Source organism: Streptomyces sp. NPDC048417 (assembly GCF_040651615.1).
Taxonomy (GTDB): domain Bacteria; phylum Actinomycetota; class Actinomycetes; order Streptomycetales; family Streptomycetaceae; genus Streptomyces.
Genome location: NZ_JBEZKI010000003.1, coordinates 228,167 through 285,837 on the forward strand (window position 1 = coordinate 228,167; position 57,671 = coordinate 285,837).

General features: G+C 71.0%; 49 protein-coding genes, 1 pseudogene and 1 riboswitch (2 of these 51 running past the window's edge). Of the genes and pseudogenes, 27 read left to right on the forward strand and 23 right to left on the reverse strand.

What is annotated here, in order from left to right; genetic code table 11:
- A protein-coding gene (locus AB0D59_RS05960) for a helicase-associated domain-containing protein (RefSeq protein ID WP_362561281.1) crosses the window boundary here: on the forward strand, positions 1-664 show its end. The gene continues 1,874 nt to the left of window position 1, outside the view; 664 of the gene's 2,538 nt are visible here — the last part of the coding sequence; its start codon lies off the left edge, out of view; the stop codon is at positions 662-664.
- Between the two features lie 111 nt (positions 665-775).
- Here AB0D59_RS05960 and AB0D59_RS05965 read toward each other — a convergent pair whose 3' ends face one another.
- Positions 776-1,321 (reverse strand): hypothetical protein, encoded by a 546-nt coding sequence (locus tag AB0D59_RS05965; protein ID WP_362561283.1) that lies wholly within the window; start codon positions 1,319-1,321, stop codon positions 776-778.
- A gap of 238 nt (positions 1,322-1,559) precedes the next feature.
- Between AB0D59_RS05965 and AB0D59_RS05970 the strand changes: the two genes are divergently transcribed.
- Positions 1,560-3,230 (forward strand): DNA repair helicase XPB, encoded by a 1,671-nt coding sequence (locus tag AB0D59_RS05970; protein WP_362561285.1) that lies wholly within the window; start codon positions 1,560-1,562, stop codon positions 3,228-3,230.
- Here the strand turns inward: AB0D59_RS05970 and AB0D59_RS05975 are convergent.
- Positions 3,161-4,348 carry a glycosyltransferase 87 family protein gene (locus AB0D59_RS05975; protein WP_362561718.1) on the reverse strand — a complete coding sequence of 396 codons (1,188 nt, stop codon included), beginning with the start codon at positions 4,346-4,348 and terminating at the stop codon, positions 3,161-3,163. The two genes, AB0D59_RS05970 and AB0D59_RS05975, sit on opposite strands and share 70 nt — an antisense overlap.
- Before the next feature lie 132 nt (positions 4,349-4,480).
- Entirely contained in the window at positions 4,481-4,666 is a 186-nt protein-coding gene (locus AB0D59_RS05980) for a hypothetical protein (protein ID WP_362561287.1), read from the reverse strand.
- 658 nt (positions 4,667-5,324) lie between these two features.
- Here AB0D59_RS05980 and AB0D59_RS05985 point away from each other — a divergent pair.
- From AB0D59_RS05985 to AB0D59_RS05995, 3 genes are all read left to right on the forward strand, one after another.
- On the forward strand, positions 5,325-7,292 hold the full coding sequence (locus AB0D59_RS05985; RefSeq protein WP_362561720.1) for a UvrD-helicase domain-containing protein: 1,968 nt from the start codon (positions 5,325-5,327) through the stop codon (positions 7,290-7,292).
- A 115-nt stretch (positions 7,293-7,407) separates the two neighbouring features.
- The gene (locus AB0D59_RS05990; protein ID WP_362561290.1) at positions 7,408-7,839 is read left to right on the forward strand and encodes a hypothetical protein; all 432 of its coding nucleotides are present in this window, start codon (positions 7,408-7,410) and stop codon (positions 7,837-7,839) included.
- The gene (locus AB0D59_RS05995; protein ID WP_362561292.1) at positions 7,836-11,702 is read left to right on the forward strand and encodes a hypothetical protein; all 3,867 of its coding nucleotides are present in this window, start codon (positions 7,836-7,838) and stop codon (positions 11,700-11,702) included. Before AB0D59_RS05990 ends, AB0D59_RS05995 begins: the two co-directional genes overlap by 4 nt.
- A 276-nt stretch (positions 11,703-11,978) precedes the next feature.
- On the opposite strand, the gene AB0D59_RS06000 is transcribed toward AB0D59_RS05995, so the two are convergent.
- The 4 genes from AB0D59_RS06000 to AB0D59_RS06015 all read right to left on the reverse strand — a co-directional run bounded on the left by AB0D59_RS06000 (position 11,979) and on the right by AB0D59_RS06015 (position 15,526).
- Positions 11,979-13,052 carry a low specificity L-threonine aldolase gene (locus AB0D59_RS06000; protein ID WP_362561295.1) on the reverse strand — a complete coding sequence of 358 codons (1,074 nt, stop codon included), beginning with the start codon at positions 13,050-13,052 and terminating at the stop codon, positions 11,979-11,981.
- 17 nt (positions 13,053-13,069) lie between these two features.
- Entirely contained in the window at positions 13,070-13,615 is a 546-nt protein-coding gene (locus AB0D59_RS06005; RefSeq protein ID WP_362561297.1) for an XRE family transcriptional regulator, read from the reverse strand.
- Positions 13,616-14,003: 388 nt separating this feature from the next.
- A complete protein-coding gene (locus tag AB0D59_RS06010; RefSeq protein WP_362561300.1) occupies positions 14,004-14,696 on the reverse strand; it encodes a copper homeostasis protein CutC in 693 nt (230 codons plus the stop codon).
- 158 nt (positions 14,697-14,854) lie between these two features.
- Positions 14,855-15,526 carry a maleylpyruvate isomerase family mycothiol-dependent enzyme gene (locus AB0D59_RS06015; protein WP_362561303.1) on the reverse strand — a complete coding sequence of 224 codons (672 nt, stop codon included), beginning with the start codon at positions 15,524-15,526 and terminating at the stop codon, positions 14,855-14,857.
- Between the two features lie 47 nt (positions 15,527-15,573).
- Here AB0D59_RS06015 and AB0D59_RS06020 point away from each other — a divergent pair, with 47 nt between their 5' ends.
- Positions 15,574-16,239 carry a hypothetical protein gene (locus AB0D59_RS06020; protein WP_362561306.1) on the forward strand — a complete coding sequence of 222 codons (666 nt, stop codon included), beginning with the start codon at positions 15,574-15,576 and terminating at the stop codon, positions 16,237-16,239.
- Positions 16,240-16,249: 10 nt separating this feature from the next.
- Positions 16,250-17,323, forward strand: a complete 1,074-nt coding sequence (locus AB0D59_RS06025; protein WP_362561309.1) for a GNAT family N-acetyltransferase — start codon at positions 16,250-16,252, stop codon at positions 17,321-17,323.
- Positions 17,324-17,356: 33 nt separating this feature from the next.
- Here the strand turns inward: AB0D59_RS06025 and AB0D59_RS06030 are convergent, their stop codons facing one another.
- Entirely contained in the window at positions 17,357-17,626 is a 270-nt protein-coding gene (locus AB0D59_RS06030) for a DUF4031 domain-containing protein (protein WP_362561312.1), read from the reverse strand.
- A gap of 24 nt (positions 17,627-17,650) precedes the next feature.
- Positions 17,651-18,034 carry a hypothetical protein gene (locus tag AB0D59_RS06035; RefSeq protein WP_362561314.1) on the reverse strand — a complete coding sequence of 128 codons (384 nt, stop codon included), beginning with the start codon at positions 18,032-18,034 and terminating at the stop codon, positions 17,651-17,653.
- A gap of 55 nt (positions 18,035-18,089) precedes the next feature.
- On the opposite strand from AB0D59_RS06035, the gene AB0D59_RS06040 reads away from it, so the two are divergent.
- From AB0D59_RS06040 to AB0D59_RS06050, 3 genes are all read left to right on the forward strand, one after another.
- Positions 18,090-19,034 carry a MurR/RpiR family transcriptional regulator gene (locus AB0D59_RS06040; RefSeq protein WP_362561316.1) on the forward strand — a complete coding sequence of 315 codons (945 nt, stop codon included), beginning with the start codon at positions 18,090-18,092 and terminating at the stop codon, positions 19,032-19,034.
- Between the two features lie 136 nt (positions 19,035-19,170).
- Positions 19,171-20,100: an N-acetylmuramic acid 6-phosphate etherase gene (gene murQ / locus AB0D59_RS06045; protein ID WP_362561319.1), complete on the forward strand. Its 930-nt coding sequence runs from the start codon at positions 19,171-19,173 to the stop codon at positions 20,098-20,100.
- Between the two features lie 16 nt (positions 20,101-20,116).
- A complete protein-coding gene (locus AB0D59_RS06050; protein WP_362561322.1) occupies positions 20,117-21,940 on the forward strand; it encodes a PTS transporter subunit EIIC in 1,824 nt (607 codons plus the stop codon).
- Here AB0D59_RS06050 and AB0D59_RS06055 read toward each other — a convergent pair.
- A complete protein-coding gene (locus AB0D59_RS06055) occupies positions 21,888-23,426 on the reverse strand; it encodes a subtype B tannase (protein WP_362561722.1) in 1,539 nt (512 codons plus the stop codon). The genes AB0D59_RS06050 and AB0D59_RS06055 overlap by 53 nt on opposite strands.
- 238 nt (positions 23,427-23,664) lie before the next feature.
- Here AB0D59_RS06055 and AB0D59_RS06060 point away from each other — a divergent pair.
- Positions 23,665-23,981: pseudogene (locus tag AB0D59_RS06060) on the forward strand (trypco2 family protein).
- 1 nt (position 23,982) lies between these two features.
- Complete coding sequence (locus AB0D59_RS06065) at positions 23,983-26,874, forward strand: trypsin-like peptidase domain-containing protein (protein WP_362561325.1); 2,892 nt, start codon at positions 23,983-23,985, stop codon at positions 26,872-26,874.
- A gap of 6 nt (positions 26,875-26,880) precedes the next feature.
- On the opposite strand, the gene AB0D59_RS06070 is transcribed toward AB0D59_RS06065, so the two are convergent.
- The gene (locus AB0D59_RS06070) at positions 26,881-27,273 is read right to left on the reverse strand and encodes a hypothetical protein (protein ID WP_362561328.1); all 393 of its coding nucleotides are present in this window, start codon (positions 27,271-27,273) and stop codon (positions 26,881-26,883) included.
- A 113-nt stretch (positions 27,274-27,386) separates the two neighbouring features.
- Between AB0D59_RS06070 and AB0D59_RS06075 the strand changes: the two genes are divergently transcribed.
- The 8 genes from AB0D59_RS06075 to AB0D59_RS06110 all read left to right on the forward strand — a co-directional run bounded on the left by AB0D59_RS06075 (position 27,387) and on the right by AB0D59_RS06110 (position 33,237).
- On the forward strand, positions 27,387-28,226 hold the full coding sequence (locus tag AB0D59_RS06075; protein ID WP_362561331.1) for a helix-turn-helix transcriptional regulator: 840 nt from the start codon (positions 27,387-27,389) through the stop codon (positions 28,224-28,226).
- Complete coding sequence (locus tag AB0D59_RS06080; protein ID WP_362561334.1) at positions 28,210-28,413, forward strand: DUF397 domain-containing protein; 204 nt, start codon at positions 28,210-28,212, stop codon at positions 28,411-28,413. Before AB0D59_RS06075 ends, AB0D59_RS06080 begins: the two co-directional genes overlap by 17 nt.
- A 354-nt stretch (positions 28,414-28,767) precedes the next feature.
- Entirely contained in the window at positions 28,768-29,229 is a 462-nt protein-coding gene (locus AB0D59_RS06085; protein ID WP_362561725.1) for a cupin domain-containing protein, read from the forward strand.
- Between the two features lie 77 nt (positions 29,230-29,306).
- Positions 29,307-30,233: an alpha/beta hydrolase gene (locus AB0D59_RS06090; protein WP_362561337.1), complete on the forward strand. Its 927-nt coding sequence runs from the start codon at positions 29,307-29,309 to the stop codon at positions 30,231-30,233.
- Between the two features lie 90 nt (positions 30,234-30,323).
- Entirely contained in the window at positions 30,324-31,250 is a 927-nt protein-coding gene (locus AB0D59_RS06095) for a helix-turn-helix transcriptional regulator (protein WP_362561340.1), read from the forward strand.
- 131 nt (positions 31,251-31,381) lie between these two features.
- Complete coding sequence (locus AB0D59_RS06100; protein ID WP_362561343.1) at positions 31,382-32,263, forward strand: hypothetical protein; 882 nt, start codon at positions 31,382-31,384, stop codon at positions 32,261-32,263.
- On the forward strand, positions 32,260-32,547 hold the full coding sequence (locus AB0D59_RS06105; RefSeq protein WP_362561345.1) for a type II toxin-antitoxin system Phd/YefM family antitoxin: 288 nt from the start codon (positions 32,260-32,262) through the stop codon (positions 32,545-32,547). Before AB0D59_RS06100 ends, AB0D59_RS06105 begins: the two co-directional genes overlap by 4 nt.
- Positions 32,548-32,658: 111 nt before the next feature.
- Positions 32,659-33,237 carry a hypothetical protein gene (locus AB0D59_RS06110; RefSeq protein WP_362561348.1) on the forward strand — a complete coding sequence of 193 codons (579 nt, stop codon included), beginning with the start codon at positions 32,659-32,661 and terminating at the stop codon, positions 33,235-33,237.
- A 29-nt stretch (positions 33,238-33,266) separates the two neighbouring features.
- On the opposite strand, the gene AB0D59_RS06115 is transcribed toward AB0D59_RS06110, so the two are convergent.
- Both AB0D59_RS06115 and AB0D59_RS06120 read right to left on the reverse strand, forming a co-directional pair.
- Complete coding sequence (locus AB0D59_RS06115) at positions 33,267-34,820, reverse strand: carboxylesterase family protein (RefSeq protein WP_362561351.1); 1,554 nt, start codon at positions 34,818-34,820, stop codon at positions 33,267-33,269.
- Between the two features lie 109 nt (positions 34,821-34,929).
- Complete coding sequence (locus AB0D59_RS06120) at positions 34,930-35,799, reverse strand: metallophosphoesterase (RefSeq protein ID WP_362561354.1); 870 nt, start codon at positions 35,797-35,799, stop codon at positions 34,930-34,932.
- 384 nt (positions 35,800-36,183) lie between these two features.
- On the opposite strand from AB0D59_RS06120, the gene AB0D59_RS06125 reads away from it, so the two are divergent.
- The 3 genes from AB0D59_RS06125 to AB0D59_RS06135 all read left to right on the forward strand — a co-directional run bounded on the left by AB0D59_RS06125 (position 36,184) and on the right by AB0D59_RS06135 (position 43,249).
- A complete protein-coding gene (locus tag AB0D59_RS06125; RefSeq protein ID WP_362561357.1) occupies positions 36,184-42,225 on the forward strand; it encodes a DNRLRE domain-containing protein in 6,042 nt (2,013 codons plus the stop codon).
- 137 nt (positions 42,226-42,362) lie between these two features.
- Positions 42,363-42,749, forward strand: coding sequence for a hypothetical protein (locus tag AB0D59_RS06130; protein ID WP_362561360.1), 387 nt, complete (start codon positions 42,363-42,365; stop codon positions 42,747-42,749).
- Positions 42,749-43,249 carry a hypothetical protein gene (locus tag AB0D59_RS06135; RefSeq protein WP_362561363.1) on the forward strand — a complete coding sequence of 167 codons (501 nt, stop codon included), beginning with the start codon at positions 42,749-42,751 and terminating at the stop codon, positions 43,247-43,249. The genes AB0D59_RS06130 and AB0D59_RS06135 overlap by 1 nt, the downstream gene beginning before the upstream one ends.
- 55 nt (positions 43,250-43,304) lie before the next feature.
- Here the strand turns inward: AB0D59_RS06135 and AB0D59_RS06140 are convergent, their stop codons facing one another.
- From AB0D59_RS06140 to thrC, 5 genes are all read right to left on the reverse strand, one after another.
- Positions 43,305-44,432 (reverse strand): NADH:flavin oxidoreductase, encoded by a 1,128-nt coding sequence (locus AB0D59_RS06140; protein ID WP_362561365.1) that lies wholly within the window; start codon positions 44,430-44,432, stop codon positions 43,305-43,307.
- Positions 44,433-44,724: 292 nt separating this feature from the next.
- A complete protein-coding gene (gene groL / locus AB0D59_RS06145; RefSeq protein WP_351711336.1) occupies positions 44,725-46,347 on the reverse strand; it encodes a chaperonin GroEL in 1,623 nt (540 codons plus the stop codon).
- A 359-nt stretch (positions 46,348-46,706) separates the two neighbouring features.
- A complete protein-coding gene (locus tag AB0D59_RS06150) occupies positions 46,707-46,913 on the reverse strand; it encodes a cold-shock protein (protein WP_007493268.1) in 207 nt (68 codons plus the stop codon).
- A 515-nt stretch (positions 46,914-47,428) separates the two neighbouring features.
- Positions 47,429-47,704 carry a ubiquitin-like small modifier protein 1 gene (locus AB0D59_RS06155; RefSeq protein WP_362561368.1) on the reverse strand — a complete coding sequence of 92 codons (276 nt, stop codon included), beginning with the start codon at positions 47,702-47,704 and terminating at the stop codon, positions 47,429-47,431.
- A 46-nt stretch (positions 47,705-47,750) separates the two neighbouring features.
- Complete coding sequence (thrC, locus tag AB0D59_RS06160) at positions 47,751-49,037, reverse strand: threonine synthase (protein ID WP_362561370.1); 1,287 nt, start codon at positions 49,035-49,037, stop codon at positions 47,751-47,753.
- Between the two features lie 18 nt (positions 49,038-49,055).
- Positions 49,056-49,218: riboswitch (SAM riboswitch) on the reverse strand.
- 157 nt (positions 49,219-49,375) lie between these two features.
- Here thrC and AB0D59_RS06165 point away from each other — a divergent pair.
- Together AB0D59_RS06165 and AB0D59_RS06170 are read left to right on the forward strand one after the other, a co-directional pair.
- A complete protein-coding gene (locus AB0D59_RS06165; RefSeq protein ID WP_362561372.1) occupies positions 49,376-50,320 on the forward strand; it encodes a glucosyl-3-phosphoglycerate synthase in 945 nt (314 codons plus the stop codon).
- 82 nt (positions 50,321-50,402) lie between these two features.
- Positions 50,403-51,827: a trehalose-6-phosphate synthase gene (locus AB0D59_RS06170; protein WP_362561374.1), complete on the forward strand. Its 1,425-nt coding sequence runs from the start codon at positions 50,403-50,405 to the stop codon at positions 51,825-51,827.
- 77 nt (positions 51,828-51,904) lie between these two features.
- On the opposite strand, the gene otsB is transcribed toward AB0D59_RS06170, so the two are convergent.
- The 3 genes from otsB to AB0D59_RS06185 all read right to left on the reverse strand — a co-directional run bounded on the left by otsB (position 51,905) and on the right by AB0D59_RS06185 (position 54,358).
- Positions 51,905-52,753 (reverse strand): trehalose-phosphatase, encoded by an 849-nt coding sequence (gene otsB, locus AB0D59_RS06175; RefSeq protein ID WP_362561377.1) that lies wholly within the window; start codon positions 52,751-52,753, stop codon positions 51,905-51,907.
- 91 nt (positions 52,754-52,844) lie between these two features.
- Entirely contained in the window at positions 52,845-53,078 is a 234-nt protein-coding gene (locus tag AB0D59_RS06180; protein WP_362561380.1) for a DUF3263 domain-containing protein, read from the reverse strand.
- A 17-nt stretch (positions 53,079-53,095) separates the two neighbouring features.
- On the reverse strand, positions 53,096-54,358 hold the full coding sequence (locus tag AB0D59_RS06185) for an extracellular solute-binding protein (RefSeq protein ID WP_362561728.1): 1,263 nt from the start codon (positions 54,356-54,358) through the stop codon (positions 53,096-53,098).
- A gap of 129 nt (positions 54,359-54,487) precedes the next feature.
- On the opposite strand from AB0D59_RS06185, the gene AB0D59_RS06190 reads away from it, so the two are divergent.
- Both AB0D59_RS06190 and nagA read left to right on the forward strand, forming a co-directional pair.
- The gene (locus AB0D59_RS06190; RefSeq protein ID WP_362561383.1) at positions 54,488-55,429 is read left to right on the forward strand and encodes an ROK family protein; all 942 of its coding nucleotides are present in this window, start codon (positions 54,488-54,490) and stop codon (positions 55,427-55,429) included.
- A 95-nt stretch (positions 55,430-55,524) separates the two neighbouring features.
- Positions 55,525-56,655 carry an N-acetylglucosamine-6-phosphate deacetylase gene (gene nagA, locus AB0D59_RS06195; RefSeq protein WP_362561730.1) on the forward strand — a complete coding sequence of 377 codons (1,131 nt, stop codon included), beginning with the start codon at positions 55,525-55,527 and terminating at the stop codon, positions 56,653-56,655.
- 61 nt (positions 56,656-56,716) lie between these two features.
- Here the strand turns inward: nagA and AB0D59_RS06200 are convergent, their stop codons facing one another.
- Together AB0D59_RS06200 and AB0D59_RS06205 are read right to left on the reverse strand one after the other, a co-directional pair.
- Positions 56,717-57,535 carry an alpha/beta hydrolase gene (locus AB0D59_RS06200; protein WP_362561386.1) on the reverse strand — a complete coding sequence of 273 codons (819 nt, stop codon included), beginning with the start codon at positions 57,533-57,535 and terminating at the stop codon, positions 56,717-56,719.
- Between the two features lie 100 nt (positions 57,536-57,635).
- A protein-coding gene (locus tag AB0D59_RS06205; protein WP_362561389.1) for a DUF4097 family beta strand repeat-containing protein crosses the window boundary here: on the reverse strand, positions 57,636-57,671 show its 3' end. It continues 630 nt past the right edge of the window; 36 of the gene's 666 nt are visible here — the last part of the coding sequence; its start codon lies beyond the right edge, outside the window; its stop codon occupies positions 57,636-57,638.

The following is a 57,671-nucleotide window of genomic DNA, read 5'->3' on the forward strand; positions in this document are numbered from 1 at the left end:
GCCGCTCGCCTACCTGATCGACGACGTGGCCCGCAGGCACGGCCATCTGCGGGTGGGGGCGGCCTCGGCGTACGTCCGCTGCGACGACGACACCGTCCTGAACGAGATCATGGCCGACAAGCGGGCCGCCGGCCTGCGCCTGCGCCGCCTGGCTCCGACCGTGCTCGCCACCCAGGCCGACCCGGCCGGCCTCCTGGAGGGCCTGCGCGCGATGGGCTACGCGCCCGCCGCCGAGTCCGCCGAGGGCGATGTCCTGATCACCCGCGCGCACGCCCACCGCACCCCGCCGCGCACGGCCCCCGAGCCGGTCCCGGACGGCCCGCCGCCGCCGGACGGCACCCTCCTGGCCGCCGCGATCCGGGCGGTCCGCGCCGGTGACCTGGCCGCCACCACCCCGCGCAAGCCCGCCGGCAGCGCCGTCCAGGGCGGCGAACTCCCGCGCACCACCCCCGCCGAGACCCTCGCCACCATGCAGGCGGCCGTCCTCACCGGCGGCACCCTGTGGATCGGCTACGTCAACGCCGAGGGCACCGCCAGCCAGCGCGTCATCGCCCCGATCCGCGTCGAGGGCGGCTTCGTCACGGCGTACGACCACACGGCCGACGAGGTACGCACCTACCCCCTGCACCGGGTGACGGGGGTCGCGGAACTCGCGGAGGACTAGGGCCTGTCGGCGCGGGCCCGCGGCACCCTGCGGCTCCGCGGCGGGGTGCGACCGGCCACGACGGCACCGCGGCCGCACGACGGCCCGTCACGGCGCTCACCGCGAAGCGCCTCAGCAGTACCGCACCGGCGCGTCCGCCGGCAGGGCGAAGTGGGTGCGGGCCGCGGTCTCCAGTCCGGTGGGCTCCATCTCCTCGTCGAGGCGGGACTCGGCGTAGCGGCTGAAGTGGTCCGCCGTCCACCTGCCGTAGCCCTCGCCGTCCGGCGGCTCCTCCTCGGAGAGGACGCGATAGCCGCCGTGCGCCGAGTCCCGCTCCAGCCGGACCACCTGCGGTATCTGCGCGCCGCCGCACTCCACCAGGGCTCCGCCGCGCTCGCCGTACTCCAGGCACAGGGTGTTGATCCCGGCCCGCACCTGGCCCCCGCTCTCCATCAGGTCCAGGGCCTCCGCCCGGCAGAACCACCGCGACCTGAGAGCGGGCTCGCTCTCCCCTGCACCTGTGCCCGCGGCCTGTGCCACGAGCCGGGCCTCTATCGCGGGGCGCACCTCGGCCCACAGACCGGCGTCCACACCGGCCGACCCCTGCGCCCACACGGCCGTCGCCACCAGCACCGCCGCCGCCCCGGCGCCTACCCCCCAGATACGTACGGACGTCACCCCGCCCCTCCTCCCCGAGCCACACGCCTTGCGCGGCTCCCCCTCGGGACATGACACCCGAAACGGGCTCAAGGTTGCGCGGGACGATCAGACACCCCCAGAAGCCGGGCAGAGACGGTGTGCATCGCGCCGATCGGCGAAGGTGATCGCCCGCCCATGAGGCACACTGGAACTTTGGCCCATGACGATGGCCGCCATGGCGATGGCCGCATGAGCCGAAAGGGAAAGGGTGCCGCGCGTGAATGGTCCGTTGATCGTCCAGTCCGACAAGACGCTGCTCCTGGAAGTCGACCATGAGCGGGCCGACGAATGCCGTCGGGCGATCGCGCCCTTCGCCGAGCTGGAGCGGGCACCGGAGCACATCCACACCTACCGGGTGACCCCGCTGGGGCTGTGGAACGCGCGGGCGGCCGGACACGACGCCGAGCAGGTCGTGGACGCGCTGGTGGAGTACAGCCGTTACCCGGTGCCGCACGCGCTGCTGGTCGACATCGCCGAGACGATGGACCGCTATGGCCGGCTGACGCTCTCCAAGCACCCGGCGCACGGGCTGGTGCTCACCACCACCGACCGGCCCGTCCTGGAGGAGATCCTGCGCTCCAAGCGGATCATCCCGCTGGTCGGCGCCCGGATCGACCCCGACACCGTGGCCGTGCACCCCTCCGAGCGCGGGCAGATCAAGCAGACGCTGCTGAAGCTGGGCTGGCCCGCCGAGGACCTCGCCGGATACGTGGACGGCGAGGCCCACGCGATCGAGCTCGCCGAGGACGGCTGGGCGCTGCGGCCGTACCAGAAGCAGGCCGTGGAGAACTTCTGGCACGGCGGGAGCGGCGTCGTCGTGCTGCCCTGCGGGGCGGGCAAGACGCTGGTCGGTGCCGGGTCCATGGCACAGGCCAAGTCGACGACCCTGATCCTCGTCACCAACACCGTCTCCGCACGGCAGTGGAAGCACGAGCTGGTGAAGCGGACGAGTCTCACCGAGGAGGAGATCGGCGAGTACAGCGGGACCCGCAAGGAGATCCGGCCCGTCACGATCGCCACGTACCAGGTGCTCACGACCAAGCGGAAGGGCGTCTACCCGCACCTCGAACTCTTCGACTCCCGGGACTGGGGACTGATCGTCTACGACGAGGTTCATCTGCTGCCGGCTCCTGTCTTCAAGTTCACCGCCGATCTGCAGGCGCGCCGGCGGCTGGGGCTGACGGCCACCCTCGTGCGCGAGGACGGCCGGGAATCGGACGTGTTCTCTCTCATCGGGCCCAAGCGCTTCGACGCCCCGTGGAAGGAGATCGAGGCGCAGGGCTATATCGCGCCCGCCGACTGTGTCGAGGTGCGGGTGAACCTCACGGACTCGGAGCGGCTCGCCTACGCCACCGCCGAGACCGAGGAGAAGTACCGCTTCTGTGCGACCACCGCGACCAAGCGGAAGGTCACGGAGGCGATCGTGCGCCGCTTCGCGGGCCAGCAGATCCTTGTCATCGGCCAGTACATCGACCAGCTCGACGAGCTGGGCGAGCACCTGGACGCCCCCGTCATCAAGGGCGAGACCTCCAACGCCCAGCGCGAGAAGCTCTTCGAAGCCTTCCGCCAGGGCGAGATCAGCGTGCTGGTGGTGTCGAAGGTCGCCAACTTCTCCATCGACCTGCCGGAGGCGACGGTCGCCATCCAGGTGTCGGGCACCTTCGGCTCCCGCCAGGAGGAGGCCCAGCGCCTCGGCCGGGTGCTCCGCCCCAAGGCCGACGGCCACCAGGCCCACTTCTACTCCGTCGTCGCCCGCGACACGATCGACCAGGACTTCGCCGCCCACCGGCAGCGGTTCCTGGCGGAGCAGGGCTATGCCTACCGCATCGTGGACGCGGACGAGCTCCTCGCCGAGGGCACGGAGGGCGCCGAGGGCGCAGAGGGCTGAGTCTCCGGCAGGGCGCGGCTGTGCCGTCGTAGGGCTGCGGCCGCGCCCGCCAGCAGCGCCAGCCCCAGCAGCGGGTACGGCGACGCGAACGGCTGCTGCCACCACGGGAGGTGCAGGTCCCGGTCGCCCTCGTGCGGCAGCAGCCACATCGTGCGGGCGGTGAAGAGGGCGGCGGCGGTGAGCGCGAGGGCCGTGCGGGTCTCCGCCAGGAGCACCGCCAGCAGCGGGACGCACCACACCCAGTGATGGGACCAGCTGATCGGGCTGATCAGCAGGGCCGTGAACGCGGTGAGCAGGATGCCCCAGCGGTCGCCGTCGGCACGGTGCGCGCGGTCGATGCGGTCGATGCGGTCGGCGCAGTCGATGCAGTCGATGCGGTCGATGCGGTCGGTGGGGTGGGCGCGGGTCGCCAGCCACAGGCCCGTCGCCGCGAGCACGGCCGCCGGGAGCAACCAGGGCAGGCCTGGTGCCTCCGCGCCCGTCGCCCGTGCGATCAGGCCCTGGAGCGACTGGTTGTCGACGATCCAGGCCTTGCCGACCCGGCCGGTCTCGAACAGGCGCCGCGTCCAGAAGTCCACGGTCGCCGTGGGCAGGACCAGGGCGCCGAGAAGTGCCGTACCGGCGAAGGACGACGTCGCAACGCCTGCCTCCTTTCTGCGTGCGGTGAGCAGCAGGTAGGCGATGAAGATCGCCGGGGTGAGTTTGACGCCCGCCGCGATGCCCAGGGCCAGGCCCTTGGCGCGGGCGCCGGGCGGGCGGGTGAGGTCCCAGAGGACCAGACAGGCGATCGCCAGGTTGATCTGGCCGAAGAGGAGAGTCTGGAAGACCGGCTCCAGCCAGAGGGCGAAGGCGGTGGCCGTGCACAGCACGGGGAGGGGTGCCGTGCGGCCGGCCAGGCGGGCGGAGAGGGCGACGAGACAGGCGAGCAGGAGCGCGTTGCCCGCGAGGAACGCCGCCTTGAGGGCCGGGACGGGGATCCAGGTCGCCGGGACGAACAGGACCGCCGCGAAGGGCGGGTACGTCGCCGGCAGCCGCCACTCGGTGACCGTGAAGCCGTACAGGTCACTGCCGTGGACCACGGCCTCGCCCTCGGCCCGGTAGACCAGCAGATCGGCCATCGGGGCATGCAGCAGGACGCAGAGGGCGGCGAAGGAGGAAAGGGAGACCGCCAGGAGAGGGAGTGAGCGGGAGAGGGAGAGCAGGGGGCATGACGTCCCCGTCCGGTTCGGCACGGAGGTGACACTATGCCGTCACTTACGGTGTATGCCTGCTTCCTCGCCGTATTCGCCGAGTATGACGACGCTGAACGCCGCGCCGACGAAGACCTTGACGGCACGCAGGGCGTCGCCCAGACGGTGCTGGGGGTGCGGGACTCCGTCCAGGGCGGTGGCGCCCGGCGGACCGGAGGGGGCTGGATGGATGGTTGCTGCGCTCATGCCTCAATGGTGGAACTTCGGGCACAAGTACGGCATCGGTCCACGGGCCCAATTTCCGGCTTCCGCCAGTCCACCCGCCGATGGACCCCGCCCCCCACCTCCGCCCCACCTCACGGGGGACGCTCCCCCTAGGGGATCGGGCCCCCCGCCCCGGAGACACGGCCGCCGCGCCACCCCGGCCGCCGCGCGGGGCCAGGCCCCCTGCCCAGCACCACACCCCCAGCGCACCCATACCCCCGGCCAGGCACCACGCCCCCCTGCCCAGCGCGCGCCACACCCCTCCACAGCGCCCTACCCACCTCGCAGAACCGCCCCACCCACCCCCCTCGACGCATCCGAGGGAAATCCATTGGCCTCCCCCGCCCTCACCTCACTACAATCTCCGCTCTTGCCCGCCTCCTCCCCCGGAGTGCCGCCGCCCGGACGGAAACCGGTCGGCTGATCGCCACCTGTGCGCCACTCACACCTGTGCGCCACCCACTCGCAGGCCTTCGGAGGCACCCCCTTGTCCACGCCCGCCCACGACCCCCTCGCGGACTCGCCCGCCGCCCCCGGGGCCGGAGCCGATCCACGCACCGAACCCGCCACCGACCCCGCCACCGACCCCCTCTCCCGCGAGCGCGCCCACCTCGCCGGCTCCCGGGCCGCTCTGCGGGCCATGCGGGAGGACGTCGAGTCGCTGGACATCCGTGACGTCACCGCGAACTGGGTCAACGCCGAGGTGCTCGCCCGCCAGATCGAGGAGCGCATCAAGGCGCTGGCCGACCTCAGCGACACGCCTCTCTTCTTCGGCCGCCTCGACTACCTGCACGCCCCCGGCGCCGACCGGGCCGAGGGCGCGTACGGCGAGCGCTTCTACATCGGGCGCCGGCACGTCCACGACCACGACGGCGACCCGATGGTCATCGACTGGCGGGCGCCGGTCTCGCAGCCGTTCTACCGCGCGTCCAAGAAGGACCCGATGGACATCGCGCTGCGCCGCCGCTTCGGGTACACCCGCGGCGACATCACCGCGTACGAGGACGAGCACCTGTCCGACCCGGCCGAGGCGGCCCGGACCAGCAAGCTGCTCCAGCAGGAGATCGAACGCCCGCGCGTCGGCCCGATGCGGGACATCGTCGCGACCATCCAGCCCGAGCAGGACGAGATCGTGCGCAGCGGGCTGGGCGGCACGGTGTGCGTGCAGGGCGGCCCGGGGACCGGGAAGACCGCCGTCGGCCTGCACCGGGTCGCGTATCTCCTGTACGCCCACCGCGAGCGCCTGGCCCGCACCGGCACCCTGGTCATCGGCCCGAACCGCTCCTTCCTCCACTACATCGAGCAGGTGCTCCCGGCGCTGGGCGAGCTGACGGTGCAGCAGGCGACGGTGGACGACCTGGTGGCGAACGGCGTCGAGGTACGCGGCACCGACACCGCGCCCGCCGCGGTCATCAAGGGCGACGCCCGGATGGCGGAGGTGCTGCGCAGGGCCGTGTACGCGCATGTCACGATGCCCACCGAACCGGTCATGGTGGTTCGCGGCTCCCGGCGCTGGCGCGTCCCGGCGTACGAACTGGAGTCCATCGTCCGGGAGTTGCTGGACCGCGGCATCCGGTACGGCGCCGCGCGCGAGGCCCTGCCGCAGCGCATCGCACACGCCGTGCTGGTCCAGATGGAACGCTCGGGCGAGGCCCCCGACGACCGCGTGCAGGACTCGGTGGCCCGCAACGCGGCGGTGAAGGCGGCCGTCAAGCACATCTGGCCGCCGGTCGACCCGGCGAAACTCGTGCTGCGCCTGCTCACGGACGCGGACTTCCTCGCCGAGCACGCGGACGGGATCCTCACCGACGACGAGCAGAAGACGATCGTCTGGACGAAGGCGGTGCGCAGCGTCAAGGCGGCCAAGTGGTCGCCTGCGGACGCCGTGCTGATCGACGAGGCGACGGATCTCGTCCAGCGGACGCACTCCCTCGGCCATGTGGTCCTGGACGAGGCGCAGGACCTGTCCCCCATGCAGTACCGCGCGGTCGGCCGCCGCTGCACCACCGGCTCGGCGACCGTCCTCGGCGACCTGGCGCAGGGCACCACGCCCTGGGCGACCCGGAGTTGGGACGAGGCCCTGTCCCACCTCGGCAAGTCGGACGGCGTGATCGAGGAGCTGACGGCGGGTTTCCGCGTCCCGACGGACGTCATCACCTACGCCTCCCGGCTCCTGCCGCACATCGCCCCCGGCCTCACCCCGGTGGCGTCGGTCCGTGAGAACCCGGGATTCTTCGAGGTCCGTACGATCGAGAACACTGCCGAAGTCGTCATTGCGTGCCAGGAGTTGCTGCGCAACGAAGGGTCGACGGGCCTGATCGCGGCGGACGCGCGCGTACCTGCGCTGGCCGAGGCGCTCACCGCTGCCGGGATCGGCTTCCTGAACCCGGGGGAGGAGACCACGGCCGAGACCCGTCTCACCCTCGTCCCGGCATCACTCGCCAAGGGCCTTGAGTACGACTACGTGGTCCTCGACGAGCCCCAGGCCGTGGTCGACGGCGAACCCGACGAACGCACCGGCCTGCGGCGGCTGTACGTGGCGCTGACCCGAGCGGTGTCCGGTCTGATCGTCACCCACTCGGCCACGCTGCCGCCACAACTGACCTGATCCTGTCTTTCACGGTTCAACCAAAACGCCCTGGCCGCCACCGCGTTGATGCGACACCGCACCCCAAAATGGGTATCTTATTACTATATAGGGGAATTTTACGGGGTTGATGGCGATGGATCCGATCGTAGCGTCGGCGGCCACGGCCTTGGTGGGCGCGATGGTCACCGACGCTTGGCAGGACGTGCACACGGCCCTCGTCAGCTGGTGGCGCCGCGTCTGCCCACAGCAGGCCGACAGCGTGGACGCGGAACTGGAGCAGTCCCGGGACCGAGCAGTGGCAGCCCACCGGGAACGGGACACGGACGCGGAGTCGGAGCTGGTCGCGGCCTGGGAGGACCGGCTGGCCGAGCTGCTGGGGGAGAACCGCGAGCTGGCGGACGAGCTGCGCCGGCTGATGGAACGGGACATCGCCCCGCATGTGCACCACGAACACGTGCACCAGGACACCGGCAACCGCGCCGGGACCCAGGAGGTCCACGCCGAGGCGTCCGGAAACGCCCGGGTCTTCATCGCCGGGCGTGACCAGCACATCCACGAGCCATGACTCCCGCCGGCCGACCCCCCGCACGCGGCTTCGGCGGACCCCCTGTCCGCAGCGAGGAGATGCCGCGCGGTGAGCAGATCCGCCTGCAGGCGCACGCCTCGGACCTGGCCAGGATCTACCAGGCCCACCGGGACCTGTACGTCTCCGAGCGGGATCTGCATGTGCACTACGAGGACGGGGTGCGCGAAGCGCACCGGGTGCTCACCGGCTCGGTCTCCGACGAGTGCCCGTATCCCGGCCTGACCGCGTTCGGGACCGACCAGGCGCGGTGGTTCTTCGGCCGGGACGCGCTGGTGGCCAAGTTGCTGGTCCGGCTGGACACCTGCCTGGCGGTGGGCGGTGCGCTGGTGGTCGTCGCCCCGTCCGGTGCCGGGAAGTCCTCGCTGCTGAGGGCGGGGCTCCTGGCCGAGCTGGCGCGGGGCGCGCTGCCGGGTTCGACATGTTGGCCGCAGGTGTGGCTGAACCCGACGCCCCATCCGATGGAGGCTCTCGGCACCCATCTGTGGGAGGTCATGGGCAGCGGTTCGGACGGTTCTCCTGCCCTGCGGCCGGACCGACTGCGCCGAGCACTCGCGAAGGGCCCCGGGGAGCGCAGGCTGGTCCTGGTCGTCGACCAGCTGGAGGAACTGTTCACGCTGTGCCCCGACAAGCAGGAGCGGCGGGACTTCCTCGACGCGGTCCTGGGCATCGCGGAAGCCGGTCCGGGCAGCGAGCCCCCACCCGGCCTGGTCGTCTTCGGTCTGCGCTCGGACTTCTACTCCCAGTGCGCGGCCCACCCCGGCCTCCGGAACGCGGTGGAGCGCAACCAGGTGGTGGTGGGGCCGCTGTCCCGGACCGGCGTACGGGAGGCGATCCTGTATCCCGCCAGCGCGGTCGGGCTGGACGTCGAACCCGGACTGGTGCCGGTACTGCTGCGCGACCTGGGCGCGACGGAAGACGGAGCGGACGACACCGGTGCCTACGAGATCGGTCGGCTGCCCCTGCTCGCCCACGCCCTGCGGGCCACCTGGATGCGCCGCGCGGGCCATGTCCTCACCGTCGACGGCTACGAGGCGACCGGCGGCATCGCGAACAGCGTGACCGCGGAGGCGGACAGTTGGTTCGACCGGCTGGATCCCGCTGCCCGGCAGACCGCGCAGTCCGTGTTCCTGCGCCTGATCAAGTTCGGCGGCAGCGGAACCAAGGACACGCGGCGTCCGGTGCCGTACGACGAACTCGTGAACCACTGCACACGCCCCGGGGAGGCGGCCCAGGTCATAGAGAAGTTCACCAAGGGCCGACTGCTGACCCGGGAGCAGGACACGGTCACCATCACCCACGAGGTGCTGCTGCGGGCCTGGCCGCGGCTACGGGAGTGGATCAGGGAGCACCGCGTCCAGTACATGTCCCAGCAGAGGTTGGAGGAAGCGGCGGCCGCTTGGGAGGAGGCCGGGCGGGATCCCGGACTGCTGTACCGGGGGGTGCGGCTGGCGGAGGCGCAGACTCTGACTTCGGCAGACGGTGCGGATGATGTCGGGGGTGCGGGCGGACTCGGCCCGGCCTCGTCCGAGTTCGTGGCCGCTTCGGTACGACATAGGCTGCTGGCTCGGCGAATACGGCGTGGGGTCATCGCCTGCCTGAGTGTGCTGGCCGTACTCGCCGCGGTGTCGGCTGTGGTCGCGTTCCTGGAGAGTGGTAAGGCGCAGCACGAACGCAATACCGCGATCCTCGGGGAAATCGAGGCCAAGGCAGATCAGTTGCGTAGGACGGATGCGTCGCTGGCCGCACAGTTGGACCTAGTGGCCCACCGCATGGATCCGAGCCCGTTGACGGAGATGCACCTGCTCAGCGCTCAGAACGTGGCACTGTCCACGGTCCTGGCCGGCTACAAGAACGAGGTGGACGCCGTGGAGTTCAGCCCGGACGGGCGCGTGCTGGCCACCGGGGACTCCAAAGGCGTGATCCGGCTGTGGAACACCGCCCGTACGGGCCACCCGGCCGCATTGGGTACTCCGCTGCACGGCTTCAACAAGAGGATATGGGGGCTCGTCTTCAGCCCCGACGGGCGCTTCCTCGCCGCTACCGGTGAGGACGGCACCATCCGCCTGTGGGACATGAGCGACCCGAGCCATCCCACCGGCCTCGGCGCCCCGATCAAGGTGGGCGGCGGCGGCATGTACACGCTCACCATCAGCCCCGACGGACACACCCTGGCGGCGGCGGGCCGTGACGGTCGTATCCGGCTGTGGCACGTCACCGATCCCCGGCATCCCAAGCCTCTCGGAAAGCCGCTCACCGGTGCGAGCGGCGAAATGTGGGGTCTCGCCTTCAGCCCGGACGGCAAACTACTGGCGGGCGGAGGAAATGACGGAAGCAACGGAAGAGTACGGCTGTGGCGAGTGAGGGAGCCACGCAATCCGTCGTACGTCGGCCAGGTTCCTGATCCCGTCCCCTCTGCGCAGGGGAACCCGGGAACGGCTCTATGGGTCGCGTTCAGTCCGGACAGCCGGACGCTGGCCGCGGCCGGCACCGACAACAACGCCCACCTCTGGGACGTCACGAACCCCGCCAAGCCGGCATCGACCCAGAATCTGTCCAGCAACGACTCGGTCAACGCGGTGACGTTTTCCCGCAGCGGCCACCTCATCGCCTACGGCGGCGATGACAGCACCGTCTCGATTGACAACGCGGCGTCCCCGAAGGACATCCAGAACTTCACCCCAACCCTGACTGGTCACACAGGACATGTGGAGGCGCTGGCCTTCAATCCCAAAGGGACCATGCTGGCCACCGCCAGCGCCGACCGGACCGTCCGGCTGTGGACGATCCCGCGCACGATCCTGGCCGGACACACGGACTACGTCCGCACAGTGGACCTGAGCGACGACGGGCATCTGCTGGCCTCGGGCTCCGAGGACGACACTGTACGTCTCTGGGACGTCGGTGACCCGGCCGGTCCCCGCTTGGTCGGCGCGTCGATCCGCGGTGACACGCCGGAGATCGACGCGGTCGCCTTCAAGCCCGGCGGAAAGGTGCTGGCCGTCTCGGCCGGATCGGTCGTGCGGCTGTGGGACGTCACCGAACCAGCCAGGCCCAAGTTTCTGGGCAGTACGCCCCGGCACTCCGGCAACAGCCTGCAGACCATCGCGTTCCACACCGACGGGAACACTCTCGCGGCCGGCGGCCTGGACGGAAAGGTCGACTTGTGGAACGTCTCCGACCCGTCCCACCCCACACCCGTCGGCGGGCCCCTGGACACGCGCACAGACAGCGCGATCGGCCAGGTGGCCTTCAGCCCGGACGGACACACGCTTGCCGCCGGAGTCGGCGACGGCAGCCTCCACCTGTGGGACATCACCAACCCCACGGCCCCAAAAGAAGAGGCACACCCCAACGTCAGCGAGCAAGCGCTCCAGTCGGTCGTCTTCAGCCCGGACAGCCGCACCCTTGTGACATCCGGCGACGACGCCATGATCCGACTGTGGAGCCTCACCGACCGCTCGCGGCCCACCCAAGTGGGCCCGGCTCTGATAGGTCATATGAGCCGCGTCAACGCTCTGGCCCTGAGCCCTGACGGTCGCACCCTGGTCAGTGGCAGTTCCGACCAGACGATCGGGCTCTGGGACGTAGGCGACCCCGCCCACGCCCGGCCCCACGGAGGACCGGTGACCGGCCTCTTCGACTACATCAACGCGATCGTGTTCTCCCCGGACGGCCGGCGCCTCTTCGTCGGCGACGGCGACTACACCGTACGCGTCCTGCCCCTGACCCTTCAGACAGCCATGGACTACATCTGCCGGGCCACCGGAAACGCGCTGACCCCCGAGCTATGGCACAAGTACGTTCCGCACTACGCCTACAACCCCCCGTGCGCCCACCCCTGACCCGCCTCACCCCTCACCCGGGCCGTCTCCGGCCTGATCGTGACACACACGGCCCCGCTCCCGCCCCAGCTGACCTGACGCAGACGGTCCCGGCCCGCCGGCACCGACCTTCGGGGACATCGGTACCGCTGTGCAGAGCGGGATCGAGCCGGGGACGGGCGACGGTCGCGACGCGAGGTGGGCGACCCGGTGGCGCGGCACCGTCCGGCGGACGTGACGCGCGGGCGTGTGGGCCGGTTCGGCGTGCTCCGTCTGGTCCTCGACGCCCTCGTGGGTTCAGGCGCTGTGGCGGTGGACCGCGTCGAGGAGCTGGTCGATGTCGTCGGCCTGGTGGGAGAAGGCGGTGACGAAGCGGACGATGCCCGGCTCCCAGCGGTCGTGGTAGAAGGCGTAGCCCTCGGCGAGGAGGCCGTCGGTGACGTGCTGGGGCAGGCGGCAGAAGAGGATGTTGGCCTGCGGGGCGGCCAGCAGGCCGACGCCGGGGATGGCCTTGAGGCCGGTGCCGAGACGGGTGGCCATGGCATTGGCCCGGCGGGCGTTGTCCAGCCACAGGTCGTCGGTGAGGTAGGCGTCGAGCTGGGCCGTCTGGAAGCGCATCTTGGAGGTGAGCTGACCGCCGCGCTTGGCCCGGAAGGCCAGCTCCGTGGCGAGGGCGGGATCGAAGGAGACGATGGCGTCGGCGGTCATCGCGCCGTTCTTGGTGGCGCCGAAGGACAGGACGTCGACCCCCGCCTTCCAGGTCATCTCGGCGGGGCTGGCATCGAGGTGGACCAGTGCGTTGGCGAAGCGAGCGCCGTCCATGTGGACGCGCAGGCCCGCGTCCTTGGCGATCGAGGACAGTCGGCGGATCTCCTCGACGGTGTGGACGCTGCCGCTCTCGGTGGCCTGGCTGATGCTCACCACGGACGGCTGCACGCTGTGGACGTCGCCGGCGCGGCGGCGCACCGCCGCCTGGAGCGCCTCGGGGTCGATCTTGCTGTCGAGGCCGGGGAGTCGGACGAGCTTGGCGCCGCCGGTGAAGAACTCGGGTGCCCCGCATTCGTCGTGGTGGATGTGGCTGTCCTGGTGGGCGAGGACGCTGCCCCACGGCGGGGTGAGGGCGGCCAGGGCGAGGCCGTTGGCGGCGGATCCGGTGGAGACGGGGAAGACGTCGACGTCCCGTTCGAAGATCTCGGCGAGCCTGCCGCGGGCGCGCTCGGTGAAGGGGTCGTTGCCGTAGGGCAGGACCTGACCTGCGGCGGCTTCGGCGACGGCGCCGGCTATGCGTGGCGAGGCGCCGGCCATGTTGTCGCTGACGAAGGACAGGCCGGAGGGGGTGGTGGCGGTGGTGGTGGCGGTGACGGTGCTCATGAGGGGTGTTCCCGTTCTCAGGCGCTGATGGGGGAGGCGAAGACGACGGTGATGTCCACCGCCTCGGCGCCGGTGCGGTAGAAGTGCGGGGCGTCACCGGCGAAGGCGAGCATGTCGCCGGGGCCGAGGTCGTGCGGGGCGTCGACCGGTCCGGCGGTGACGTGGCCGGTGGCGACGATCAGGTGCTCGATCGTGCCGGTGGCGTGCGGGACACCGGCCAGCTCGGTCTCGGGCCGGATGCGCAGCCGCCAGATCTCCAGGCTGTTGCCGCTGCTGATGCGGCGCAGCAGCTCGCGGGTGACCTCGCCGGGTTCGGCTTCCGTGCCCGGCCGGTAGACCGGGCCGGTGTCGGCGTCACGGGCGAGCAGGTCCGCGATCGGGATGCGCAGTGCGATCGCGATGGCGTCCAGGGTGTCGATGGTCGGGTTGCCCCGGCCGGCCTCCAGCTGGGACAGGGTGGCCTTGCTCAGTCCGGCGCGCCGGGCCATCTCCGCCGCGCTCATGCCGCGCTGCTGACGGCGCAGCCGGATCTTCGCGCCGACCGCGGCCGCGGTGCTGCTCACCGGCTGCCGCCCGGCCCCGGACTGCGGGCCCATCAACGGCCCCGAAAGTCGTTTGAGTGAACCATATGTTCACTATAACAGACGCTCTCGATGTGCCGAACCCTGTGTTCATTTAAATGAACGCCATGGGGTTACTGCGCGAGGGCAGAGGGCAGAGGGCAGAGGGCAGAGGGCAGAGGGCAGAGGGCAGAGGGCAGAGGGCAGAGGGCAGAGGGCAGAGGGCAGAGGGCAGAGGGCAGCGGCCAGCGGCCAGCGGCCAGCGGCCAGCGGCCAGCGGCCAGCGGCCAGCGGCCAGCGGCCAGCGGACCGAGTTTGAAGATGCGGCGGGCGTCGGATCCATGACCGCCGCCCACTCGCGCACCTCACCCCACGCCCTCCGGGGGGCCGCTCACTCTTCGTCGAGCACCCGGCGCCACTCCCGTACGGCCGACGCCGAGACCGGTCCGTCCCAGCCGCCGGGCCGTGCCGCGCCGCCGATGTGGAACGCGTCGATCCCCGCCGCCCGCAGCCCCGGCACATGGTCGAGCCGCAGGCCTCCCCCCACCAGAAGCGTCTGCCCGTACCCCGGCTCACCGCGGCGCCGTGCCTCGGCCAGCAGGGTGGGCAGCCCCTCGTCCACGCCCGTCGCCGCGCCCGCGGTGAGGTAGGTGTCGAGGCCCGGAAGGTCGGCGAGCTGCTTGCGCAGCGCGTCGCGGTCGGCGGCGCGGTCGATGGCCCGGTGGAAGGTCCAGAGGCAGCCCGCCAGCTCGGCCACCACGCGCTCCACGGCCGCCAGGTCCACATCCCCGTGCGCGCCGAGGAACCCGAGCACGAACTGGTCGGCCCCCGCCGCCCGCAGCTCCGCGGCCACCCCGAGCAGGCGGTCGACGTCCCCCGCCGCGAACCCGTCCGCCGGCCGCAGCATCACGCGCAGGTCGATGTCGACAGCGGCCCGGATCGCAGTGAAGGTCCGGGGCGGCGGGGTCAGCCCGTCGGCCGCCATGTCGGTGACCAGTTCGAGGCGGTCCGCGCCTCCGGCCTGGGCGGCGACCGCGTCCTCTGCGTCGAGGGCGATCACCTCCAGGACTGCACGCGTGCTCATAGGGCCCCTTCCGTGGTGTTCCCCGTGTACCCATGGCGCGGCCGGCCGATCCGGGGACCGGCCGACCGCAGGAGGTCTAGTCCAATCCAAGGGTACGTGGGAGCCGTATACGGCCGCGAGACCGCCCCCGGCCACTCACTCGGACAGATTCGGCTCCTTCACCCGTACAGATTCAGCTCCTCCACCGCCGCTCCCGTCAGCTCGTACGACGCCCCGTCGACCGCCCGCCCCGTGTACAGCCGTACGAGCGTCGCCGAGTCGCCGATGAAACGGGCCGGTGTCCGTGTGCCGCTCCTCGCTCCCAGTTGCACCGGCTCGTCCACGTCGTCCAGGTCGGCATGCAACCGCGGACGCCCCCGCTCCCGGGTGACCCGGGCCAGCAGCGAGAGCGCGTACGGCCGGCCCGCGCCCGTGTAGGCGCCGGGCTCGCCGAGCGCGTCACGGACGTCACCGGCGTGCACCCACTCCCCGAAGGCGATGCCGTCCCAGGCCCCGTCGTCCCGCCCCGCGATCACCTCCCCTGCCTCGGCCATCCCGCGTTCCAGCTCCTCCAGGACCCGAGCGTTCGTCCACTCGGCGCGGTCGGCGATGTCCCGGTCGTTCGACTCGGGCGAGAACACCCCCTTCTCGAAGCGGCTCTCCACCACCCGGATCAGCACGGCCGAACAGTGTGCGAGCACATCGCGCACCGTCCACCCCGGACACGCGGCGGCCGGCAGCGCGAAGTCCGCGTCCGGCCGGGAGCGCAGAAGCGGAAGCAGCGCGTCACGCTCGACGGCGAGCAGACGTCCGGGCAGCAAGGGATCACGTACGTCGTCGGCAGCAGTCATGCCTTCCACGCTAGGGGCATGTCGGTGGCGCGCGGGAGAATGGGGGCATGGCCGATCTCCAGGAACTGCGCGTCCGCTGGCGGCGCGCCGTGCAGAGGGCGCGGGACGAAGACACCCGCCACCCCGACACCGACCCGTACGCCGACGAGCTGTTGCGCCGCTGGCAGGAGCCCCAGCGCCGGTACCACACCCTGGCCCACCTCACGGCGGTCCTCGACCACGTCGACGTACTGGAGGAGTACGCGGACGACCCCGATCTGGTGCGGCTCGCCGCCTGGTTCCACGACGCGGTGTATCTACCGGACCGCTCGGAGAACGAGGAGCGCTCGGCCCGCCTCGCCGAACGCGCCCTCCCCGAGGCGGGGGTCGCCGCGGCCCCGACCGCCGAGGTCGCCCGCCTGGTCCGGCTCACCGTCACCCACGACCCGGCCCCCGGCGACCGCAACGGCGAGGTCCTGTGCGACGCCGACCTGGCGATCCTCGCCGCCCCGCCCACCGCGTACGCCGCCTACACCGCCGAGGTACGCGAGGAGTACCACTTCGTCCCGAACGACGCCTTCCGCGACGGCCGTTCCGTGATTCTCCGCCAACTGCTCGACCTGCCAAGGCTCTTCAGGACCCCGCATGGCCAGGCGGCATGGGAGCCGACCGCCCGCTACAACCTCGCCGCCGAGCTTGAAATGCTGTCGACCGCAGGGGATCCGGCGTCCTAGGGTGCGGCTCATGCGTGAAATGGGCGGGGATCAGGTAATTGAGGCCGTCGCGAGCTGTGTCGCGGCGCTGCGGCCGACGGTGGCACGGGACTGGACGGAGGTGAAGGCGGGGAACCTGGACTGGAACTGCCATGAGACGGCGGTCCATGTCGCCGACGATCTCGTCGCGTACGCCGGCAATCTGGCCGGGCGCGCCCAGGACGCGTACGTGCCCTTCGAGCTGAAGCTCGACGACGGCACCGACAACTCCGGCCTGCTGCACGTGATCGAGACGACCGGTGCCCTGCTCGCCGCCACCGTCCGGACCACCCCGCGCGCGATCCGCGCCTTCCACCCGTACCCCTTCCGCAGCGCGGACCGTGTCGGCTTCGCCGCGATGGGCGTCGCCGAAGTGCTGCTGCACGCACACGACATGGCGACGGGCCTCGGAGTCCCCTACCGGCCGTCCGACGAACTGGCCGAGTCCGTCCTGACCCTGCTCTTCCCGCACGTCCAGCCCGGTCCGACGCCCTGGGAGACCCTGCTGTGGGCCACCGGCCGCGGCGAGCTGCCCGGCCGTGCCCCGGTCACCGAGTGGCGCTGGCGCAACAACCTCGTCATCCCCGCCGACCGCCTCGACCTCGTCGGCATCCGCCCCGCCGAGGCCCGTGACCTGAGCCTCGGCGGCGACGGCGGCTTCGAGTGGGCCGAGGGCGGCCCCTACGAGGGCACCCGGGAGGCCGCCGGCTTCCTGCTGAAGGCGTACGAAGGGGGCGTGCACCGGCCGGAGTTCGGTGTCTTCGCCCTGGTCCGCCGGGAGGACGGCCGCGCGGTCGGCGGCATGGGCTTCCACTCCGCGCCGGACGAGGAGGGCCGGGTGGAGATCGGCTACGACCTTGCCGAGTCCGCCCGCGGCCAGGGCTACGCGACGGAGGCGCTGCGCGCCCTGGCCGACTGGGCCCTGCCCCGTGCCGACGTACGCTCCCTGTTCGCCACCGTCGAACCCGCCAACATCCCCTCCCAGGCGGTCGTCGCCCGCGCCGGCTTCACCAAGGTGAGCGAGGACGGGGAGGGGCTGGCCTTCGAACTGCGGGCGGCGCGGTAGGGCCCGTTGCCGGGTTCGGCGCGGCAGAGGCCGTTACCGGGGCACGTCGCTCTTGCGTCTGCGCAGCCCCGCGCCGTGCAGCAGCCGCACCACCTCGCGGCTGCTGACCTCCACCGCGCCCGCCCGTACCGCGTCCGTGTAGCGGTGGGACGGGATGTCGTAGTGGTCGCGTTCGAAGCCGCGCCGGGGGACGCCCAGCCCCTCCGCGAAGACGTGCAGTTCGGCGTAGGAGACGTCGCTGACCAGGTGGGACCACATGCGGCCGTGGCCCGGCCAGTTGGGCGGGTCGATGTACACCGTCATGAGAGCACCTTCACGAGAGCACCGTCACGAGGACGCCATCCCGCCCGTCGCCGAGCCCAGGGAGCCGACGGAGGCGACCTTCACGCCCGCCTTGTGGCACACCCAGTGCGGGTCGGGGCCGAGCTCCGGTTCGACGTCCAGGGCGTGCGGGTCGCCGGTGCCGCACACCGGGCACAGCGGCCAGCGGCCGTACCGCTCGAGCAGCGCGTCCTGTACGTCCTGGGCGACCAGCCCCGCCACGTACTCCGCCCCGTCCGGCCACTGCTCGACCCACCAGCGACGCTGTACGACGGAGTCCTCCACCAGCGAGACGACGTCCGCCTCGGCCACCTCGCCCGCCACCAGGTCGGCGAGCACGAGGGCGCGGGCTGCGTGCAGCGCCTGTTCCAAGGGGCTTACGGGGTCCATGGACCCATTGTGCGCGGTCTTGACCGGGTGCCCGAAACGAAAATATCTTTCAGTGGTGACCGAGAACGTGAAGGAAATTTTCGGCAACAGTCCGGGCGGGGCCCCGGCCCCCGGGAGCGCACCGCCGGCTCCGGCCGCCCTCGCGGCCAAGGTGCGCACCCTCGCCCCCTCCATGACCCGCTCCATGCAGCTTGTCGCCGAAGCCGTCGCGGGCGACCCCGCCGGCTGCGCGGCCCTCACGGTCACCGGACTCGCCGAGCGCACCGGCACGAGCGAGGCCACCGTCGTGCGCACCGCCCGGCTGCTCGGTTACCCCGGCTACCGCGATCTGCGGCTCGCCCTCGCCGGCCTCGCCGCACACCAGCAGTCGGGGCGGGCGCCCGCGATCACCACCGACATAGCCGTCGACGATCCGATCGCCGACGTCGTCGCGAAACTCGCCTACGACGAGCAGCAGACCCTCGCGGACACGGCCGCCGGCCTGGACACCGTGCAGCTGGGGGCCGCCGTGAGCGCGCTCGCCGGGGCCCGGCGGACCGACGTCTACGGCATCGGGGCGTCCGGGCTGGTCGCCCAGGACCTCACGCAGAAGCTGCTGCGGATAGGGCTGATAGCGCATGCGCACAGCGATCCGCATCTGGCGGTCACCAACGCGGTGCAGTTGCGGGCCGGGGATGTGGCCATCGCCATCACGCACTCCGGGTCCACCGGGGATGTCATAGAGCCCCTGCGGGTCGCGTTCGAGCGGGGGGCCACGACCGTTGCCATCACCGGGCGGCCGGATTCCTCGGTGACGCAGTACGCCGACCATGTGCTGACGACCTCGACCTCGCGCGAGAGTGAGCTGCGGCCGGCCGCGATGTCCTCGCGGACCAGTCAGTTGCTGGTGGTGGACTGCCTGTTCGTGGGCGTGGCCCAGCGGACGTACGAGGCGGCGGCTCCGGCGCTGGCGGCGTCTTATGAGGCGTTGGCTCATCGGCACCGTAATGTGCCGCGATAGACCGTAGGGCTTGGACTTCGCGGGAACGTGCCGGTGCGTCGTGGCTTGTCGCGCCCACGCGGCGGAGCCGCATATCGATACAGCCCCGCGCCCCTGAGTCAGTGCACTCGTCCGTGTTGAGAAAGAGCCGTTTCCCATGACCACCGAACACCGCGCTCTGCGCACCGAGCTCGAAACGCTCACCACCGAGGCGTTTCGGCCGGAGCTTTCCGAGATCGACACGCTGTCCACCCTCGACATCGCGCGGCTCATGAACGGGGAGGACTCCGGGGTCGCCGCCGCCGTGGCGCTGCGGCTGCCGGAGATCTCCGGGGCCATCGATGCCGTCGCCGCCCGGATGGCCCAGGGCGGGCGGCTCGTCTACGCCGGTGCCGGTACCGCCGGCCGGCTGGGGGTGCTCGACGCCTCCGAGTGCCCGCCCACCTTCAACACCGCTCCCGGTCAGGTCGTCGGTGTCATCGCGGGCGGGCCGGAGGCCATGGTCACGTCCGTGGAAGGCGCCGAGGACTCGGCGGAGCTGGCCCGGAAGGATCTCGACGCCCTCGGGGTCGCCGCCGGCGACTCCGTCGTCGGTGTCTCCGCCTCCGGCCGCACCCCCTATGCCGTCGGCGCCGTCGAGCACGCCCGCGCCCTCGGCGCCCTCACCGTCGGCCTCTCCTGCAACGCGGGCAGCGCGCTCGCGGCCGCCGCCGAGCACGGCATCGAGGTGGTCGTCGGCCCCGAGCTGCTCACCGGCTCCACCCGTCTGAAGGCCGGCACCGCCCAGAAGCTCGTCCTCAACATGCTGTCGACGATCACGATGATCCGGCTCGGCAAGACCTACGGGAACCTGATGGTCGACGTCCGGGCCTCGAACGAGAAGCTGCGCGCCCGTTCCAGACGGATCGTGGCGCTCGCGACCGGGGCCGGGGACGAGGAGATCGAGCAGGCGCTCACCGCCACCGGCGGCGAGGTGAAGAACGCCATTCTGGTGATCCTGGCCGGTGTCGACGGGCCCACCGCCGCCCGCCTTCTGGAGGAGTCCGGCGGCCGTCTGCGCGCCGCGCTCGCCACGGCGGCCGACTGACCCGCACGCTCGGGGTGTGCAGAGATCGCCGTACGACACCGCCGCCGCACTGCTGCCCCTCGTCGGCGGCCCCGCGAACATCACCTCCGTCGCCCACTGCATGACCCGGCTGCGGCTGGGGCTGAGCGATCCCTCGCTCGTGGCGGGGGAGGCGGTACGGGCGGTGCCGGGGGTGCTGGGGGTGGTGGCCGCCGGGGACAGCCTCCAGGTGGTGCTCGGGCCGGGGGTGGTGGTGACGGTGACCGCCGAGTTCCAGCGGTTGCTGACGCCGGAGGAACCGCCGACGACCGAGCAGCCCGCCACCCAGGGATCCGAACAGGCCGCCACCCGCAAAGCCGAACGGCTCGCCGCCCAAGGAGCCGAACAATCCACCACTCGCAAAGCCGAACGCCTGACCGCCCAAGATGCCGGCCAACCCACCACCCGCGAAGCCGGACAACCCGCCGCCCAAGGAGCCGGACAACCCGCCGCCCGCGAAGCCGAGCAACTCGCCACCCAAGATGCCGGGCAGCCCGCCACCCGCGAAGCCGAACAGCCCGCCACCCAAAATGCCGGACAACCCGCCGGCCGCGGAGCCGGACAGCCCACCACCCGCGAAGCCGAGCAACTCGCCACCCAAAATGCCGGACAGCCCACCACCCGCGAAGCCGGACAACCCGCCGCCCAAGATGCCGGACAGCCCGCCACCCGCGGAGCCGAGCAGCTTGCTGCTCGTGGAGCCGAGTTGCGTGCCGCCCGTGTGCGGCGCAACGCGACGCCCCTCAAGACCGCCCTGCGCCGCATCGCCGACGTCTTCGTCCCGCTCATCCCCGCCCTGATCGGCTGCGGGGTGCTGGCCGGCCTCAACGGGCTTCTCGTCAACGCCGGCCTGCTGCCCTCCCTCACCCCCGCCCTCGCCGCCATCGCCTCCGGCTTCATGGCCCTGATCAGCGTGTTCGTCGGCTACAACACGGCGAAGGTGTTCGGCGGGACGCCCGTGCTCGGCGGTGCGGTCGCGGCGATCGTCGTCTACCCGGGCGTCGCGAAGGTGACCGCCTTCGGCGTGGCGCTCGCGCCGGGGCAGGGCGGGGTGCTGGGCGCACTGGCCGCCGCCCTGCTCGCCGTCCACGTCGAGCGGTGGTGCCGAGGCCGCGTCCCCGACGCCCTCGACGTCCTCCTCACCCCCACCGTCACCGTCCTCGTCGCCGGACTGGCCACCCTGTACGGCCTCATGTACGCCGCCGGTCGCGTCTCCTCCGCCATCGGCACGGCCGCCGACTGGCTCCTCGCCACCACCGGCCCGCTCGCCGGACTGATCCTCGGCGGCCTCTTCCTCCCCCTCGTGATGCTGGGCCTCCACCAGGCCCTGATCCCCATCCACACCACCCTCATCCAGCAGCAGGGCTACACCGTCCTGCTCCCCCTCCTGGCCATGGCCGGCGCCGGCCAGGTGGGCGCCGCGCTCGCCGTGTACGTCCGCCTCCGCCACGACACCTCACTGCGTACGACCATCAAGTCCGCCCTCCCGGCCGGCCTGCTGGGCGTCGGCGAACCCCTCATCTACGGCGTCTCCCTCCCCCTCGGCCGCCCCTTCCTCACTGCCTGCGCGGGCGGCGCGGCGGGCGGGGCCTTCGTCGGCTTCTTCGCCGTACTGGGCGACCGCGTCGGGGCCACCGCCATCGGCCCCTCGGGCTGGGCCCTGTTCCCCCTGCTGACGGGGAACAGGGGCCCGGCCCTGGCGGCGGCGGTCTACGCGGGCGGCCTGCTGACCGGCTACGCCGTCGGCTTCCTGGCCACCTACGTCAGTTTCAGCGCCGACGGCTCGCGGGCCGGTGACCCGAGACCTGCGCGATCCACGTGATGAACTCCCCGGGGTCGTTGTCGGCGCCGTGCCCGGCGTCCCAGTAGTACGTGATGTCCACGTCGTCGCCGAGGTTCTTCAGCCGGGCGGCGAGGTTCGCGGAGACGGTCAGCGAGGTGTCGCTGTCCTTCGTGCCGAGCCGGATCCACCAGTGCCTGGCCCGGTTCGGGTTCACCTGCTCCACCAGGTGGAACATCGGGTTCATCTGGTGCAGCCGCTCGGGGATGTCGCCATCGAGGCGGGCGCTGGAACCCTCCGCGTGCCGCAGGCTGTAGAGGGTGAAGTGGCGGGCGGCGGTGGTGCCGGTGCCGAACTCGTTGCACTCGGGCGTCGACAGGTCGAAGGCGTCGAACGACGGCGCGCCCTTCTTCCGGGCGCCGACATGGGTGAGGAAGTCCGCCCAGGAGAAGGTGGCGCTCGTGCCGTCCCAGGTGATGAACGTGTTGGCGGCCAGGTAGGCGGCACGGTCCGCGTCCGACAGGGCGGCGAGGTAGCTGGTGGCGGACGGCTCCAGGTGGGTCTTCACCAGGTACTCGTCCAGGTTGCGGTCGGTGAGCCGCCCGAAGCCGGGTGCGGTGAGCCGCAGCGAGGCCAGGTAGTCGGTGAACTCCGCCTTCAGGTCGGCGGAGACGGCCGCGTCCACGGTCGAGCCGTCGGCGAGCGGGTTGCCGCCCCAGCACCACTCGTACGACGCGTCGGCGTGCTCCAGGTCGGTGATCGGGCACCAGTCACCGCTCGCGAAGACCGCGTCACTCGCCTCGGCCGCGCCCAGCTCCGCCAGGTCCTTCGCGTAGAGCGGGCTGTCGCCGGAGGCACCGAGCAGCGCGGAGAGGGCGCCACCGGCGCTCGTACCGGACGAGACGATCCGCTCCACGTTCCCCGGTATCCGCCCCCGGTTGAACTTCACGTACCGCACGGCCGCCTTGAGGTCGACGATGGCCGCGGGCGCGGTGCCGTAGTACACACCGGAGGAGTCGACGAGGGTACGACCGCGGGCGCCCGGCTCCACGACGACATACCCGGCGAGCAGCGCCAGCAACGTCCGGCTCGGCCCGCTGTCCCCGCCCCCGGGCCCGCCAGGTCCGCCCGGCCCGCCAGGTCCCCCGGGCCCGCCCGCGCCCCCGCCGGCCCCGATACCGGTCGCGTCGGCCACCGAGGAGGGCATGTAACCGCCCACCGAGTTGGCGAACAGGATCGGCGCGTCGGTGGCGTCGACCGCCGTGCCGTCGACCGCCACCGGAACGCTGACGTTCAGCCCCTGGTAGGTGACGTCGACCGGGGCGGCCACGTAACTGCCGACCTTGTAGAAGTGGTACGTCACCTCGTGGGCGGTGCCCTCGGTGTCGGTGATGCTGGTGGTCAGCTCGGTGGAGGTGCTCGGGTCGAAGACCAGGGAGGCATCCGTACTCCCCGCCCGGGTCGCGGCCTGCGCGACGCCGGATCCGAACCCGACCGCCGGAACCGCGGCGGCCGCCGTGAGCCCCATGACCACAGTTCTGCGCTTCACTCGCTTCACTTCCGTCTCTTCTCTGGGCGGCTCATGCGGGCATGAGTGCAGCAGCGGTTTCTGAAGACTCCCTGTGAAGCCGATGAGTTGCCGCCAGAATCGTCAACAATGCCTGGTCGGAAGTCGGCCGGGACACAGAAGTTGGCCAGTTTCAGCGGTCCCTGACAGGGTGAGGGCACACTTCCGGGTACGAGGCGTGCATTCAGGGGGAGTTGCCATGGCGACGATCGGGTTGGCCGCAGCCATCGAGGAGTTGCGGCAGGAGCTGTACGAGACCCAGGACCGAGGCACGCACGAACAGTTCGCCTTCGAGATCCAGGAAGCCCAGCTGGAGTTGCTGCTGGAACTGCGCGACGACGTCAAGGCGAGGGGAAACTCCAGTTCGGGGTGGCCACGGCCGGCGCGGGCGCCGGACACTCGTCGGCCCGGTCGCACAAGCTGACGCTGAAGCTCCGGGTCAGGGACCGGGCGACGGGCGGCGGCAGCCCCGAGATCAGCGGGTCGCGGTCCGGCTCCTGGGACGACGAGGGCTGACATGGACCGCCGACGCCTCACCCTGGTCAGGGCCGGAGCGGACACCGGGTTCCGGCGTATCGGCAGCGGGTACCTGATCGCACCGCGCCTGGTGCTGACCGCCCGGCACGTCGTCGAGGAGCACCCGGGAGCCACCTGGCCGCGCATCGACGTACGCGTGGGACACCCCCAGGACGAAACGCGGCGCTGTGCGGCACAGGTCTGCTGGACCCACTCCGACGGTCGCGATGTCGCCCTGCTCCTGCTCGACGAGTCCGTCGAGGCACCGGGCGCGGTGCGCTGGGGCCGCCCGGTCGGGGGCGACCCCCTCCCCTACGAGGCGCTCGGCTTCCCGGCCGCGACGACGAGCGACGGGCAGTACGGCGTCGAGCACCTGCGGGGAGAGCTGCCCGTACTGGGCGGGGGCAGCGGCGACCAGGACCGGTACGTCCTCGACCAGGGCCCCGCACCAAAAGCGGACTCCAGGAGCGGTGTCCGGGCCTGGTCCGGCGCCTCCGGCAGCGCTGTCTTCTGCCGGGACCATCTCGTCGGGGTCGTCATCCACGACGACGAGGCGTTCGGGAACCGCCGGCTGCACGCGTGCCCGGCCCGGTCGTTCGTGGACGACCCCGGCTTCGCCGACGTACTGGAGCGCCACGGCGACGGCCGGCCCCGGCTGCGCCAGGTCGGCACGGATCTGGAGCGCTATCTGATTGCCGCCCGGCTCGCCGCCACCGAGCACCCGTACCCCGGGGTCGTGCCCGGCACCATGCCGCCGCTGGCCCACGTCTACGTGCGCCAGCAGGTCGTGAGCCGGAACCCGCCCGCCGAGGAGAGCGCCGGGAACGGCGGACTCATGGCGAGCGGCCTGCTCCCCGCCGCCCCGCCACAGCCGGCCGACGAGGTCCTCACCGGTGACGGGGTCTGTCTGGTCGTCGGCGGACCGGGCGGCGGCAAGTCCAGCCTGCTGCGCACCCGCCTCACCCACGGCGCCACGCAGTGGCTCGACGGCACCGCCGACCCGGGCCCCGCGCCGGTGCTGGTGCCGGCCGCCGCCCTGGTCGGCGCTCCCCTCAGCAGAGCCCTCGCCGACACCGTCAACGCCCAGCTCCACCGGTACGGCCTCACCTCCCCCCTCCCCGACACCTTCTTCGAAGACCGTCCGGCCCCGGGGCACGGCTGGCTGGTGCTGGTCGACGGCCTCGACGAGATCACGAGCGTCTCCGGCCGGGAGGACGTCCTCAGGACCGTGGCCCACGCCGGCGACCAGTACGCGTTCGTCGTGGCCACCCGCCCCGTGCGCGAAGCCGAACAGGGCATCCTCGATCCGCAGGTCTCCTGCTACGAGTTGGAACCGTTCCGCGCCGACGCGCTGGAACGCGTCGCGACCGGCTGGTTTCGCGCCCTGAATGTCACCGAACCCGAGCAGACCGCACAGCGGTTCCTCGCCACACTCCACGCGATGGGGCTGATCGATCTCGCCCGGGTCCCGCTCATGATGTCCATGCTCTGCCAGCTCCGCGCCAAAGCCCCGACAGAGCCGCCCCCTCGCGGGCGCGGCGACCTCTACCGCAGGTTCGTGGACCTGCTGCACGAGCGCCAGTACGCCGCCGGCGCCGTGGAACAGGCCCGGGCCGCCCTGCGGCAGTACGGCTCCGACGCCGAGGCCGGGGCGGAACGGACCGTCCAGAACCTCCGGCCGATCCTCGCCGACCTGGCCCACCGGCTGGTCTTCGCCGACGAACACGAAGGCCGGGCCGTCCTCGACGCCGTACAGGATCACGAGTGCGGGGCACGGCCGACGGCGGTGCCGGAAAGACGCTGGCGGGAGTTCCTGGAGTCGGTCCTGTGCGGCACCGGGCTGCTGATCCCGCGCTCGGACGACCTGGTCTTCACCCACCAGACCTTCCTGGAGTACTTCGCCGCTCGCCATGTCGCCGACGAGGAGGAGAGACTCCGGGTCGTCTTCCGGGAGACGTTCCTGCGTTCGGCCCGGCCACGGCGGCGGCTCGGCAAGCGCTGGACGCCGCCCCAGTACGACCCGTTCGGCGGCTTCCTCCTCGACATCACGCCTGACGACCACCCGCTCAAGACCGAGTTCCTGACCTGGATGACCTCGGGGCGTGCGGGCGCCGAGGGCCCCCAGTTCCTGATCAAGCAGGCGCAGTCGGGAACCTGGCTGCCCGAGGTCGTGGTCAAGGACTGCATGAGTCTGCTCAGCCAGTTCGCCCGTGATCGGTCACTCGAAGCATTCGCTCGCTTGCGGGCGGCCGCGGTACTGAGCGACGCCGACAAGACGGCCGGCGTGGAAGCCCTCCGGGAAATCGCGGCAGACCCCACCGCCTGGGCTTATGCCCGAGTACTCGCGGCAAACGTGTTCGCCGAACTCGATCCGGCGGAGCGGCCTGCCCGATTCCTCGGCGACCTCGCCCCGGACACGACAGGGGGCACCAAGTCGTCGCGCCAGGTGAAAGCGGCGCTGGCCCTGACCGAAACCGATCCGGCAACCGCCGTCCGACGACTGCACGCCCTCGCTCGCGATGCCGATGCGCTGTCCTCAGAGCGGATGCAGGCCGTGCTTGTGCTGAACACGCTGGACAGGCCCGGACGGGCGGAACTCCTGCGCACCCTCGCCGCCGACACCACCTTGGGCATCGGCCAACGCATCACGGTGGCGTGGCTTCTGCACGACGCCGACCACGACACAGCCACCGCACTGCACGCGAAGATCGCCCTGGACCCCGCGACGAAGGCCGCCCACCGCCTGGAGGCCGCACAGTGGCTCTCAGGGATCGACCCGCAGCGAGCGCGGACAGTCCTCGACGAACTCATCGACGACACCACCCTCGGACGCAGACGCCGTCGGCAGGTCGCCGAGTTGCTCGCCATGACGCGCCAAATGAACGCGGGCTGACCGCCCTCAACAGGGCAGCCGCGGAGCCCTGTTGACCCGCCGCACCTCCGCCCGCAGCACCTCGTCCGGCGGCGTGAGTTCCAGCGACTCCGCCGGACAGTCCCACTCCCGCCCGCCGGCCACGGGCCGCAGCTGCACCTTGCCGCCGACGTGCCCCATGACCTCGCCGATCCGCCCGTCCCGTACGTCCGTCACACACGTCCCGACGGGTGGCCGTTCGCCGCGCACCACCGAGGCCAGCCGCTCCGCCACCCGGACGTTGCAACGCCCCAGCTCGACCAGGGCGAAGGGCTCGTCACTCGCGCCGGTCACCGGATCGACGCACAACGACGGCAGCACGACCCCCACGCCCTTCAGGGCCATCCGCAACGACTCCACGACTTCTTCGGTCGGCCGCACCTTTCCCACCTCCACGCTGAGTTCACCATTCGCAACACAGCGTGTCGGCCATCGCTCTAACCTGGCTAGATACGACATCCCAACAACCTCGTCCGTGGAACAGGGAGTTGCCCATGGCGGCACCGAAGGACCTGGACCCGTCGTCGTCACCGCGAGCGCTCCTGGGGGCCGAGTTACGGCACGCACGCGAGAAGGCCGGCCTCAGCCAGACGGAACTGGGGCAACGGCTGTTCGTGAGCGGGTCGTTCATCGGGCAGCTGGAGGCGGGGACGCGGCGGATGATGCCGGAGTACGCCCGAATGCTGGACGACGTCTTGGAGACGGCGGGCTTCTTCATGCGGAACTGCATGGCGGTGGCCAAGTCGAAGTATGAGCCGTCCTTCGAGGAGGTGGTCGAGGCTGAGGCTCAGGCCACTGTGATCAGGCAATACACGTCGCTCCTGATCCCGGGGCTGTTGCAAACGCCCGAGTACGCACGGGCCGTGGACCGCCCGTGGGCTCCGATGGCGTCGGAGGAGTCCATCCAGGAGTGGGTGGAGGGCCGTATGGAGCGGGCACGACTGCTCGAGCACCCAACAAAGCCGGTGTTGTGGACGGTGCTTGACGAGGCGGCGCTGCACCGGAAGATCGGCGGCCCTGTAGTGATGGCGGAAGCACTGCGTCACGTCGCCGGTCTGGCCCGCCGGAACCGGATCATCATGCAGGTGCTGCCGTTCAGCGCGGGTGCGCACCCGGCGATGCAGGGTTCCCTCAAGCTCATGGAGTTCGCGGACGCCCCACCGCTGGTCTACTGCGAGGGGGTGCGCACCGGGCGCATGGAGGACGATCCAGCCGCCGTCGCCCAACTGAGGTTCGCGTACGACCTCCTCGTAGCCTCCGCGCTCTCGCAAGAGAAGTCCTTGGCCCTGATTGAGGCGTTGGCGCAGGATTACGCCCATGAGGAATATCCCTGATCACGACCTGCACACGGCCGTATGGATCAAGTCGAGCTATAGCGCGGGCGGCAATGACTGCCTCGAAATCACCCACGCCCACCCCACCCTCATCCCCGTCCGAGACTCCAAAACCGCCCCCCACGGCCCGAGGCTCGCGTTCCGGCCGGAGGCCTGGTCGGCCTTTGTGGACGGCGTCAAGAAGTGACCCCGTGGTCGTGGCCCGGAGGGCGCCGGGCCAGGGTCCGGCGCGTGCGGTGACCTCGTCCATGGGCACGGCGGAGACGCCGACGCGCACGTCTTCCAGCGCGGCCGGCCACAACTGGCAGTACCGGTAAGGCTCATCGCGCGACAACGCCGCGATCCGGGCGATCAGCGTTGCCCGGAACCGCGGCCAGGTGAACGCGCCCGCCTCGTACAGGATGACCGCCCGGCGGCCCCGCCCGGTGGTACTGCTGGTCCCACCCCCGTATCTGGCGGCGGCCGGTACCGGAAGAGGATCATCGGCGCGGGATGGTCACCCCGCACCGGTCACCCACACCGAACGGACCTCGCCGTGAGCATGATGTACCTCGCCCAGCCCGACCAGCAGCAGAAACTCGAATGGCTCGACGGCGGACAGTTCGCCGTCCTCCTGGACAGCGCGGCCACCGACGGACAGCTGACCGTGGGACGGTTCAGCGTCGCCAAGGGGGAGGCGCCGCCGTACCACATGCACACCCGCGAGGACGAGATCTTCATGCTGATCAAGGGCACCGCGCTGGTGTGGTCGGACGACCAGGAGCTGGAGCTGTCGGAGGGCGGGATCGTCTACCTGCCCAAGAACGTCCCGCACGGCTACCGGATCACCTCCGACACCGCCGACCTGCTGATGATCTGCACTCCGGGCGGCATCGAGGGCATGTTCCGGCACGCGGGGCGCGACCTGTCGACCGCCCGGCCGGAGGGGTTCGAGATCTCCAAGGACCTGATGGCCGAGGCCGCCGACCTGTACGGCCAGATCATCGTCGGCCCGCCGCGCTGAGCGTCGGCACCGTCGGCACCGCCACCTCCGCCCACCGTCGGCACCTCCACGTCTGCCCCGCTACGAAAGGCACAGCCATGTCCGGGCAACAACGCCGCGACCTCGACGAGATGCTCCGGCACGCCCCGCTCGACGTCGGCGGCGACGTAACGGAAGCGCGCGCTGTCTTCCGCACGATGATGACCTCGATACCGCTGCCCCCCGATGTCACGACCACCCCCGGCCGGCTCGGCGGCGTCCCCGTCGTCACGGTCGAGACGCCCGGCGGCGATCCGTCCGACGTGGTGCTGTACTTCCACGGCGGCGCCTACGCCATCGGCTCCGCCACCGACGCGGCGGGCCTGGCCGCCGACGTGTCCCGGCGGGTCGGCGCCCGTGCCGTCTGCGTCGACTACCGGCTGGCGCCCGAGAACCCGTTCCCCGCGGCCGTCGAGGACGCCGTGGCCGCGTACCGCGCACTGCTCGACCAGGGCGTCCCCGCGGCCCGGACCGCCTTCGTCGGCGAGTCCGCCGGCGGCGGCCTGGCCGTCGCCACGCTGGTCGCCCTCAAGGACGCGGGACTGCCCCAGCCGTCGTCGGCCGCGGTGTTCTCGCCCTGGGCCGACCTCACGGTGTCCGGCGCCAGCGCGACCGGCAAGGCCGCCCTGGACCCGGCGCTCACCCCGCAGGCCCTGCGCACCCGGGCCCGCGACTACCTCGGTACGACGCCCGGCGCCGAACCGCTGGCGAGCCCGGTCTTCGCCGACCTGACGGGACTGCCGCCGCTGCTCGTCCAGGTGGGCTCGCACGAGATCCTGCTGGACGACGCCGTGCGGCTGGCCGCCCGCGCCGCCGCCGACGACGTCCGCGTCGAACTCCAGGTCTGGCCCCAAGTCCCGCACGTCTTCCAGTCGTTCGCGGTCATGCTCGACGAGGCCGACGAGGCGCTGGAGTCCGCCGCCGCCTTCACCCGGGCCCACTGGACGGCCGCCCGGAGCTCCACCGAGGCCGCGCTCAGCACCTGACCGCTGCCACAAGCAGGCCTTTACCCAGATGTGGCACAAGAGTTCCATCGCGCGCAGCTCATCCAAACAATTGCGAACGATGATGCCCGCATGGCAACGACGAACAACTTCGGCATCGCCCTGCGCGGCTGGCGGGAGCGCCGTTCACCCCTGACGGGCGAGCTGGAATCCGCCGCGGACCGGCGCATCCCGGGTCTGCGCCGCGAGGAGCTGGCCCGGCTGTCCGGGCTGTCCGTCGACTACGTGGTGCGGCTCGAACAGGGCCGCGCCCGCAACCCCTCGGCCCAGGTCGTCGGCGCCCTGTCCCGGGCCCTGCGCCTGGACGCCGAGGAGCGCGACCACCTGTTCCGCTGCGCCAGGCTCACCCCGCCCGCCACCGGCGACGTGCCGCGGCAGGTGCCGCCGAGGGTCCACCGGCTGGTCCGGCAACTGGGCGACGCACCGGTCGCGGTCTACGCCGCCGACTGGACGCTGCTCAGCTGGAACCGGATGTGGACCGCCGTCATAGGCGACCCCCGCACCTACGGCTGGGACCAGGGCAATCTCGTCGCCGGGATGTTCCGCTCCCCCGGCGGCCACCGGGTCGACGCCATCGCCGCCTGGCCGGTACGGTCCTGGGCCGGCGACGAGGCCGAGGAGGAGTCCCTGGTGGCCGACCTGCGGGTCACGGCGGTGGCCCACCCCGACGACGCCCGTCTCTCCTTACTGGTCGACCGGCTCCTGCACACCAGCCCCCGCTTCGCCCGGCTGTGGTCCAACGGCACCGCGGGCCTCCACACCGGCGACCGCAAGACCGTCGAACACCCCCTGGTCGGCGACCTCACCCTCGACCTCGACGTCCTCACGGTCCCCGGCTCCGACCTCCGCATCGTCGTCTACGCCCCCGCCACCGAAACGGACACCCCCGAAAAACTGGACACCCTGCGCACGGCCCCGAGGCTCAAGCCACCAGCCCCGAGCCCTCTTTTCAAGGAACGGGTGGAGGGCCCCAACCCACCCTCCCACCCCGAGAGTTGACGGCACGCGTTCGGTTTGCCACACACAGTCACGATCGTCTAGCGTGCCCGCATAGCGAACAGAACAGCCCCCGACAGGCGCTACCAACACCTGCGGGGGCTTGACCACCGAGATCGGACACAACGATCCCCATGGCTGACAGCCAGCTTAGTGCCGCCCCCCTGCCCACGCACGCCGCCTCGCACCCCATGGCCGGTCCCGGCTACGGAAAGCGGTCCGCACCCGATCAACAGCGGCGCACCAACAACGACTTCGCCCACCTCCCGCCCCGCGAAGCCGCCATCGCCGCGTACGTCGACCGGCTCCCCGACGGCGCCGACATCTCCGTCAAGACGCTGGCCAAGCACCTCCCGTACGGCCAGTGCGCCCTCCGCACGGCCCTCAACGCCCTCCAGCGGACGGGCCACTTGAGGCGCGGCCGGGAACATCTCGCCGGGGCGGGCAGTCAACACTGGATCACCCGATCGTGGTGGTCCCGTACCGCACGCGACGATGACTGGTGGGCGTCGTTCACACGCGGCGCCGTACCGGAGCCGGAGCAGCCCCCGGACCGGGCCCGCCCCACCCGTACCCGCGCCCACATCCTCCTCGCCGCCCTCGGCCGCACGGCGCCCGTGCTGTCCCTCTCCCAGGCCGACTGCGCGGCCCTGGCTCCGCTGCTGACGGAGTGGTTCGCGCGGGGTGCCACCGACGAGTACGTACTCCGGGCCCTGGCCAGCGGCCTGCCCTCCCCCGTCCACCACCCGGCCGCCCTGCTCCGCAAGCGCCTCGTCGACAAGCTCCCGCCCGAACCGGCCCCGTCCCCCACCCGCCCGCCGCTGCGGATCCTGGAGTGCGCGAGGTGCCGCACGCCGGGCCGCCCGGAGGCGCTGCCGGGCGGCATCTGCGGCGCATGCCGTGGCGAAGGCGCCCCCCGCAGCCACAACGCGCCCCTGTCACCTCCCGAGGTCCGCTCCCGCGTCGCCGAGATCCGTGGCGCGATGAACCAACGACGAGAGGGGACACCCGCATGAAGGCTTCCATGGAGACGTATCCGCTTGTGGAAGCCCGGAACCAGCTCGGCCGGCTTGTGGGCCGGGTCCGGCACGGGCAGGAGCACATCCTGATCACCGAATACGGCAAGCCTGCCGCCGCACTCATCCCGATAAGTGATCTCGAAGAACTTCAGCGGCTTCGGGACGAAGCGGACGTCGCCGAGGCACGCGCACGCGAGGCGGCTTCGTCCGGGCCCTCCATGGCGCATGACGAGTTCATGGCGCAGCTGGAGGAAGAGGACCGCCGAGCGGTCGCTTCGTGATCCACGCGGTGGTGTGGGAACACCCCGCCATGAACGAATTCCGACGTCGGTCGCACCACCTGACGTCACGCTCCGACGGTGTTGTCAGCGCCGTGTGCCACGCTGGAACGTATGAACCACTCCCAGCTCACCTCCCTGGGTCGTGCCCTTCGTCTGCTCGGGGAGCACGGGGAGGCCCTGACCGCCAGCACGCCCGACGCCAAGCTGCACGAGGTCAAGGACGACCTCCGGCGCGCTCTCGACCTGCTGGAGGAGAGCGTCAGCGCGGCCGCGCCCACCACCCGGTGTGCCGAGCATCCGCAGGGGCCCGTGGACGAGAGCGCCCCGGATCTGTGTCTGCTGTGCGAGACGCGGCGGCGGGCCGCCCGGCGGTCGGAGTTCGCGGGCGGGCCCCGGCCGGTGCAGGGTGAGGCGGCCGCGGGGCCCTCGATGTCCCGCTACGGAGTGCGGGCCGACCGGCCGCAGGCCCAGCAGCGATGGCTGCCGGAGGCGTGGAACGGCCGGGAGTGGGAGCTGTGCGGCACCCCCCGCCGCGACCGGCGCGAGGCCGAGCTGTACATCAATGCCCAGCGCCGCGGGTCCCGGCCGGCCATGGCCTACCGGCTCGTCCACGAGTTCACCGACTACGAGGTGCTCCGGGTCTGGGGCACCCCGGTCCACGTGGACATCGAGCCCCTCGGCAACCTCTGAACCACCCTCCGCCCCCGGCCCCGCCCAGGTCAGCCGAGCAGCGGCGAGGACGTGAATTCGTGACCCTCCCAGAGCTTCCGGCTCTGCTCCTCCGGGTACGGCGTCACCGTCGGTGTCGTGTCCAGTACCTGGGTGAGGCGGTCCTGGACGTCGAACTCCGGCCAGCCCGGGTCTCCCGTCCTCGCGAACGCCGACCATGCCGCGCGAAAGCGGGTGGAGAGGGCTTCGGCCTCGGGGGTGACGCCCGTCCCCGCGAAGAGGAGGTTGGCGAGGTCCGCCTCGAACGTGCCGAACAGCAGCGGGATGTCCAGGCCGTGGCAGGCGCCCAGCAGTCCGCCGTTGCCCGGGGCTCCCCAGGTCAGTTCGTACAGGTGGGCCCGGCCGCCGCCCGCGGTCTGCGCCTCCGCCAGGCGCAGTGACGGTATGCCGAAGAGCCAGTCGGTCTGCACCCGTTCGTACAGCTCGTCCGGCGACGCCTCGGGGAAGGCCTCGCGGTAGGCCTGCACCCCCGCCTCGCCGCCCGGTGCGAACAGCCGCAGGGCGCCGGTCGCCTGCTCCTCCGTGATCTTGCCGTACATCCCGCCCATCACCAGGAAGAGGCGGTACTCGTCGCGGTTGTGACCCACCAGGAGGTCCACGTCCCGGGCGGAGCCGGAGGCCAGCGCCTGCCAGGGGGTGGTGGGCAGCACCTCGCCGTCGACCACCGGGGAGAACGGTGTCATCGTCGGCGCTATCTGCCCCCAACGGCCCATGTACTGGGGCATCTTGACGCCCAGCGACTGTCCCGCGTCCGTCAGCCGGCGCGGGTCGGTCGTCGCCAGGTCGGCCAGTGTGGGACGCAGGCCGATCTCCGCCGCGAGGGCCTGTGCGATGTCCGCGGCCAGGTCGGTGGAGAAGAACGTGCCCGGAACGCTCTGGGCGATCGCCCGCCGGAACAGACCCCGCGCGCTGGGCATCGCCAGCAGCGCGGCCACCGATCCGCCGCCCGCCGACTCCCCGAAGACCGTGACCTGGTCGGGGTCGCCGCCGAAGGCCGTGATGTTCTCCCGCACCCACTCCAGCGCCGCCACCTGGTCCAGCAGGCCCCGGTTGGCGGGCGCCCCCTCGATCTGGGCGAAACCCTCCATGCCGACGCGGTAGTTGAGGGAGACCACGACCACGTCGCCGTCGCGTGCGAGGTGCTGGGCGTCGTAACCGGGGCTGCCGGAGTGGCCCAGCTTGTAGGCGCCGCCGTAGATCCACACCATCACCGGGCGGTGGGCCGCCGGGTCCGGGTCGGGTGTCCAGACGTTCACCGTCAGCCAGTCGTCGCCCTCGGGTGCCTCCAGGACGCCCGTGCGCCCTTGGATGCCCAGGTCCTGCGGGGGCGGCGGGCCGAAGGCGTACGCCTCGCGCGTCCCGTCCCACGCGCGTGCCGGGCGGGGTGCCGCGAACCTCGCCTCCCCCACCGGGGGCTCGGCGAACGGTATGCCCCTGAAGACCGCCAGCCCGTCCTCCCGCAACCCGCGCACGGCACCCGCCGCGATGCGTACGACCGGCCCCTCGGCGGCGTGGGTCGGCTCCTGAGACTGACTTGTCGTCATGCTCGCTCGCTTTCGGTGGGGGCGCTGCCGTCATCACGGCCGGTCACTCATGGAACGTCCGGCACTTCGCACGAGTGCCGAACACCCCTCACCCATACGGGTGAACCCGTCAGCCATGCTGGGCGACGAACGCCCTGGCCTGCGCCTCGTCGATCTCGTACACCGTCTCATGGGCCCGCGGATCGCGCGCATGGAAGGTGTGGCACAGCGGACCGGCCGGCCCGCCCAGCTCCACCAGCGACGCCGACGCCCCGCGCACCGCCCGCTCACCCGGCGCCACGGTCAGGTCGATCCGGTTGACGACCCCCGGCGTCACCCACACCGGCACCGCCTCCAGCAGACCGAAGAGCTGGAGGTGGTAGTGCCCGTTGAGGATCATCCGCACGTCACCGCCCCGGATCGCCGCCGCCAGCTCGCCGGGGTCGCGCAGCCCGAACGCCGACTGGGTCACCGAGAGGTCCAGGGCGAAGGGCGGGTGGTGGAAGGCGAGGACCGTGCCGTGCTCGGCCGGGGTGCGCAGTACCTCGCGCAGCCACTCCAGCTGGGGCGTTCCCAGCCGGCCGTAGACCTTGCCCGGCACCAGCGAGTCCAGGGTGACGAAGCGCCAGCCGCCGACCGTGCTGACGGCGGCCCGCTCCTCCCCGCCGAACACCTGCTCGGCGCGGTCGGTGCCGTCGGCGTCCAGGTGCCCGCTGCCCAGCACCTTGGCGAAGGCCTCGCGCTCGTCGTGGTTGCCGGTGGTGCAGAGGACGGGGATGTTCCGGGCCTGGGCGTACGCGCCGATCAGGGTGCGCAGGGCGGTGTACGCCTCGACCGCGCCCTCGTCGGCCAGGTCGCCGGTAACGACGACCGCGTCGAAGCCGGAGAGGTGGCGGAGTTCGTCGAGCATCAGCCGCAGCGACGCGGTGGCGTTGACGCCGCGCCTGTTGGGGGTGTCGGTGCGGTCCAGGTGGGTGTCCGAGAGATGGAGTATCCGCATGCTCCGGACGGTACCGGCAACTTCGACGCTCATCACAAGCCAATAACGAAGTTCACGACAGCAATTTCACAGGCTGAGTGCGGCACTTGAGGCGCCCCTTCCACTTCATCCGGATTTCACCGACAGTCAACCCATCGACCCCCCATAGGATTCACATCCTTCGGGGCGACGATTTCCAGCCAGGTCAAGAGCCGGGAAAACCACCCTGCCCACCTTTGAACATCTCATGACCATTCTTGAGAACTCCCTTCACAGGTTGCTGACATTCCATCGCCTCCGCCCGTGACGTATGGGGCGTCACGGCGATCTCAGGGAGTGTTGATGAGACACAAGAGGAGACGACTCCTCTCGGTCTCAGGGGGGCGCGCGAGATCCTCGCGCGCTTTGCTGAGGCGTACGGCGCTGGCAGTCGCCGCGGTGCTCGCGACAGAGGCCGCACTGGTCTCACTGGAGACGGGGACGGCCTTCGCGGACGCGACCTCCGCCGCCTCGACGGAGACGACCACCACCTCTTCCGACACCAAGTCGGCCGCTTCGTCAGCGGATTCGGTCTCGGCGGCGCTGTCGATGGCGCGGCTGCAGAACCGCAAGATCGAGGTGACGTCCGAGCGGTCGGCCGACTCGACCACCTATGCGCTGCCCAGCGGTGAGCTGCAGACGTCGACCTATGCCGGGCCGATCCGGCAGAAGGTCGGCAGCACCTGGCGGGACATCGACACCTCGCTGTCCGACACCGGTTCCGCCCTCACACCGGACGTGGCAGCGGCCGACATCGCCGTCTCCGACGGCGGCGACACCGATCTCGCGTCGGTGACCAAGGGCGGCAAGTCGTTCGGGCTCGGCTGGGAGTCCAAGCTCCCGACCCCGACCGTCGAGGACGACACCGCCTCCTACGACCTCGGCGGCGACCAGACTCTCAAGGTCACCGCTCTCGCCCAGGGTTTCAGCGAGGACATCGAGCTGGACTCCGCGCCCGACAGTGCGACGGAGTACCGCATCCCGCTGCACCTCGACGGCCTGAAAGTATCGGTGGCCGACTCCGGGCACCTGCTCCTCAAGGACAGCGACGGCAAGCTGGTCGCCGAGGCGCCCGCGCCGATGATGTGGGACTCCAGCAAGGACGACGCCTCCGGAGAGTCCGAGCACGAGGCGAAGGTCGACACGAAGGTCGAGACCGCCGCCGACGGCTCGCAGACGCTCGTGCTCACGCCCGACGCCGGCTACTTCGACCAGGACCTGACCTACCCGGTCACCGTCGATCCCACCTCCACCCTCGCCGTCACCACCGACACCTGGGTGGCCACCAACTACACCGACTCGCAGGTCTCCTCGACCGAGCTCAAGTCGGGCACGTACGACTCCGGTTCGACGGTGGCACGGTCGTACCTGAAGTTCGACACGTCGGCCTTCAAGGGCAAGCACATCACCGACACCAACCTGGCCCTGTACTCGTACTACTCCTCGACCTGTTCGACGTCCGGGTCGGGAACCGTCGTGCGGCGGGTCACCGAGTCGTGGTCGTCGTCGGACATCACCTGGAGCACCAAGCCTGCCGGCACCACCACGGGGCAGGTGATCAACACGGCGGCCAAGGGGTACTCGTCCTCCTGCCCCGCGGGCACGATGGACTTCGACATCGACGACATCGTGCAGGCATGGGCGGACGGCACCGCCAACTACGGCCTGATGATCCGCGGCGTGACCGAGACCGACAGCCTCACCTGGCGTCGCTTCTACTCCGCCAACTACGCCTCCGGTGACAACTCGCTGGAGCCGCACCTGACGGTGACGTACAACTCCTACCCCTCCGTGCCGAGTTCGCTCGCCGTCGCACCGTCCCAGGTGAACGCGTACAACGGCAAGCGATACGTCACCTCCCTGACCCCGACGCTGTCGGCCAAGGTGACCGACCCAGACGGGTCCGGCACCAAAGGTCAGTTCGAGATCACGGCGGATCCTGCGTACGCGGACACCACGTACTCGTACACCGGCACCTCCTCCTCGGTTTCCTCGGGCTCGACCGCGAAGCTGACGATCCCGTCCGCCTCCGCCTTCCCGGCCGGTGTGCACCTGCGCTACCGCGTCCGGGCCTACGACGGCACCGACTACGGCTCCTGGTCCGGCTACACCACATTCGTGATGAACACCGGGCTGCCCGCGGCACCGACGATCACCTGCGCCACGTACGAGGAGAGCGGCTGGACGGCCAAGGCCGGCTCCGCCGACACCTGCACGATCGACACCTCCTCGTCGGACGGCGCCGGCTTCTCCTGGGGCCTGGACGACTCCAAGCTCCCGAACAAGAAGCTGGACACGACCGACGGGACCGGCGGTGACGCCCAGACCGTCAGCATCGATCCGGCGACCGGCTGGCACACGCTGTACGCCCGTACGGTCGACTCCGGCGGCAACCTTTCCACGGCCACGACCGCCTACTCCTTCGGCGTCGGCGCGGACGGGGCGGCGGTCCTGTCCCCGCAGGACGGTGACACCACCGCCCGCCGCCTGACCCTGTCCGCCAAGGGCCTGACCAGCTACACCGGGGTCACCTGGGAGTACCGGCGCGGCGAGACCGACTCCTGGCACACCGTGCCCGTGGGTGACGTCACCGCCTCCGGAAACGCCGTCTCCGCCTGGCCGGTTCCCGTCACCGACGGCACCGCCACCAAGCTGGTCTGGAACACCGTCAACTCGCTGTCCGAGGACGGCGTGATCCAGCTGCGCGCCGCCTTCACCGACGGCACCACCACCGGCCACTCACAGACCGTCGAGGTCACCCTGGACCGTGACGCGGGTACCGCCCCGACCGAGGAGGTCGGCCCCGGCACGGTGAACGAGCTCACCGGTGACTACACGCTTTCGGCCACCGACGCGTCCGGTTTCGACGCGAGTGCGGAGCGGACGTACTCCTCGCGTGCCAACGACACCGACGCGGAAGGCCAGGCCGAGATCTTCGGCCCCGGCTGGACCTCGTCCGTCACCGGCGAGGCGAGCGACTACACCCAGATCCGCAAGACGTCTGCCACCTCGGTCGAACTGCTGAGCGCGGACGGCACCTCGACCGCCTTCACCGCCACCTCCGGCGGCGGCTGGCAGCCCGAGACCGGCGCCGAGAACCTGACCCTCACCGGCAGCCTGTCCGGCTCGGCGTTCAGCCTCACCGACACCCAGGCCAACACCACGGTGTTCACCAAGGCGGGGGACGGGACGACGACCTGGACGCTGTCCTCGTCCGCGACCGCCGTCGACGACTCCACGGTCACCACGGTCTCGGAGACGGTCACGTCGGGCGGCGCGACCCTGGCCCGTCCGAAGTACGTGATCTCCCCGTCCGGCGCGGTCAAGGCCACGGCCTGCCAGGCCGACCCGTCCACGAAGGGCTGCCGGGTCCTGGAGTTCGTCTACGCCGGCACCACCACCGCGACCGACTCCGCACTCGGCGACTACGCCGGCCAGGTCAAGGCGATCAAGCTGTGGGCCACCACCCCCGGTGACTCCGCCGCCACCGCCGAAACCCTCGCCACCTACGCCTACGGCGCCTCCGGCAGGCTCCGCCAGGTCTGGGACCCGCGCATCAGCCCCGCGCTGAAGACCGAGTACACCTACGACTCCAACGGCCGCGTCGCCACCCTCACCGAACCAGGTGAACTGCCGTGGACCTTCACCTACGGCAAGGCCGGCTCGGCCCTGACCGCCGGTGACGGCATGCTGCTCAGCGCCTCCCGTGCGGGCCTGGCCGAGGGCAGCGCGAGCACCACGTCGGGTACGGCGACCACCACGGTCGTCTACGACGTACCGCTGTCGGGCAGCTCCGCGCCGAACCAGATGGACGCCGACACGGTGGCGACCTGGGCGCAGGACGAGGCGCCGACCGACGCCACCGCCGTCTTCCCGGCGGACAGCGTCCCCGCCTCCAGCACCGGAAGCGGCCTGACGTCGTCCTCGTACGACCGTGCCACCATCACCTACATCAACGCCAACGGCGAGGCGACCGACACCGCCAAGCCCGGCGGCTCGATCGCCACGACCGAGTACGACGCATACGGCAACACCACCTCAGAACTGACCGCGGCCAACCGCGAACTGGCGCTGGGCACGGCCTCCGGCGCGGACGACAGGCTGGCCGCAATCGGCCTGACCGGCCTGTCCACGACCGACCGCGCCCGGCAACTGGCCACGGTCTCGGAATACTCGGCCGACGGACAGCGGATCACCGACAAGTACGGCCCCCTGCATCAGGTCACCCTCACAAAGGAACTCACCGGCTCCACCACAGACGCCACGCTGGCCGCCGGCACGGTGATCCCGGCCCGCGCCCACACCGCGTACACCTACGACGAGAACCGTCCCTCCGACGCCGCCGTCTCCGGCCTGCTCACCACCACGGTGACCGGCGCCGCGATTCCCGGCCGCGCCACCGACGCCGACACCGACACGGTCACCACCGCCTACGACTGGTCCACCGGCCAGGAGAAGGAGACCGAGGGCGGCGACACCACGAATCTGGTCACGACGTACGACGACAACGGCCGGATCGCCACCACCCGCACCGGCGGATCCTCCGGCTCGGACGCGGACACGCTGGAGTACGCGTACTACAGCGCGGACGCTCTCGGCACCTGCTCCTCGGTGGAGTGGGCCGGACTGCTCTGCAAGACCGTGCCCGCGGCAGCGATCACCGGCGGCGGGAACAACCCGACGGAGGCCGTCACCACCACGTACACCTACGACCGCTGGGGCCAGATCGCGACCAGGGCGGAAACCGCGAACGGCGTGACCCGCACCACCACCAACACCGTGGACGCGGCGGGCCGGCCGACCAGGAGCGCCCTGACCGGTGGCACCGGCACGGACACCCCGGCGACGACGTTCACCTACGACGACGACAACGGCCGGATCTCGACCCAGTCCTCCAACGGCCAGACCATCGCGTACGGCTACGACGACCTGGGCCGCCAGATCTCGTACGACGACGGCGCGGGCAACACCACCACCACGGCATACGACATCCTCGACCGACCGGTGAAGTCCACCGACTCGGCTCCGTCGACGGTCACCTACGCCTACGGCACGGCGGGCAACGTCAAGACCCTGACCGACTCGGTCGCGGGCACCTTCACCGGCACCTACGACGCCGACGGCACCCTGGCCTCCGAGACCCTGCCCGGCGACTACACCCTGACCGTCACCACCGACCCGGCCGGCCAGGAGACCGGCCGCGAGTACACCGCCTCGGACGGCACCACCGTCGCCTCCGACACCGCCGGCTACGCGGTCACCGGCCTGGAGACCGGCCACGCCCAGACCGACGGCACGACCACCCAGACCGACTACACCTACGACACCGCCGGCCGCCTCAGCCAGGCCGCCGACACCGCGGCCACGGGCTGCACCACCCGCGCCTACACCTTCGACGCCAGCAGCAACCGCACGGCGCTGACCACCGCGTCCGACGACTGCGACAGCAGCACCGACGACGCCACCACGGCCACCACGTCGTACACCTACGACTCGGCCGACCGCCTGGTGAACAGCGGCTACGCCTACGACGCCTTCGGCCGCACCACCACCAGCGGCGACACGACCCTGTCGTACTACACCAACGACCTGGTCGCCTCGGAGACCGTCGGCTCCACCCGCAACACCTGGGGCCTGGACGCCGCCGGACGGCTCGCCGTCCAGAAGACCCAGGTCCAGGCGACCGACGGCACCTGGAGCACCAGCAGCACGACGGTCGACCACTACGGCTGCGGCTGCGACAGTCCTGCCTGGGCGCAGACCGGGTCCACCGTCACCCGGAACGTCGCGGACCTGTCAGGGACATTGGCGGCCACAAGCACCGCCAGTGGTGACACAGTCCTGCAACTCGCCGACATCCACGGTGACATCACCGTCCAGCAGCCGCTGGACACCTCTGTCGCCAGCACGGTCCAGCACTACGACGAGTACGGCAACGCCCTCGACGGCACGGCCGTCACCGAGTACGGCTCGCTCGGCGCGTACGTGCGGGCGACGGAGGCTCTGGGCGGTCTCACCCTCATGGGCGGCCGACTGTACGACCCGGCAACGGGCCGCTTCCTCCAGGTGGATCCCGTCCTCGACGGATCCCCCAACCACTACGGCTACCCGTCCGACCCGGTCGGCGGCTACGACCTGGACGGCCAGTCCTGGTGGAGCACCACGGTGCACATCGCCAAGTGCGCGAAGGCCCTGGTGGAGACGATCGGACCGTGGTTCTTCCCATGGGCCCGGCTCGTGAAGCTCAAGAAGGACATCCGCGAACTTGGCGGCATCTATCAGTTCGCCAAGCTGCTCGTGCAGACGACCAGCTGGCGTGTCCTGCGCAAGTACCTGGCTGGTCACGGTCTTCGGCTCCTGTTCACGATCGTGGGTATCTCGGACATCCAGGACAACTGTCACTTCTAACCGACACTGACCGATCCGGCGCCCGTACCCGCCAGGCCGCTCCCGACAGCGGCCGAGCGGGTGCGGGCGCCCTGGCGGACGACTGCCGGTCGCTCACGCATAGAGTCGATCCGGCGCACGAACTGTGGAGGTACGGCATGGCGTTCACGTTCTTCGTGTCGCTGTCCCTGATCGTCGGCAGGGGCTTCTACCTGTCCCGGCAGATCAAAGTCGCGGCACCACTGCTCGACGAACGGACGCCGGCGGGACGCGCCCTGGTGGGCCGGCTGCGGCGGCTTCCGTATTCCTGGAACCACGCTCTCGCGGGCGGCGCCTTCACCGCTCTGGGATGGCTTCTCCTCGACCGCACGACGGATTCGGTACTGGACTTCGCGACCGCCCTGTCCGAGGTGTGCGTAGGAGCCCTTGCCTACGATGCCGGGGTCTATCTCTTCCGGCGCAGATTCCGTACGGCAACGCTCCTGCGGACGGGCATGTACACGGCGCTCGCCGCACTCGCCTTCGCCGAAGGCGCCTGGCACTGATGACCGGCCTGGCCAAGCAGTTGCACGTCTCGCTCCTGGTCACCCTCGGGGTGACGGTCTTCGGCCTGGTGCACGACGTCCTGGACGCCCTGTGGTCGGGGAACCTTCTGGGCGCCCTGGGCGCCTGGGCCGGAGTGACGGCCATTCTCTGCGTTGTGGTGGCCGTGGCGCACACCGCGATCTACGTCGCCGCGCATTCGGGGCGGCCCGAGGGGAGCGAGGCGCGCGGGGTCCGGGCCGGGCTGCTGATCCTGCTCGTACTCGACGCCGTCCTCGCTCAGCCCCTGTGGGCCCGGACTGCCGACGCCTCGGGGACCCCGTTCCGGACGGCGTGTGCCCTGGTGGCCCTGATCCCCCCGCTCACCGCCCTCGTGTCATGGGTCTGGGCGAGACGGCGGGAGCGGGGGCCGGACATCGCCCGGAACAGCGCCCTGTTCTTCGGTGTCGTGGCCGTGCCGCTGCAAGGAGTGGCCGCGCTGGTCCTTCTCGCGGTGGCCTGAGACGCGCGAACGGCCGGGACGTGATCGTCCCGGCCGTTCGTCGTACCGGCCCGGCTCAGCTCAGCGTCTGCAGCGCCGCCGCGTCGTACGACTTCAGCTCCTGCGTGCGGCCGGCCAGCACCTTCGCCGCCCACTCCGGGTCCTGGAGGATGGCGCGGCCGACGGCGACCATGTCGTACTCCTCGCGCTCCAGGCTGTCGAGGAGGTCCTCGATGCCCCGGACCGGGGAGCCCTCGCCCGCGAAGCCCTTGATGAAGTCGCCGTCGAGGCCGACCGAGCCGACGGTGATGGTCTGCTTTCCGGTGAGCTTCTTGGTCCAGCCGGCCAGGTTCAGGTCGGACCCCTCGAACTCGGGGAGCCAGTAGCGCCGGGTGGAGGCGTGGAAGACGTCGACACCGGCCGCCGCCAGCGGGGTGAGGATCGCCTCCAGCTCCTCCGGGGTCTCGGCGAGACGGGCGTCGTAGTTGTCCGACTTCCACTGCGAGTAGCGGAAGATCACCGGGAACTCCGGGGAGACCGCCGCGCGTACGGCGGCCACGATCTCGGCGGCGAACGTGGTGCGAGCGACCGGGTCGCCGCCGTAGGCGTCGGTACGGCGGTTGGTGCCCGCCCACAGGAACTGGTCGAGGAGGTAGCCGTGGGCGCCGTGCAGCTCGACCCCGTCGAAGCCGATGCGCTCGGCGGCGGCCGCGGCCTCGGCGAAGGCGCCGATGACGTCGTCCAGGTCCTGGCGGGTCATCGCCTTGCCCTCGCCCTCGGTGCCGTCCAGGCGGATGCCGGAGGGGCCGACGGCGGGGGCGTCCGCGAACGGCGGCTGGCCCTGCTTGCGCACCATGCCGATGTGCCACAGCTGCGGGACGATCGTGCCGCCGGCCGCGTGCACCCCCTCGGCGACCTTCGCCCAGCCCGCCAGCTGCTCCTCGCCGTGGAACCGCGGGATGCGGCTGCTCTGCCCGGCCGAGTCGTGGCCGACGTACGTCCCCTCGGTGACGATCAGACCGACACCGGCGGCGGCCCGGCGGGCGTAGTACGAGACCACGTCCTCGCCGGGGATGCCGCCGGGGCTGAACTGGCGGGTCATCGGCGCCATCACGATCCGGTTGGGGACCGTGAGCCCGTTCAGGGCGATGGGACGGGAGAGGATCTCGGCCGCGCGGGAGGCGGGGGGCGTGGTGACGGTCACGTGGGGGGCTCCTGGTGAATCGGTCGTGTCGTATACCCGACGGTATGTGCACACGCATCGAGTGCACATACGTGCACAACGACCTGCCCGGACGTACCCATTCCCGCTCTCGCACGGACGCCGTGTGACCCCGGACACGGACCCAGACCGGTTCACGGGACGGATGCCCCGGCCACACGGGCGGCGCCCTGCGCCACACCGGCCCGTGGACCGGCGGAAACGCCCGAGGGCGGCACCCCCTGCCGTGGCAGGGGGTGCCGCCCTCGGAAAAGGACGAGCCGATCCGGATGGATCAGAAGTCCATGTCACCGCCCGGCATGCCGCCCGGAGCGGCCGCCGCGGCCTTCTCCGGCTTGTCGGCGATGACGGCCTCGGTGGTGAGGAACAGCGCGGCGATGGAGGCGGCGTTCTGCAGGGCAGAGCGCGTCACCTTCGCCGGGTCGATGATGCCCTCGGCGATCATGTCGACGTACTCGCCGGTCGCGGCGTTCAGGCCGTGGCCGACCTGAAGGTTGCGCACCTTCTCGACGACGACGCCACCCTCGAGACCACCGTTGACGGCGATCTGCTTGAGCGGGGCCTCCAGGGCGAGCTTCACGGCGTTGGCGCCGGTCGCCTCGTCACCTTCGAGCTCCAGCTTCTCGAACACCTGGGAGGCCTGGAGCAGGGCCACGCCACCACCGGCGACGATGCCCTCCTCGACGGCCGCCTTCGCGTTGCGAACGGCGTCCTCGATGCGGTGCTTGCGCTCCTTGAGCTCGACCTCGGTCGCGGCACCGGCCTTGATGACGGCGACGCCACCGGCGAGCTTGGCCAGGCGCTCCTGGAGCTTCTCGCGGTCGTAGTCCGAGTCGGACTGCTCGATCTCGGCGCGGATCTGGTTGACCCGGCCCTGGACCTGCTCGGTGGAGCCGGCGCCGTCGACGATGGTGGTCTCGTCCTTGGTGATGACCACCTTGCGGGCGCGGCCCAGCAGGTCGAGGGTCGTGTTCTCCAGCTTGAGACCGACCTCCTCGGAGATGACCTCGCCGCCGGTGAGGATGGCGATGTCGTTCAGCATCGCCTTGCGGCGGTCGCCGAAGCCCGGGGCCTTGACGGCGACGGACTTGAAGGTGCCGCGGATCTTGTTGACGACCAGGGTCGACAGGGCCTCGCCCTCGACGTCCTCGGCGATGATCAGCAGCGGCTTGCCCGACTGCATGACCTTCTCCAGGAGCGGGAGCAGGTCCTTGACGGAGCCGATCTTCGAGTTGGCGATCAGGATGTACGGGTCGTCCAGGGACGCCTCCATACGCTCCATGTCGGTGGCGAAGTACGCCGAGATGTAGCCCTTGTCGAAGCGCATACCCTCGGTGAGCTCCAGCTCCAGACCGAAGGTCTGGGACTCCTCGACGGTGATGACGCCTTCCTTGCCGACCTTGTCCATGGCCTCGGCGATGAGCTCGCCGATCTGGGTGTCGGCGGCGGAGATGGAGGCCGTGGAGGCGATCTGCTCCTTGGTCTCGACGTCCTTCGCCTGCTCGAGGAGGGCACCGGAGACGGCCTCGACGGCCTTCTCGATACCGCGCTTCAGGGCCATCGGGTTGGCGCCGGCGGCGACGTTGCGCAGGCCTTCCTTGACCAGGGCCTGGGCGAGCACGGTCGCGGTGGTCGTTCCGTCACCGGCGACGTCGTCCGTCTTCTTGGCGACTTCCTTGACCAGCTCGGCGCCGATCTTCTCGTACGGGTCCTCGAGCTCGATCTCCTTGGCGATGGACACACCATCGTTGGTGATCGTGGGGGCGCCCCACTTCTTCTCGAGGACGACGTTGCGGCCCTTGGGGCCCAGCGTCACCTTCACGGCGTCCGCGAGCTGGTTCATGCCGCGCTCGAGGCCGCGCCGCGCCTCCTCGTCGAACGCGATGATCTTGGCCATGTGAAGTGGTCCCTCCAGGACTGGGGGTGAGTCTTCAAGGACCGCGCCCGCGCCCGCGACGGACGGCTCGCCGACCCGTGGGTTCCTTGCCCCACCCGGTCTGCGGGCCTCACCGACCCGGTCCATCTTTGTCACTCTCACCTTCAGAGTGCTAACGCCAATGATTAGCACTCGCCCATGCCGAGTGCAAGCGCCTCCCGAGGACTGGGTCGCGCCCCGGCCCCGTACCGGGCCGCACCCGCGGGGCACGCCGGCCCGCTCGCCCCGGGCATGCCAAAGGGCTCGTAACCCATGACTCCCCATGGGATACGAGCCCTCCGACAAAGAAAGAAGAACGACGCTGTCAGTCGGCGCGTGCTTCAGCCGGTCGCGAGCCGGACCATGTCCGCCTGCGGCCCCTTCTGGCCCTGCGAGATCTCGAAATCGACCCGCTGACCTTCCTCCAGGGTGCGGTAGCCGTCCATCTGAATCGCACTGTAGTGGACGAAAACATCCGCACCACCGTCGACCGCGATGAAGCCGTACCCCTTCTCCGCGTTGAACCACTTGACGGTGCCCTGAGCCATGCCTAACTCCCCTATTACTGGCCCTTGCACAGATCCACACTTCGCGGATCCGGGTCAGACCTCACCCCCCACAGGTTTGGGGGCGTGCGCCGGAACGCGTCGACCGCGGCTGAATGTATCTGTCCAACTGCCGTCTGCAACAGGTCAATCGGACGAGAATTCTGGACGGGAAGGGTCCGGAATGTAGCAAGAATTCGGCCGAATTCAGGGCAAGTCGGGCCCCATAAAAGCCGCAAAAGCCGCATATAACCCGCACACTTTGGCTACTTCTTGTCGGGTCTGCGGTATCGAATACGGGGCTCCCGACCTGGAGATCGGGACCGCGTTCCCCAACTGTACCGCGCTCAACCACACAGAATTGCCCCCTCCGCTTCTCGCACGGAGGGGGCACTGCATCCATTAGCGGCTCCGCCGCGGGGATGAACACTCGGTGATGGGTATTACCGAAGGTAATGTTCGGTCATACGGGCATCACGACAGCCAGGTCAGCAGGGTCGCCGGGGCGGTCGGCGGGGTCAGCCGCCGGCGACGGCCGGGATGATGGAGACGCCGGCGCCGTCCGGGGTGGCCGTCTCCAGACCCTGCTCGAACCGCACATCGTCATCATTGACGTACACATTCACGAACCGGCGCAGCTTGCCCTCGTCGTCGAGAACACGGCCGGCGATCCCGGTGTGGTTCTTCTCCAGATCGGAGATGACATCGCCGAGGGTGGCCCCTTCGGCACTGACTTCGGCCTGACCACCGGTGTAGGTGCGCAGGATGGTGGGGATGCGAACGGTGACGCTCACGTTTAAACCTCCGGTTAGAGCAACGCCCTGGTTTTCTGTGGCTGACTTAGGCGAGCCCGGCCTCACGGAACGAATCGAGAGTGGGCCGAATAGTCGCCGTAAGCCCGGTCCCCGCCACGGCGTCCAGTGTCTTCAGTCCATCACCCGTGTTGAGCACGACAACCGACTTCGTCGGATCGATCAGCCCATTCTCGATGAGCTTCCTGGTGACTCCGACCGTCACCCCGCCGGCGGTCTCCGCGAAGATTCCCTCGGTCCGCGCGAGCAGCTTGATCGCGTCGACGACCTGCTCGTCGGTCACGTCCTCCACCGCACCGCCGGTACGGCGCGCGATGTCCAGGACGTACGGCCCGTCGGCCGGGTTGCCGATGGCGAGGGACTTGGCGATGGTGTTCGGCTTCTGCGGCCGCACCACGTCGTGGCCCGCCTTGTAGGCCACCGACACCGGCGAGCACCCCTCGGCCTGCGCACCGAAGATCTTGTACGGCTTGTCCTCGACGAGCCCGAGCTTGATCAGCTCCTGCAGCCCCTTGTCGATCTTCGTGAGCTGCGAGCCGGAGGCGATCGGGACGACCAGCTGGTCGGGGATCCGCCAGCCGAGCTGCTCGCAGATCTCGTACGCCAGGGTCTTGGACCCCTCCGCGTAGTACGGCCGCAGGTTGACGTTGACGAAGCCCCAGCCCTCGCCGGCCGAGTCACCGATCAGCTCGGAGCAGAAGCGGTTCACGTCGTCGTAGTTGCCCTCGATGCCGACGAGCTCGCCGCCGTAGATCGCGGCCATGACGATCTTGCCCTGCTCCAGGTCGTGCGGGATGAACACGCAGGAGCGGAAGCCGGCCCGGGCGGCGGCGGCACCGACCGCGCCGGCGAGGTTGCCGGTGGAGGAGCAGGAGAGCGTGGTGTAGCCGAAGGCGCGCGCGGCCTCGACGGCCTGGGCGACGACCCGGTCCTTGAAGGAGTGCGTCGGGTTGCCGGAGTCGTCCTTGACGTACAGGCCGCCGGTGACGCCCAGCTCCTTCGCCAGGTTGTCGGCCTGGACGAGCTTGGTCCAGCCCGGGTTGATGTTCGGCTTGGTCGCCACGTCCGCGGGGACGGGCAGCAGCGGCGCGTAGCGCCAGATGTTCGCGGGACCCGCTTCGATCCGCTTCCGCAGCTCCTCGGTGTCGTAGGCCGAGAAGTCATACGCGATTTCGAGCGGGCCGAAACACTCCTCGCAGGCGAACACGGGGCCGAGCGGCACGCGGTGGCCGCACTCGCGGCAGCTCAGGGCGGCGGCGGGACCGAGGTCGACGGTCGTGGAGTCGGTGGTGGTCGCAGAAGTCTGCACAGCCATGTGAGGCGAGGCCCTTTCTCCTCATCTTCCTCACGACGCATCTCGCCGTGAGACGGATTTGGCACCTTCCCTAGCCGGGAGCCTCGCGAGCGATCGACAGTGATCAGCGATCCACGAGTAACCGACTGGAGGGTTGCCGGGGCTTCATCGGGCCGTATCCCTCTGCCCCTCTGGATGAGCGGTATGCGGTTGTCAACGGCCGGTGACCCCAGGACATGCGATGGTCATCGGCGTTGTTCAAGACTGTAACCGAAGGCCAGGACAGTTGAGATAGTCGTCCGAACCGCGAGATGGATCACACCTCGCAGTGTGATCGTGACAGTGAGGAGCCGCTGACTGTGCTGGAAGAAGTCGAGCGCTGGCTGGCCACCCGCTCCTGGTCCATGAACGATCGCCCCCTGCACCGGATACTCGCCGCCAAGCAGCGCACCGGGCAGTCCGTCTCCGTCGTGCTGCCCGCGCTCAACGAGGAGGAGACGGTCGGCGACATCGTCGCGATCATCCGTCACGACCTCATACGGCAGGTGCCGCTCGTCGACGAGATCGTGGTCGTCGACTCCGGTTCCACCGACCGTACGGCGGCGGTGGCCGCGGCGGCCGGCGCCCGGGTCGTGCACCGCGACACGATCCTGCCGCGCATCCCCGCCGTCCCCGGCAAGGGCGAGGTCCTCTGGCGCTCCCTCCTCGTCACCACCGGCGACATCGTCTGCTTCATCGACGCCGACCTACGTGACTTCTCCTCCGACTTCGTCACCGGGATCGTCGGCCCGCTGCTGACCGACCCGGACGTGGACCTCGTCAAGGCGATGTACGACCGCCCGCTCGCCGGCTCGGCCGGACAGGGCGGCCGGGTCACCGAACTGATGGCCCGCCCGCTGCTGAACATGCACTGGCCGCAGCTGGCCGGGTTCGTCCAGCCGCTCGGCGGCGAGTACGCGGCCCGCCGCTCGCTCCTCGAACAGCTCCCCTTCCCGGTCGGCTACGGCGTGGAGCTGGGCATGCTGGTCGACGCCCTGCACCTGGTCGGCCTGGACGCCCTCGCCCAGGTCGACGTGGGGGTCCGCAAACACCGTCACCAGGACGGCCAGGCCCTCGGCCGGATGTCCGCCGCGATCTACCGCACCGCGCAGCTGCGGCTGGCCCGCGGGCATCTGATCCGGCCCGCCCTGACCCAGTTCGAACGGGGCGAGGACGGCTTCGAGCCGCGCACCTACTCCGTGGACACCGAGGAACGGCCGCCGATGGCGGAGATCGCCGAGTACGCCGAGCGCCGGGTGGCGTGACTTCTACGTACGGCCGTATACGGCGGCGCGTCGGGCACGGCCGTACGTTTGAGCGTTTCCGGGCCGGGCTAGGTTGTGGCGTATGGCTTCCACCGGCGGTGCTGAGGTGCTGGTCGCGTCCAACCGCGGCCCGGTTTCGTATGAAGTGGGCGAAGGCGGTGCGCTGCGCGCCAAGCGGGGTGGCGGCGGGCTGGTCTCGGGGCTGTCGGCCATCGGGCCGGACGCGAACGCGGTGTGGGTGTGCGCGGCGCTGAGCGACGGCGACCGGGAGGCGGTACGGCGGGCCGACGGCGGCCGGCTGCCGGCCGGGGACAGCGGCGGGCAGCAGGTCCGGATGCTCGACATCGATCCGGACGTGTTCTCGGACGCGTACAACGGCATCGCGAACTCGGTGCTCTGGTTCGTCCACCACATGCTCTACCAGACCCCGCTGGAGCCGGTCTTCGACGCGGAGTTCCGGCGCCGGTGGGCCTCGTACCAGGCCTACAACCAGGCGTTCGCCGAGGCGCTGGCGCAGGAGGCGGGCGAGGGCGCGGTGGTCGTCATCCAGGACTACCACCTGGCGCTGGCTCCGCGGATGCTGCGCCGGCTGCGGCCTGATCTCCGTATCGGCCATTTCTCCCACACCCCGTGGGCACCGCCGGACTACTTCCGGCTGCTCCCCGACGACATCGCGGCGGAACTGCTCGGCGGGATCCTGGGCGCCGATCACGCCGCGTTCCTGACCCGGCGGTGGGCGGACGCGTTCGTGGCCTGCTGTCATGCGGTGCTGGGCCCGGGGATTCCGGCGGCCGGGGAGACCCGGATCGGGGTGCACGGGCTGGGGGCCGACGCGGAGTTCCTGCGGAAGCGGTCGCACGAGCCGGACGTGGACGAGCGGATGCGGGCGCTGCGGGAGGAGATCGGCGAGGGCCGCAGGACGATCGTCCGGGTGGACCGGACCGAGCTGTCGAAGAACATCGTGCGGGGTCTGCTGGCGTACCGGCAGCTGCTCGACGACCACCCCGAGTGGCGGGAGCGGGTGGTGCATGTCGCGTTCGCGTATCCGTCGCGGCAGGACCTCGCGGTGTACCGCGACTACACGGCCGAGGTGCAGCGGGTCGCGGACGACATCAACTCGGCGTACGGGACAGCGGATTGGACGCCGGTGGTCCTCCACGTCAAGGACGACTTCGCCCGCTCGCTGGCGGCCTACCGGCTGGCCGACGTGGCGTTGGTGAACCCGATCCGGGACGGCATGAACCTGGTCGCCAAGGAGATCCCGGTGGTGTCCGACGAGGGGTGCGTGCTGGTGCTCTCGCGGGAGGCGGGGGCGTACGAGGAGCTGGGCGAGGACGCGGTGGTCGTGAACCCGTACGACATCGGGGGGACGGCCGTGGCTTTGCAGCAGGCGTTGACCATGGGGGTGGAGGAGCGGGCGGAGCGGACGAAGCGGCTCGCCGCGGCGGCTACGGCGTTGCCGCCTGCGGCGTGGTTCCTTGAGCAGTTGGAGGCGTTGGGCGGGTGAGTACCTCGGCTGCGGGTCCGGTGGGGGCTGGTCGCGCCCACGCGGCGGAGCCGCATATGGATACAGCCCCGCGCCCCTTAAGGGGCGCTGTGGTGAGCCAGGTTTTCTAGCAGCCGTACGACTTCCTCCGGGCCGTTGACCACCAGGTCCGATCGCTCCGCGAGTTCCGTGACCTCCTCGCTGCCGCTGCATACCAGGAGGCCCGGGACGCCTTCCGCCCGGAGTTTCTCCACTGCCGCGAAGGCCGGGATGTCGCCCAGGTCGTCGCCGGCGTAGAGGACCGCGCCCGCGCCGATCTCTCGCGCGTAATCGCGCAGGGCCACGCCCTTGTCCATGCCCGGGGGGCGCAGTTCCAGGACCAGGCGGCCCGGTTCGACGATCAGGGCGTGCCGGGTGGCCAGGTCGGTCAGAGGGGCGCGGAGGGACTCGAAGGTGGCCTGGGGGTCGTCGGCCCGGCGGGTGTGGACGGCCACGGCATGGCCCTTGTCCTCGATCCAGGTGCCCCGCGCCCCCGCGCCGTCGATGACGGCCGGGAGTTCGGCGCGGACGGCGGCGATGCCGGGGTGCGGCGGGGGCGCGGTGATCTCGCCCGTCGCCGCGTCCCAGCGCTCGGCGCCGTAGTGGCCGAGGACGACGAGGTGGTCCAGGCCGGGGACGCCGGCGAAACCGCCGTAGCGGACGGCGATCTCGGCGGGGCGGCCGGTGATGACGGCGACGGCGGCCACCTTCGGCGCGAGGGCGGCCAGGGCCGGTACGGCGTCCGGGTGAGCCCGGGCCTGCTCGGGGTCAGCGACGATCGGCGCGAGGGTGCCGTCGAAGTCGAGGCCGACGAGGGCGGAGCGGGGCTGCGAAAGGAGGGCTTCGAGCCCTTCGCGACCGGCGGGGGTGCGAGGAGTCGGAAGGGATTCCGGGAAGTGGGTGCCCATGCAACCGACAGTATCCGAGCGCCCCTTAAGGGGCGCGGGGAACTGCGCGACCAGCCCCCACCGGCCGGCCGCCGAAGAACTCACCCCCCGGTCAGCGGTCCCCCCGCCGCGCGTCCCGCACCCTGCGCAGCCTGTTCACCGTCACCGGGTCATGGGCCAGCGCCCGCTCGTCGTCGAGGAGGGCGTTGAGGATCTGGTAGTAGCGGACCGGCGCCAGGTCCAGTTCCTCGCGGATCGCACGTTCCTTCGCGCCGGGGCTCGAAAAGCCCCGGCGTTCCAGGGCGAGGATCGCCTGCTCGCGTGCGCCCAGTTCTTGCCGGTCCATGCCGAGAACCGTAACGCTCAGCCCGTCGTCGTACGGCTGTCGGCCGCCGCCGCCTCGGACTGGATCCGGGTGAGCACCGCGGTCGGGTCGCCCGTCGGCGTGACCGCGGTCCCTATCTGCTTCTTGACTTCGGCGCTGATGGCGGCCCAGGAGGTCTTGCCGGCCGGGTACAGCTCGGAGGTCGGCAGCTGTTCCAGGAAGGGGAGGAGTTGCTTGTCCTGGGCCTGCGGGGAGTCGGTCATCGTCTGGGACGCGGACGTGGTGACCGGCAGCAGACCGTACTCGCGGGAGAAGCCGAGGACGTTCTTCTCGCTGTAGACGTAGTCGAGGAAGTCGCCGACCTGGTCCGCGTGGCCGTTCTGCCTGAACGCCGCCATCCAGTCGGTGACGCCCATGGAGGCGGTGGTGGCGGCCTGGCCGGCGCGGGCCGGCATCGGGACCGTGCCGAACTTCACGCCCTTCGCCTCGGCCTGCTTGATGAGCGTGGGGTGGCCGTTGAGCATGCCGACCTGGCCGTCGGCGAACGCGGCGAACGCGGTCGCGCGGTTCAGCTTGCCGGGCGCCGTCGGTCCGGTCAGGCCCTTGCCCACCAGGTCGTCCTTGAGCCAGGTGAAGGTGTCGATGTTCTGCGAGGAGTCGATCGTGTACGTGCCGATGTCGTCGGTGTAGCCGCTGCCGCCGCTGAGCAGCCACTGCATGGTCTCCGCCTGTGCCTCCTCCGGGCCGAGCGGCAGCGCGTACGGGTACTTCACCCCGTGCGCCTTGAGCGCCTCCGCGTCGGCCGCCAGCTCCGTCCAGGTGGTGGGCGGGGTGATGCCGGCCTCCCCGAAGAGGGTCTTGTTGTAGAAGAGGACGCGCGTGGAGGCGGCGAAGGGGATGCCGTACTGCGCGTGGTTCCACTGGCCCGCCTCGGCGAGCTGGGAGGGGAAGTCGGCCTGCACCGGGATGGAGAGCAGCTCCCCGGCCTCGTACAGCTTGCCGGCGGCCGCGTAGTCGGCGTACGAGCCGATCTGCGCCAGGTCGGGCGCCTTGCCGGCGGCGACCATGTCCTTGACCTTGCGGTCGACGTCGTTCCACGAATAGACGGTGACGTCGACCTTCACGTTGGCATGCTTGGCCTCGTACGCCCTGGCCAGCTTGTCCCAGTACTTCTGGGAGCTGTTGGCGGCGGAGTCTCCGTAGTCGGCTGCGACGAGTCTGAGGGTGACGTCCGAGGATCCGGTCGTCCCACAGCCACCGAGAACCGCGGTCATGCCCGTTGCGGACACCACCGCGATCATTCCTGCCCTACGCCGCCGCACGTGTACTGCCCCTGTCTAACTGTCTCGCCGTTCAATGTGTGGACCCACAAGGTCTACACCACGCAGGTGGACTAGACCTCTTACGGGTCTGCGGGCCACACTGTTCCCGTGAGACATGTCATCGCCCTGGACGTGGGCGGCACCGGAATGAAGGCCGCACTGATCGGGCCGGACGGCGAGCTGCTCCACCAGGACCGTCGGTCTACCGGCCGCGACCGCGGCCCCGAAGCCGTCGTCGCCGCCATCCTCGACTTCGCCGCCGACCTGTACGCGTACGGCGAGAAGCACTTCGGCGAGGGTGCGGCCGCGGCCGGCCTCACCGTGCCCGGCATAGTCGACGAGCCGAACGGCATCGCCGTCTACGCGGCCAACCTCGGCTGGCGCGACGTACCCCTGCGCGCTCTCCTGACCGAGCGCCTCGGCATCCCGGTCGCCCTCGGCCACGACGTGCGCACCGGCGGCCTGGCGGAGGGCCGGCTCGGTGCGGGCCAGGGCACGGACCGCTTCTTCTTCGTGGCGCTCGGCACCGGAATCGCCAGCGGCTTCGGCCTGGACGGCCGGGTGGAGTCGGGCGCGCACGGCTTCGCGGGCGAGATCGGACACATCGTCGTACGACCGCAGGGCGCGCCGTGCCCGTGCGGGCAGCGCGGCTGTCTGGAGCGGTACGCGTCGGCGGCCGCGGTGAGCGAGGCGTGGGCGAGGGCCACCGGTGACCCTGACGCGGACGCGGCGGACTGCGCGAAGTCGGTCACGTCCGGCGACCCGAACGCCGTCCGGGTCTGGCAGGAGGCGGTGGCCGCCCTGGCCGACGGCCTCGTCACGGCCCTGACCCTGCTGGACCCCCGTGTCCTGATCATCGGCGGCGGCCTGGCGGAGGCGGGCGACGTGCTGTTCGAGCCGCTGCGACAGGCGGTGACCGATCGGGTGACGTTCCAGAAACTCCCGACGATCGTCCCGGCCGCCCTGGGAGACACGGCGGGGTGTCTGGGGGCCGGCCTGCTCGCCCAGGACTTGTTGAAGACGACGACTACTCCGGAGGTAACCCCCTGATGGCTGCGAACGAGCCGCACAACAGCGCCCCTTCAGGGGCGCGGGGAACTGCGCGACCAGCCACAACGCACCCGCAGCCCGGGACGCAGGGCCTGATCCTCGACGGCGCCCGCGTAGTCCTCCCGACCGGAGTCGTCGACAAGGGCCAAGTGGTCGTCGACGGCACGAAGATCGCCGCCACCGCCCCGGAAAACGCCCAGGTCATCGACGTCACCGGCCACTGGCTCCTGCCCGGTTTCGTGGACATCCACAACCACGGCGGCGGCGGAGCCTCCTTCAGCTCCGGCACCGCCGAAGAGGTCCTCACCGGCGTCCACACGCACCGCGTGCACGGCACCACCACCCTCGTCGTCTCCACCGTCACCGACGACATGGACGTCCTCGCCCGTCAGGCCGGCCTGCTCTCGGAGCTGGCCGAGCAGGGGGAGATCGCCGGTATCCACTTCGAGGGCCCGTTCATCTCCCCGTGCCGCAAGGGCGCGCACTCCGAGGCGCTGCTGCGCGACCCGGACCCGGCGGAGGTCCGCAAGCTGGTCGACGCGGCGCGCGGCCACGCCAGCATGGTCACGCTCGCCACCGAGCTCCCCGGCGGCATCGAGTCCGTGCGGCTGCTCGGCGAACACGGCGTGATCGCCGCCGTCGGCCACACGGACGCGTCGTACGAGCAGACGCTGGAGGCCATCGACGCGGGCGCCACGGTCGCCACCCACCTCTTCAACGCGATGCCGCAGATCGGCCACCGCGCCCCCGGCCCGATCGCCGCCCTCCTGGAGGACGAGCGGGTGACCGTCGAGCTGATCAACGACGGCACCCATCTCCACCCGGCCGCGCTCCAGTTGGCCTTCCATCACGCGGGCCCCGACCGGGTCGCGTTCATCACGGACGCCATGGACGCGGCGGGCAGCGGCGACGGCCGCTATCTCCTGGGCCCGCTGGAGGTCGAGGTCACGGACGGGGTCGCCCGGCTGGTGGAGGGCGGTTCCATCGCCGGGTCCACGCTGACCCTGGACCGCGCGCTGCGGCGGGCGGTGACGATCGACCGACTGCCCGTGGAGCACGCCGTCGCCGCCCTGTCCGCCAACCCGGCCCGACTGCTGGGCCGTTACGACCGCGTCGGCTCCCTGGAGCCCGGCAAGGACGCCGACCTGCTCGTCCTGGACGCCGACTTCACGCTGAAGGGCGTGATGCGGCAGGGCGCGTGGGTGGTCGTACCCGAGCTGGGCTGAAACGGCGGGCCCCGCCACCTGGACACGGTGGCGGGGCCTGGCCGGACCACTGGTCGTGTTCTCAGTGCCGCCCGTGGTCGAGGGCGGCGACCTCCCGCACGGCGTCGGCGACGGCCCGGAAGTCCTTCTTCAGGATCGCGCCGTGATTGCTGGCGACCTTCGCGCTCAGCCGGAGATTCGGGTTTCGCTCGAACACCTGATCGAGACTGGCTCGGATCTCCTCCTGCTCGTCGCCCTTGCTGCCGAGGGACGACCCGGAGGCAAGCACGTACCGCACCGGGACGCTGATGCCGTCCAGTACGGGGCCCAGTTCGCGTGCGCGGGAGAGCCTGCCGAGTTCAATGTTGGAGTCCGCCATCTGCGCGTGGGTCAGCCGCGGGGTCAGGCCGGTCGGGCGCAGCAGCGGCATGAACCAGCCCATCCGCCGGAACAGCTTCCGGATCCGCTGCTCCATGGCCTCGTCCAGCCAGTCGTGCGGTGCGGCACCGTCGACCAGGACCGCGCCCAGGGCACGTCCCGGATTCCGGTCGGCCCAGTGCGCCGCGACGACCGCCCCGTAGGACCAGCCCACCACCAGCGCCCGCTCCACGCCCCTGGCCGCGAGAACGGCGTCGACATCCCGCACGGCGGCCTCGAAGGAGTAGTCCGCCGAGCGCCTCGACCTCCTGCCGCGGGCCCGTTCGTCGTAGGTGATGTGCCGCCGGCCCGGGCCCAGTTCGGCGACGACCCGCCGCCAGTATCCCTGCGTGGCGAACTGGCCGTTGAGGTAGACCACCGGGATTCCGCTACCGCCGGTGTCGGTGACGGCCAGGGCCGTGTCGTCGACCGGCACCATGCCGGCCCACCGCGAACCGGCCGCGGAAGTGCTGTCCTTCGTCATGTGTTCCCCCTGCTTGTTCGTGTGAGCGTGTCGGGTACGGCTCCCGCGGGCCCGGTGGACCGCGGCGGGGCCCGGCCGGGGTGGTCCTGGTGCTGCTTCCTCAGAGGCTGCGGGCGGTGATGTCGCCGCGGGAGGT

Coding starts and splice junctions, on each gene's coding strand:
- AB0D59_RS05975 (WP_362561718.1), bottom strand. CDS start 4,348: ATGGCCGATCTGCTGGTCTACCGGGCCGAGGGCGAGGCCGTGGTCCAC.
- AB0D59_RS05980 (WP_362561287.1), bottom strand. CDS start 4,666: ATGAGCGCAGCAACCATCCATCCAGCCCCCTCCGGTCCGCCGGGCGCC.
- AB0D59_RS05985 (WP_362561720.1), top strand. CDS start 5,325: ATGCGGGAGGACGTCGAGTCGCTGGACATCCGTGACGTCACCGCGAAC.
- AB0D59_RS05990 (WP_362561290.1), top strand. CDS start 7,408: ATGGATCCGATCGTAGCGTCGGCGGCCACGGCCTTGGTGGGCGCGATG.
- AB0D59_RS05995 (WP_362561292.1), top strand. CDS start 7,836: ATGACTCCCGCCGGCCGACCCCCCGCACGCGGCTTCGGCGGACCCCCT.
- AB0D59_RS06000 (WP_362561295.1), bottom strand. CDS start 13,052: ATGAGCACCGTCACCGCCACCACCACCGCCACCACCCCCTCCGGCCTG.
- AB0D59_RS06010 (WP_362561300.1), bottom strand. CDS start 14,696: ATGAGCACGCGTGCAGTCCTGGAGGTGATCGCCCTCGACGCAGAGGAC.
- AB0D59_RS06015 (WP_362561303.1), bottom strand. CDS start 15,526: ATGACTGCTGCCGACGACGTACGTGATCCCTTGCTGCCCGGACGTCTG.
- AB0D59_RS06020 (WP_362561306.1), top strand. CDS start 15,574: ATGGCCGATCTCCAGGAACTGCGCGTCCGCTGGCGGCGCGCCGTGCAG.
- AB0D59_RS06025 (WP_362561309.1), top strand. CDS start 16,250: ATGCGTGAAATGGGCGGGGATCAGGTAATTGAGGCCGTCGCGAGCTGT.
- AB0D59_RS06030 (WP_362561312.1), bottom strand. CDS start 17,626: ATGACGGTGTACATCGACCCGCCCAACTGGCCGGGCCACGGCCGCATG.
- AB0D59_RS06035 (WP_362561314.1), bottom strand. CDS start 18,034: ATGGACCCCGTAAGCCCCTTGGAACAGGCGCTGCACGCAGCCCGCGCC.
- murQ (WP_362561319.1), top strand. CDS start 19,171: ATGACCACCGAACACCGCGCTCTGCGCACCGAGCTCGAAACGCTCACC.
- AB0D59_RS06055 (WP_362561722.1), bottom strand. CDS start 23,426: ATGGGGCTCACGGCGGCCGCCGCGGTTCCGGCGGTCGGGTTCGGATCC.
- AB0D59_RS06065 (WP_362561325.1), top strand. CDS start 23,983: ATGGACCGCCGACGCCTCACCCTGGTCAGGGCCGGAGCGGACACCGGG.
- AB0D59_RS06075 (WP_362561331.1), top strand. CDS start 27,387: ATGGCGGCACCGAAGGACCTGGACCCGTCGTCGTCACCGCGAGCGCTC.
- AB0D59_RS06080 (WP_362561334.1), top strand. CDS start 28,210: ATGAGGAATATCCCTGATCACGACCTGCACACGGCCGTATGGATCAAG.
- AB0D59_RS06085 (WP_362561725.1), top strand. CDS start 28,768: ATGATGTACCTCGCCCAGCCCGACCAGCAGCAGAAACTCGAATGGCTC.
- AB0D59_RS06090 (WP_362561337.1), top strand. CDS start 29,307: ATGTCCGGGCAACAACGCCGCGACCTCGACGAGATGCTCCGGCACGCC.
- AB0D59_RS06095 (WP_362561340.1), top strand. CDS start 30,324: ATGGCAACGACGAACAACTTCGGCATCGCCCTGCGCGGCTGGCGGGAG.
- AB0D59_RS06100 (WP_362561343.1), top strand. CDS start 31,382: ATGGCTGACAGCCAGCTTAGTGCCGCCCCCCTGCCCACGCACGCCGCC.
- AB0D59_RS06105 (WP_362561345.1), top strand. CDS start 32,260: ATGAAGGCTTCCATGGAGACGTATCCGCTTGTGGAAGCCCGGAACCAG.
- AB0D59_RS06110 (WP_362561348.1), top strand. CDS start 32,659: ATGAACCACTCCCAGCTCACCTCCCTGGGTCGTGCCCTTCGTCTGCTC.
- AB0D59_RS06115 (WP_362561351.1), bottom strand. CDS start 34,820: ATGACGACAAGTCAGTCTCAGGAGCCGACCCACGCCGCCGAGGGGCCG.
- AB0D59_RS06120 (WP_362561354.1), bottom strand. CDS start 35,799: ATGCGGATACTCCATCTCTCGGACACCCACCTGGACCGCACCGACACC.
- AB0D59_RS06130 (WP_362561360.1), top strand. CDS start 42,363: ATGGCGTTCACGTTCTTCGTGTCGCTGTCCCTGATCGTCGGCAGGGGC.
- AB0D59_RS06135 (WP_362561363.1), top strand. CDS start 42,749: ATGACCGGCCTGGCCAAGCAGTTGCACGTCTCGCTCCTGGTCACCCTC.
- groL (WP_351711336.1), bottom strand. CDS start 46,347: ATGGCCAAGATCATCGCGTTCGACGAGGAGGCGCGGCGCGGCCTCGAG.
- AB0D59_RS06150 (WP_007493268.1), bottom strand. CDS start 46,913: ATGGCTCAGGGCACCGTCAAGTGGTTCAACGCGGAGAAGGGGTACGGC.
- thrC (WP_362561370.1), bottom strand. CDS start 49,037: ATGGCTGTGCAGACTTCTGCGACCACCACCGACTCCACGACCGTCGAC.
- AB0D59_RS06170 (WP_362561374.1), top strand. CDS start 50,403: ATGGCTTCCACCGGCGGTGCTGAGGTGCTGGTCGCGTCCAACCGCGGC.
- otsB (WP_362561377.1), bottom strand. CDS start 52,753: ATGGGCACCCACTTCCCGGAATCCCTTCCGACTCCTCGCACCCCCGCC.
- AB0D59_RS06180 (WP_362561380.1), bottom strand. CDS start 53,078: ATGGACCGGCAAGAACTGGGCGCACGCGAGCAGGCGATCCTCGCCCTG.
- AB0D59_RS06185 (WP_362561728.1), bottom strand. CDS start 54,358: ATGATCGCGGTGGTGTCCGCAACGGGCATGACCGCGGTTCTCGGTGGC.
- AB0D59_RS06200 (WP_362561386.1), bottom strand. CDS start 57,535: ATGACGAAGGACAGCACTTCCGCGGCCGGTTCGCGGTGGGCCGGCATG.